Origin of the sequence: Agrobacterium sp. D14, assembly GCF_001526505.1 — a bacterium.
Lineage (GTDB): Bacteria > Pseudomonadota > Alphaproteobacteria > Rhizobiales > Rhizobiaceae > Agrobacterium > Agrobacterium leguminum.
This window is the reverse complement of sequence record NZ_ASXX01000008.1, coordinates 114,299-171,969: the sequence shown is the minus strand read 5'-3', so window position 1 is coordinate 171,969 and position 57,671 is coordinate 114,299. Positions and strand designations below refer to the sequence as shown.

At 59.2% G+C, this 57,671-nt stretch carries 49 protein-coding genes and 5 pseudogenes (2 of these 54 running past the window's edge); 33 read left to right on the top strand and 21 right to left on the bottom strand.

The window, feature by feature from the left end; genetic code table 11:
• The 7 genes and pseudogenes from traA to L901_RS07220 form a co-directional block, all read left to right on the top strand.
• Window positions 1–2,166, top strand: the end of a protein-coding gene (gene traA / locus L901_RS07255) for a Ti-type conjugative transfer relaxase TraA (protein WP_059754932.1). It extends 2,472 nt beyond the left edge of the window; 2,166 of the gene's 4,638 nt are visible here — the last part of the coding sequence; its start codon lies off the left edge, out of view; the stop codon is at window positions 2,164–2,166.
• 29 nt (window positions 2,167–2,195) lie between these two features.
• Window positions 2,196–2,465 carry a hypothetical protein gene (locus L901_RS07250; RefSeq protein WP_245289600.1) on the top strand — a complete coding sequence of 90 codons (270 nt, stop codon included), beginning with the start codon at window positions 2,196–2,198 and terminating at the stop codon, window positions 2,463–2,465.
• A 94-nt stretch (window positions 2,466–2,559) separates the two neighbouring features.
• A pseudogene (locus tag L901_RS27625) lies at window positions 2,560–2,971 on the top strand (zeta toxin family protein).
• A gap of 421 nt (window positions 2,972–3,392) precedes the next feature.
• Window positions 3,393–4,115: pseudogene (locus L901_RS27615) on the top strand (transposase); the annotation flags it as partial.
• A gap of 702 nt (window positions 4,116–4,817) precedes the next feature.
• Window positions 4,818–5,213 (top strand): VOC family protein, encoded by a 396-nt coding sequence (locus tag L901_RS07230; protein WP_059755063.1) that lies wholly within the window; start codon window positions 4,818–4,820, stop codon window positions 5,211–5,213.
• A 93-nt stretch (window positions 5,214–5,306) separates the two neighbouring features.
• On the top strand, window positions 5,307–5,648 hold the full coding sequence (locus tag L901_RS07225) for a YciI family protein (RefSeq protein WP_059754921.1): 342 nt from the start codon (window positions 5,307–5,309) through the stop codon (window positions 5,646–5,648).
• 37 nt (window positions 5,649–5,685) lie between these two features.
• The gene (locus L901_RS07220; protein ID WP_059754919.1) at window positions 5,686–6,519 is read left to right on the top strand and encodes an AraC family transcriptional regulator; all 834 of its coding nucleotides are present in this window, start codon (window positions 5,686–5,688) and stop codon (window positions 6,517–6,519) included.
• An 84-nt stretch (window positions 6,520–6,603) separates the two neighbouring features.
• Here L901_RS07220 and L901_RS27910 read toward each other — a convergent pair whose 3' ends face one another.
• Window positions 6,604–6,765 (bottom strand): ClpX C4-type zinc finger protein, encoded by a 162-nt coding sequence (locus L901_RS27910; protein ID WP_082710529.1) that lies wholly within the window; start codon window positions 6,763–6,765, stop codon window positions 6,604–6,606.
• 56 nt (window positions 6,766–6,821) lie between these two features.
• Window positions 6,822–6,941 (bottom strand): annotated as a pseudogene (locus L901_RS27905) (ClpX C4-type zinc finger protein); the annotation flags it as partial.
• 577 nt (window positions 6,942–7,518) lie between these two features.
• Between L901_RS27905 and L901_RS07215 the strand changes: the two are divergent.
• The 4 genes from L901_RS07215 to L901_RS07200 all read left to right on the top strand — a co-directional run bounded on the left by L901_RS07215 (window position 7,519) and on the right by L901_RS07200 (window position 9,406).
• On the top strand, window positions 7,519–8,193 hold the full coding sequence (locus L901_RS07215; protein WP_059754916.1) for a hypothetical protein: 675 nt from the start codon (window positions 7,519–7,521) through the stop codon (window positions 8,191–8,193).
• Complete coding sequence (locus L901_RS07210; protein ID WP_059754913.1) at window positions 8,178–8,399, top strand: hypothetical protein; 222 nt, start codon at window positions 8,178–8,180, stop codon at window positions 8,397–8,399. The genes L901_RS07215 and L901_RS07210 overlap by 16 nt, the downstream gene beginning before the upstream one ends.
• Window positions 8,400–8,431: 32 nt before the next feature.
• Window positions 8,432–8,845: an MAPEG family protein gene (locus tag L901_RS07205; protein ID WP_059754911.1), complete on the top strand. Its 414-nt coding sequence runs from the start codon at window positions 8,432–8,434 to the stop codon at window positions 8,843–8,845.
• A gap of 138 nt (window positions 8,846–8,983) precedes the next feature.
• The gene (locus L901_RS07200; protein WP_059754908.1) at window positions 8,984–9,406 is read left to right on the top strand and encodes a class I SAM-dependent methyltransferase; all 423 of its coding nucleotides are present in this window, start codon (window positions 8,984–8,986) and stop codon (window positions 9,404–9,406) included.
• 236 nt (window positions 9,407–9,642) lie between these two features.
• Here L901_RS07200 and L901_RS07195 read toward each other — a convergent pair whose 3' ends face one another.
• From L901_RS07195 to L901_RS07160, 8 genes are all read right to left on the bottom strand, one after another.
• Complete coding sequence (locus tag L901_RS07195; protein WP_059754905.1) at window positions 9,643–10,407, bottom strand: SDR family oxidoreductase; 765 nt, start codon at window positions 10,405–10,407, stop codon at window positions 9,643–9,645.
• Between the two features lie 115 nt (window positions 10,408–10,522).
• Window positions 10,523–11,233, bottom strand: coding sequence for a glyoxalase superfamily protein (locus L901_RS07190; RefSeq protein ID WP_059754893.1), 711 nt, complete (start codon window positions 11,231–11,233; stop codon window positions 10,523–10,525).
• Window positions 11,234–11,462: 229 nt separating this feature from the next.
• Entirely contained in the window at window positions 11,463–12,110 is a 648-nt protein-coding gene (locus L901_RS07185; protein ID WP_059754891.1) for a hypothetical protein, read from the bottom strand.
• Window positions 12,103–13,485: an amidohydrolase family protein gene (locus L901_RS07180; RefSeq protein WP_059754888.1), complete on the bottom strand. Its 1,383-nt coding sequence runs from the start codon at window positions 13,483–13,485 to the stop codon at window positions 12,103–12,105. The genes L901_RS07185 and L901_RS07180 overlap by 8 nt, the downstream gene beginning before the upstream one ends.
• A 93-nt stretch (window positions 13,486–13,578) precedes the next feature.
• Window positions 13,579–16,701, bottom strand: coding sequence for an efflux RND transporter permease subunit (locus L901_RS07175; protein WP_059754886.1), 3,123 nt, complete (start codon window positions 16,699–16,701; stop codon window positions 13,579–13,581).
• Window positions 16,698–17,924 (bottom strand): efflux RND transporter periplasmic adaptor subunit, encoded by a 1,227-nt coding sequence (locus L901_RS07170; RefSeq protein WP_183044072.1) that lies wholly within the window; start codon window positions 17,922–17,924, stop codon window positions 16,698–16,700. The genes L901_RS07175 and L901_RS07170 overlap by 4 nt, the downstream gene beginning before the upstream one ends.
• 55 nt (window positions 17,925–17,979) lie before the next feature.
• Entirely contained in the window at window positions 17,980–19,176 is a 1,197-nt protein-coding gene (locus tag L901_RS07165; RefSeq protein WP_183044073.1) for an MFS transporter, read from the bottom strand.
• A gap of 35 nt (window positions 19,177–19,211) precedes the next feature.
• Window positions 19,212–19,808 carry a TetR/AcrR family transcriptional regulator gene (locus tag L901_RS07160; protein ID WP_059754879.1) on the bottom strand — a complete coding sequence of 199 codons (597 nt, stop codon included), beginning with the start codon at window positions 19,806–19,808 and terminating at the stop codon, window positions 19,212–19,214.
• Window positions 19,809–19,988: 180 nt separating this feature from the next.
• Here L901_RS07160 and L901_RS07155 point away from each other — a divergent pair, with 180 nt between their 5' ends.
• Together L901_RS07155 and L901_RS07145 are read left to right on the top strand one after the other, a co-directional pair.
• A complete protein-coding gene (locus L901_RS07155; RefSeq protein ID WP_147401459.1) occupies window positions 19,989–20,210 on the top strand; it encodes a hypothetical protein in 222 nt (73 codons plus the stop codon).
• A gap of 268 nt (window positions 20,211–20,478) precedes the next feature.
• Window positions 20,479–21,493 (top strand): annotated as a pseudogene (locus L901_RS07145) (IS110 family transposase).
• Window positions 21,494–22,887: 1,394 nt separating this feature from the next.
• Here the strand turns inward: L901_RS07145 and L901_RS07140 are convergent.
• Entirely contained in the window at window positions 22,888–23,580 is a 693-nt protein-coding gene (locus L901_RS07140; RefSeq protein ID WP_059754871.1) for a GntR family transcriptional regulator, read from the bottom strand.
• Window positions 23,581–23,747: 167 nt separating this feature from the next.
• Here L901_RS07140 and L901_RS07135 point away from each other — a divergent pair, with 167 nt between their 5' ends.
• From L901_RS07135 to L901_RS07105, 8 genes are all read left to right on the top strand, one after another.
• On the top strand, window positions 23,748–25,688 hold the full coding sequence (locus L901_RS07135) for an ABC transporter substrate-binding protein (protein ID WP_059754868.1): 1,941 nt from the start codon (window positions 23,748–23,750) through the stop codon (window positions 25,686–25,688).
• 75 nt (window positions 25,689–25,763) lie between these two features.
• Window positions 25,764–26,750, top strand: coding sequence for an ABC transporter permease (locus tag L901_RS07130; protein WP_059754865.1), 987 nt, complete (start codon window positions 25,764–25,766; stop codon window positions 26,748–26,750).
• Window positions 26,747–27,901, top strand: coding sequence for an ABC transporter permease (locus tag L901_RS07125; RefSeq protein ID WP_059754861.1), 1,155 nt, complete (start codon window positions 26,747–26,749; stop codon window positions 27,899–27,901). The genes L901_RS07130 and L901_RS07125 overlap by 4 nt, the downstream gene beginning before the upstream one ends.
• Window positions 27,898–29,598, top strand: a complete 1,701-nt coding sequence (locus tag L901_RS07120) for an ABC transporter ATP-binding protein (protein WP_059754858.1) — start codon at window positions 27,898–27,900, stop codon at window positions 29,596–29,598. The genes L901_RS07125 and L901_RS07120 overlap by 4 nt, the downstream gene beginning before the upstream one ends.
• Window positions 29,599–29,601: 3 nt before the next feature.
• On the top strand, window positions 29,602–30,810 hold the full coding sequence (gene manD / locus L901_RS07115; RefSeq protein WP_059754855.1) for a D-mannonate dehydratase ManD: 1,209 nt from the start codon (window positions 29,602–29,604) through the stop codon (window positions 30,808–30,810).
• Between the two features lie 13 nt (window positions 30,811–30,823).
• Complete coding sequence (locus L901_RS07110) at window positions 30,824–31,978, top strand: mandelate racemase/muconate lactonizing enzyme family protein (protein ID WP_059754854.1); 1,155 nt, start codon at window positions 30,824–30,826, stop codon at window positions 31,976–31,978.
• Between the two features lie 633 nt (window positions 31,979–32,611).
• Window positions 32,612–32,896, top strand: a complete 285-nt coding sequence (locus L901_RS26070; RefSeq protein WP_245289599.1) for a LacI family DNA-binding transcriptional regulator — start codon at window positions 32,612–32,614, stop codon at window positions 32,894–32,896.
• Between the two features lie 263 nt (window positions 32,897–33,159).
• Window positions 33,160–34,080, top strand: a complete 921-nt coding sequence (locus tag L901_RS07105; RefSeq protein WP_059754851.1) for a BID domain-containing protein — start codon at window positions 33,160–33,162, stop codon at window positions 34,078–34,080.
• Between the two features lie 38 nt (window positions 34,081–34,118).
• Here L901_RS07105 and L901_RS07100 read toward each other — a convergent pair whose 3' ends face one another.
• The 7 genes and pseudogenes from L901_RS07100 to L901_RS07070 form a co-directional block, all read right to left on the bottom strand.
• Entirely contained in the window at window positions 34,119–34,466 is a 348-nt protein-coding gene (locus L901_RS07100) for a hypothetical protein (RefSeq protein ID WP_059754849.1), read from the bottom strand.
• Between the two features lie 22 nt (window positions 34,467–34,488).
• Window positions 34,489–35,154, bottom strand: coding sequence for an acyl-homoserine-lactone synthase (locus tag L901_RS07095; protein WP_059754847.1), 666 nt, complete (start codon window positions 35,152–35,154; stop codon window positions 34,489–34,491).
• 66 nt (window positions 35,155–35,220) lie between these two features.
• On the bottom strand, window positions 35,221–35,970 hold the full coding sequence (locus tag L901_RS07090; RefSeq protein ID WP_059754844.1) for a LuxR family transcriptional regulator: 750 nt from the start codon (window positions 35,968–35,970) through the stop codon (window positions 35,221–35,223).
• 162 nt (window positions 35,971–36,132) lie between these two features.
• Window positions 36,133–37,065, bottom strand: coding sequence for an alpha/beta hydrolase (locus L901_RS07085; RefSeq protein ID WP_020810008.1), 933 nt, complete (start codon window positions 37,063–37,065; stop codon window positions 36,133–36,135).
• Window positions 37,066–37,118: 53 nt separating this feature from the next.
• A complete protein-coding gene (locus L901_RS07080; RefSeq protein ID WP_059754841.1) occupies window positions 37,119–38,762 on the bottom strand; it encodes a GMC family oxidoreductase in 1,644 nt (547 codons plus the stop codon).
• Window positions 38,763–38,813: 51 nt separating this feature from the next.
• The gene (locus L901_RS07075) at window positions 38,814–39,965 is read right to left on the bottom strand and encodes a CaiB/BaiF CoA-transferase family protein (RefSeq protein ID WP_020810010.1); all 1,152 of its coding nucleotides are present in this window, start codon (window positions 39,963–39,965) and stop codon (window positions 38,814–38,816) included.
• Window positions 39,962–41,244, bottom strand: a pseudogene (locus tag L901_RS07070) (methylaspartate ammonia-lyase). The gene L901_RS07075 and the pseudogene L901_RS07070 overlap by 4 nt, the downstream one beginning before the upstream one ends.
• Window positions 41,245–41,497: 253 nt before the next feature.
• On the opposite strand from L901_RS07070, the gene L901_RS07060 reads away from it, so the two are divergent.
• Complete coding sequence (locus tag L901_RS07060; protein ID WP_031233818.1) at window positions 41,498–42,436, top strand: LysR family transcriptional regulator; 939 nt, start codon at window positions 41,498–41,500, stop codon at window positions 42,434–42,436.
• Window positions 42,437–42,458: 22 nt separating this feature from the next.
• Here the strand turns inward: L901_RS07060 and L901_RS07055 are convergent, their stop codons facing one another.
• Together L901_RS07055 and L901_RS07050 are read right to left on the bottom strand one after the other, a co-directional pair.
• A complete protein-coding gene (locus tag L901_RS07055) occupies window positions 42,459–43,376 on the bottom strand; it encodes a cyclase family protein (RefSeq protein WP_082710526.1) in 918 nt (305 codons plus the stop codon).
• A 57-nt stretch (window positions 43,377–43,433) separates the two neighbouring features.
• Window positions 43,434–44,327, bottom strand: coding sequence for an RraA family protein (locus tag L901_RS07050; RefSeq protein WP_245289598.1), 894 nt, complete (start codon window positions 44,325–44,327; stop codon window positions 43,434–43,436).
• Between the two features lie 58 nt (window positions 44,328–44,385).
• On the opposite strand from L901_RS07050, the gene L901_RS07045 reads away from it, so the two are divergent.
• The 6 genes from L901_RS07045 (at window position 44,386) to L901_RS07020 (ending at window position 50,239) form a co-directional block, all read left to right on the top strand.
• Window positions 44,386–45,156: an ABC transporter ATP-binding protein gene (locus tag L901_RS07045; protein ID WP_020810016.1), complete on the top strand. Its 771-nt coding sequence runs from the start codon at window positions 44,386–44,388 to the stop codon at window positions 45,154–45,156.
• A complete protein-coding gene (locus L901_RS07040) occupies window positions 45,153–45,860 on the top strand; it encodes an ABC transporter ATP-binding protein (RefSeq protein WP_059754838.1) in 708 nt (235 codons plus the stop codon). The genes L901_RS07045 and L901_RS07040 overlap by 4 nt, the downstream gene beginning before the upstream one ends.
• 9 nt (window positions 45,861–45,869) lie before the next feature.
• The gene (locus L901_RS07035; RefSeq protein WP_020810018.1) at window positions 45,870–46,742 is read left to right on the top strand and encodes a branched-chain amino acid ABC transporter permease; all 873 of its coding nucleotides are present in this window, start codon (window positions 45,870–45,872) and stop codon (window positions 46,740–46,742) included.
• Window positions 46,743–46,751: 9 nt separating this feature from the next.
• Complete coding sequence (locus L901_RS07030; RefSeq protein ID WP_020810019.1) at window positions 46,752–47,723, top strand: branched-chain amino acid ABC transporter permease; 972 nt, start codon at window positions 46,752–46,754, stop codon at window positions 47,721–47,723.
• 54 nt (window positions 47,724–47,777) lie between these two features.
• Window positions 47,778–48,977 (top strand): ABC transporter substrate-binding protein, encoded by a 1,200-nt coding sequence (locus tag L901_RS07025; protein ID WP_031233819.1) that lies wholly within the window; start codon window positions 47,778–47,780, stop codon window positions 48,975–48,977.
• Window positions 48,978–49,429: 452 nt separating this feature from the next.
• Complete coding sequence (locus L901_RS07020) at window positions 49,430–50,239, top strand: helix-turn-helix domain-containing protein (protein WP_020810021.1); 810 nt, start codon at window positions 49,430–49,432, stop codon at window positions 50,237–50,239.
• Window positions 50,240–50,268: 29 nt separating this feature from the next.
• On the opposite strand, the gene L901_RS07015 is transcribed toward L901_RS07020, so the two are convergent.
• Window positions 50,269–51,243, bottom strand: coding sequence for a CoA ester lyase (locus tag L901_RS07015; RefSeq protein ID WP_059754835.1), 975 nt, complete (start codon window positions 51,241–51,243; stop codon window positions 50,269–50,271).
• A gap of 205 nt (window positions 51,244–51,448) precedes the next feature.
• On the opposite strand from L901_RS07015, the gene L901_RS07010 reads away from it, so the two are divergent.
• The 5 genes from L901_RS07010 to pyc form a co-directional block, all read left to right on the top strand.
• Complete coding sequence (locus L901_RS07010) at window positions 51,449–52,888, top strand: aldehyde dehydrogenase family protein (RefSeq protein WP_059754833.1); 1,440 nt, start codon at window positions 51,449–51,451, stop codon at window positions 52,886–52,888.
• Window positions 52,889–52,932: 44 nt separating this feature from the next.
• Complete coding sequence (locus L901_RS07005) at window positions 52,933–54,315, top strand: acyclic terpene utilization AtuA family protein (RefSeq protein ID WP_197419696.1); 1,383 nt, start codon at window positions 52,933–52,935, stop codon at window positions 54,313–54,315.
• Window positions 54,312–54,644, top strand: a complete 333-nt coding sequence (locus tag L901_RS07000) for a DUF4387 domain-containing protein (protein ID WP_020810025.1) — start codon at window positions 54,312–54,314, stop codon at window positions 54,642–54,644. Before L901_RS07005 ends, L901_RS07000 begins: the two co-directional genes overlap by 4 nt.
• Window positions 54,637–56,157 carry a fumarate hydratase gene (locus L901_RS06995; RefSeq protein WP_059754830.1) on the top strand — a complete coding sequence of 507 codons (1,521 nt, stop codon included), beginning with the start codon at window positions 54,637–54,639 and terminating at the stop codon, window positions 56,155–56,157. The genes L901_RS07000 and L901_RS06995 overlap by 8 nt, the downstream gene beginning before the upstream one ends.
• Before the next feature lie 88 nt (window positions 56,158–56,245).
• Window positions 56,246–57,671 carry the start of a pyruvate carboxylase gene (gene pyc, locus L901_RS06990; RefSeq protein WP_059754828.1) on the top strand. It continues 2,042 nt past the right edge of the window, so only the first 1,426 of its 3,468 coding nucleotides appear in the window; it begins with the start codon at window positions 56,246–56,248; its stop codon lies off the right edge, out of view.

Genomic DNA, 57,671 nt, shown 5'->3' with positions numbered 1-57,671 from the left:
GACGACGGAGCCGTCCACCGTCTCTGGGGCGTGAGCCTGCCGAAGGCGCTGGAAGAGGGCGGCGTCTCGGAAGGCGACACCGTGACGCTGCGCAAGGACGGCGTCGAACGGGTCACGGTCACCGTGCCTGTCATCGACGAGAAAACGGGGAACAAGAGTTTCGAGGAACGGACGGTTGACCGGAATGTCTGGACTGCGGAACTGAGGGAAACGGCCGACGTCCGTCGAGAGCGGATCGAGCGCGAGAGCCACCGGCCCGAATTGTTCAAACAGCTTGTCGAGCGTCTTGGCCGATCCGGCGCGAAGACGACGACGCTCGATTTCGAGAGCGAGGAAGGCTACCAGGGGCATGCCCGCGACTTTGCAAGGCGGCGCGGTATCGACGCGCTCGCCGGGGTTGCGGCCGGAATGGAGGAGGGCGTTTCCCGGCGGCTGGCGTGGATTGCGGAAAAGCGAGGGGAGGTAGCGAGGCTCTGGGAGCGGGCAAGCGTCGCGCTTGGTTTTGCTATCGAACGGGAACGCAGCATCTCCTACAATGAGGCACCGGCGGCGACTGTCGCGGCGGATATCCCGGTCGGTGGCTACCATCTGATCCCGCCCACCACCACGTTCACCCGCAGCGTCGAGCAGGATGCCCGCCGTGCGCAGCTTTTGTCCGAACGCTGGAAGGAGCGGGAGGCCATTCTGCGGCCGGTTCTCGAGAAGGTCTATCGCGATCCGGATGCGGCGCTGATCCGCTTGAATGCGCTCGCTTCGAATTCCGCGATCGAGCCCCGCAAGCTCGCCGACGATCTCGCGATGGCGCCGAACCGTCTCGGTCGCCTGCGCGGGTTTGATCTCATAGTCGACGGACGGGCGGCACGCGATGAACGGACCGCAGCGATGGCGGCACTCAATGACTTGGTGCCGCTGGCACGCGCGCACGCGACGGAGTTCCGCAGGAATGAGGATCGCTTCCAGGATCGCGAGAAGACCCGCCGCGCCCATATGTCCTTGTCGATCCCGGCGATTTCGAAGCGGGCGATGGCGCGCCTCGTCGAGATCGAGGCCGTGCGCAAGCAGGGCGGTGAGGATGCCTACAAGACCGCATTCTCTTTCACCGTCGAGGATCGAGAGATCGTTCAAGAGGTGAAGGCGGCGAGCGACGCGCTGAACGCTCGTTTCGGCTGGAGCGCCTTCACCGCGAAGGCCGATGCGACCGCCGAGCGCAATGTTGCTGAGCGTATGCCGGAAGACTTGACCGATGACCGCCGCGAAAAGCTGGTGCGCCTGTTCGAGGTTATCAGGCGCTTCATCGACGAGCAGCATCTTGCCGAGAAACAGGATCGATCAAAGATCGTCGCCGGCGCGAGTGTCGAGGCCGGAAAGGAGAGCCTAGCCATGCTTCCCATGCTCGCCGCCGTCACCGAGTTCAAGACGCCGGTGGAAGAAGAAGCCCGCACGCGGGCGCTCGTCGTCCCGCATTATCGGCATCATCGTGCCGCGCTTGCCGAGACGGCCGGGCGTATCTGGCGCGATCCCACCGGCGCCGCGGGCAAGATCGAGGATCTGATCGTGAAGGGCATCGCCAGCGAGCGGATTGCGGCGGCGGTCACAAATGATCCCGCCGCCTATGGTGCGCTGCGCGGTTCCGATCGCATCATGGACAAGTTGCTCGCCGTCGGCCGGGAGCGGAAAGACGCGCTCCAGGCTGTGCCTGAAGCCGCCAGCAGGGTTCGCTCGCTCGGCGCATCCTGGGCCAGTGCTTTCGATGCGGAGAGCCAGGCGATCAGGGAAGAACGTCGGCGCATGTCCGTTGCAATTCCCGGTCTGTCACCGGCGGCCGAAGGAGCTCTTCTCGACCTCGTCGCCGACCTGAAGAAGCAGAAACAAGAAAAGGCAAAGAGTTCCAGGATCGAGACCGCCGCTCGCTCCCTCGATCCTGACATCGCCCGAGAGTTCGCCGCTGTCAGCCGGGCGCTCAACGAGCGCTTTGGCAGAAACGCGATCCTGCGCGGCGAGACGGATGTCATCAATCGCGTCTCGCCGGCGCAGCGCCGCGCCTTCGAGGCGATGCGGGAGCGCCTGCAGGTCGTACAGCAAACTGTGCGGACGCACGGCAGCCAGGAGATCATATCCGAGCGCCAGCGCCGTGCCATCGATCGCGCCCGCGGTCTCATTCGATAGCCAGGTTTTTGGAGAGCGAAAGGAAGCAGATGACAGAGCAGGAGACGTCCTACGACCCGATCGTTCGAACAGAGATCGCCATCGAGATCCTCAACCAGGCGCGGGCCATCGTCACCGCCCGCGTCTACGAGCTTGAGGACACGGATCTGGCGGCTGCCGAAGCGCTGCGCCAGCGACGTCGCGATCTCATCAATGTTCAGCAGCGCCTTCCCCCGATGACCGTGATGCTGTCGAGAACGTCATCGGGGTCTGGGGACCGCGCGGTGCAGGACGAGACCCGCTTCTGGGCGGAGTTCTGATCATGGCCGAGGATCAGGCGTCCGGCCCGCTCTCGCCGGAGAGGAACGAGAGCATTTTCCGCAATGACACCTTCCCGATTATCTGCCGACGACAATGACGCTGGCAGAGCGGCCGCGCCTTATCGTGCTCGGCGGCCAGCCGGGCGCCGGCAAGACGGACGTGCTGATCGCCAGCCATGCGGAGCTTGAACAATCTGGCTCGGCGATCGGCATCGCCGGCGACGATCTCAGGTCCTTCCATCCGGGATCCGGAGACTGCCTCGCAGTTCACGCAAGTGGACGCTGGGCGATGGGCGGAAAAACTGCTGGCGGCGGCGACCGAGCGCAAGGTGAACATCGTCTTCGAGACGACGATGCGCACCCCCCGAAAACGTCGCTCGTGTCATAGGGATGGCGCGCGAGGCTGGCTACCTGTTTACGCAACACCGCGAGGCCGACGGCGAAGACGCACGGCGGGCGCGGACTATCTTCCAGCGCCAAGCCGATGCGCTCAGCCTGGTCGTTGAGCTCTACGACAATGCCCTGCGCGATCACGAGCGCGGGCCGATCGGCAATGTCGAGACTCACGCCGTCGAGTGTCTTTCACAGAGCTACATGGCGCTGAGGCTTGTCAAGGCGGCGAGCGATCTTGGTCTTGTGCCAGAAGAGGGGAGGATTGTTGCGACGCGTGCCATGGTCCAGCAAAAGCGCGCGAGCGGCGAGTTTCCGGCAGCCCATCGGTTACCGGCCGATCTTGCCGTCGAGACATCGGACGGACTACGCAGGCGTCTAACGGACTATTTTGGTGCCGCGCTTTATCGCGTGGCCATCGACCGGGACGTGTTCAGCTCAACGGATCGCATATCGCGTCTCGCCAATGTCACGAATTCCTGGATGGAGACCGCTGGTATGCGTAGTGCTCTTTCGCGAGCCGCGAATAGCGTTTACGGGTCAGGTAAAACGACGAAAGCCTAGCGTTGGCTTATGCTCGAGCTGATCGCCCTATAGGGGAACCGGTCCCCCGATGGTGTGCGTAAGGCGTCATCTCGCCGGTTTCAACGGCCTTCTGCAAGCCGACGGATACACGGCCTAAACCAGCTTGGCAAAAGCCGGCAGCAACGAGGCGGGTCAGCTCGCTGTGTGCTGGGCGCATCTAAGGCGAAAGTTCTATAATTCGCACATCAGCGGCGTTTTGCAAGCTGCAAACGACACGGTCATTACCATGAGCGAACTGTGAAAGGTTGAGGATGAGTGCCACAAAAGGACGCCAACGCTCGCGAGGCACTGCGCTAGAAGAAGTCTGCGGTTATCGTCACCAACCTCTTCGACCTATGGAAAAAGGAACTGCTCAAAATCTCAGGGAAGTCCATGACCGCCGAGGCGATCTGCTATGCGCGCCACCGGCGGCAAGCACTGGAATCATTCCTGGCTGATGGTCGTGTTGAAATCGACGCCAGTATCGTTGAACGGGCCACCGGCCACAAAACAATCACGAGAAAAATCGTTTATTCGCTAGGAAGCGAGGGAGGTGGAAGGACTTGGGAGACACTGGCCACACTTCTTCAGACGTGCAAAATGAACAGTGTCGATCCGATCGCCTGGCTCACTCAGACCCAAAATCGCATCGCTAATGGCAGGCACGTATCTGAACACGAGGCTCTTGTCCCCTGAAACTTCACATCCGACGCTATGGGCTGACCCTATTACGATCCAGCTGAAATTGACTGAAGGTTAGGCCCATGACGGGCTACTGGCAGCTGTATGAGGCTGTCGGGCGGGGTCCGCTACTTCTGGCGGACCGCACGTATGACAACGGCAGGTAAAGACAGGATCTCATAACGCGACGAGCAGTGGCATATATCCATCCCATGTGAAACATGGTCACTACTCCTGCTTTCCGTCCGTGGCTTTAACACAGCGCGACGCCATCGGGAGGTTTAGCAAAGTCAAGCACTTCAGTGCATTCGCAGCATGATGCGACAAACGCGATAACACTTACTCGCATCAATCCAGCGCGATTAAAAATTCGTATCTGGAACAGGTTTAATGCGTCCGTCACCTAGTCTAGTCGATCGTGGTCGAAGTTTTCGGCCCTGCTTTATCGGCGATGTGGACCAAGGCCCAAAATGCGCAGAGCCTTCACAAACCCGCCTTCATCCACTTGAGCAGCCTTCGCCGTTGACGCATGTGCGTGACTTGCCAAATGCAAGTTTATAAACTGAGTACTTGAACTATTAATTATCTTCTGTCATTATTATGTTCATTCTCTCGGTTGGTTGAGTTCCAGAGCGAATGAAAAGCGTGATCGAAATAGCCACGCTGGAGACGGTGCCGCGACGCTGAACTATGGACACCAAAGGGGGAGTGGCTTGCATGCGGCCGAAGTTGAATGGCATCGCTTTCATCCTCCACGTTCAAGACGTGCTGCGGACGGAGCGTTTCTATACGGAACACTTGGGAATCGCCTTTACGCGCAACACTGAGGCGGACGGGTCAGAGTGGCTTCTGGCAAAGATCGGGAATGAGACCGAGATGCTCGTTTTCCCCGGCGATCCCGCACCCGGAAATACCCCAGGTATTGTCTTCGGTATTGCAGAGGGCGGCATTGAGACCGTCGTCGCTGGTCTTGAGGCGGCAAACACGGAAATCGTCTCGCCGGTCGCCATCGCACCTGGTGGGTGGAGTGCCGATTTCAAGGATCCCGATGGCCACACGATGTCGCTCTTTCAGGACGGTTCGCTGCCGAAGACATTGGCTGCGTCAAATTAACGCCAAATGCTCCGAGCCCGAAGGAACGTACCTTTCAGCCGCGGGAGCAAGCCTATTCCGAACACCGTAGTTCAGCTCACAGTGGAGTCCTCCATGCCCCCGATTGACGATGATGACATTCTGACGGTTGCTTACTTTCTCGTGCTGATGTTGCCGGACGACGGCTTTGCGGCCGAGCCTGAGCACCGGGCAGCTCACATCGCGTTCATCGAAACGATGGAAGCCGCTGATGTGGTTCTGCTGGGCGGCGAGCTTGGCTCGCCGGTGGATGGCGCGCAGGCAGCCTACCTGCTGCATGTCTCGTCCCAGGCTGAAGCGGAACAGTGGGCTGCCAAAGACCCTCTCGTCCTCAACAAGGTATGCCAGACGCGCGTCGTTCCTTGGCACCTTGTTGGTATTGCGCCCTCTGCGATCGATCCAACATTCAGGACATGATCCAGCAGAGGGATAATCGTCGAAGATTGCAGGCTTCATGACCGATCATTGCCGCTACGACCAAGCCACTACTAGTTTCGGACTAGTGACGAGGATCGAAGCTTTCTACACCCGGCACAGTTTTCCGCGTCATACGCATGATTATTACGCCTTTGCGATTGTCGACGCTGGCGTCGAGGATTACTTCGCGCGGGGCAGATACCATCTTGTTTCTGGCGCGGACGTCGTGCTGCTCAATCCGGGCGATGTCCATACGGGAGCCGCCTACGACGATCGCGGCTGGAGCTATCGTATGCTGGTCGTGGATCCGGCGCTGATCGAGCAACTGGCGCGGGAGCGCGGCCTGGACTCTGGGCTGGTGTTTTTCAAGACGCCAGTCGTCCGTGACCAAATCGGGCGCACCATGCTCTCGTCGCTGCTGTCGCACGGCATAGAACAGGTGCACCCTTTGGTCCTCGACGAGCAGTTGATCGCTCTTTTCGATCATCTCGCTGAGCATCACGTCAGCAGTCCGCAGGCGTTGACCCCGCCAGGCGGGGCGGACGGGTTACGACGAGTGCGCGACTTCATCGGCGATAACCCGGCGCGCGCGCATTCGCTTGCTGAGCTTGCCGGAATCTCGGGGCTGTCCAGAACCTATCTCGCAACGGCGTTTCGAGACCGATATGGACTTCCCCCCACGGCATTCCTGCTCCAGGAGCGGCTTGCACGGGCCCGGCGGCTCTTGCTGGCGCAGGACAGTTCAATCGCGCACATTGCGGCGGAGGCCGGGTTCTACGACCAGAGCGATCTCAACCGGCATTTCGTGCGCAATTTCGGCATCAGCCCCGGACGTTTGCGCCGCCAACTGCGAACGTCCTCGCGGGCCTGAGCATCCTCCATGAACATGCTTCCGATCCGTACCATGCCAAACAGCGGCGGCCCAATGGCCTGTCGGCTGAGCCCGTTCCGCTCTTCAATCAATCCGCGCAGTCGGTGCCTTCGCCTTCTCGTTGACGATCCGGTTCGCGAGCGCGACGCATTCGCCGCAGATTTGGTGCCCCGAAGCGCTTGTCCTGGGCACCTCCCGGCTCCGCTTGCCGCAAAACGAACAGCGCTGCTTTGACTGTTCATCCAATAGCTCGAAGTGGGAGCCTTCCTTGCGCCCCCTGTGCCCTTGACAGTCAGCGCTGCCGCTTCAATGCACCCGTCGCAGATATAGACGCTGGGGCCGGCAATCAGCTTGCCCACGGAATCCGGCGCCTTCCCACAAAATGAGCAGCCTCGGGCCGCTTCCGCATTGCTGCCGATCAGTCGCTGCCACCAGCTCTGGGGCTTCCACCGATCAACTGGTGGATTCGCTGATGACTTAGCCCAAGAACCTGCGAGATCTTACGGATTGTTGCACCTTCCACGTAAAGCCGACGCACCGAGGTTCCAAAATCTTTCCGGGCTTCGTCCAATCGTTGCTCCGCCTCTTGGAGGTTCGCCTGTGCCGTTTCAGCACTTTGCCGATGGCGAGAATCTTCTACGTGGCGCACCGAAAATCTCTACTGTCTATGACGCTAGACACAATGGCTACTGCCGACCGAGCGCTTCTGTCAAAAGGCGCGCTGTGCGCGGCCGCGGCGCGGCCCCTCGGATGGGGGTACGATGCGTGCGCGACGTCATCGGCGATAACTCCATGCGCGGCAACTGCGAACGTCTTCGCGCACCTGAACATCCTCCAAGAAACCTGCATCCGATCCGTGCCATGCCAAGCCCCGTGAAGCGGACAGGGGGAGGACGCAATATTGAAGGCATTACTGGCTGGCCTTAGCGCGGGCGCTCTCTGGGGCTCGCTTTCGTCGCTCCTGATCTTGTGCGCCCGGCGACCCCGGTCCAACTGACCGTGCTGCGATATCTGGTCTTCGGGCTGTCCTCGGCCGTCGTCCTGGTGGTACTCCCGTTCGGCGGTTGGCGATGGGTCGCCAAGCGATACTGGAAGCGGTTGCTGTTCCTGGCTCTGACCGGCAACACGCTCTATTATCTTTTGCTGTCGGAAGCGGTTCAGCGCTCCGGCTCGATCCTCCCCGCGATGATCATCGGCATCCTCCCGGTCGTCATCGCCATCGTAGGCGGCATTCGACAGCCAGCCTTCCATCTCGGGCGGTTCATCGTCCCGGTCGGCCTGATCCTCGTGGGTTTATTCCTTCATATACATGAGGGCGCGGGTGAGGTGGGCTTCGCATCCGGCACAATTCCCTGGATCGGGATCGCCTGCGCTGTAACGGCGCTATTGAGCTGGACGGTGTATGGCATCCTCAATGCCGAAACGCTTGCAGCGGACACGAGCATCAACGCGGCGGCTTGGACCGCCCTGAACGGTGTGGCGACACTCGTGACACTGGGGCCGATGATCTTGTTGATGCACGGTGCCGATACTGGGCTTTGGCTGGGCGGCGCGCTCGGATCGCCGGCGCTGCTGTTCTGGGCTCTGTGCCTTGGCCTTCTCTCCTCCTGGGTCGCGACATGGCTTTGGAACATTGCCAGCGGCCGCGTCCAGAGGAATTGCTGGGCTATCTGATCGTCTCCGAAACCGTATTCGGCGTCATCTTCGCGCTCATGGTCGAACGGCGCACTCCGACCCTGATGGAGGTTCTCGGTCTGGCCGCACTGATGGTCGGCGTTCTCTTGGGCATCCGGGCCGTGGCGAAAGCCAACGCAGCTCTGGAGCCCAGAACTCCCGTGCCGTCGCAAGAAGCGAATATTGCGTGCCCGCGGCAGCAGTGACGAGACCGGGCAGGCAATTTTAGGAGCAGAGTATGCAACTGGCTATCGCATCGGAAGAAATCGCAGTCCTCGGATGGAGCGTCGCATTCTTGCTGGCACATGTGCTGATACAGGCCGTATCGCTCGATCTTGCGGGCGACTTGAGCATCAAATATCTGCTCGGACCGCGCGATGAGCAGCGTCAAACAGCCAGCGTGCTGGCGGGCCGACTGCAACGCGCCCTGCACAATTTTCTAGAGACCTATCCCGCATTCATCGCCCTGGCATTGGCGCTTGCAGTTACTGGCAAGGTCGGTGGTATCGGTGGAAATGGCGCCTGGGTTTGGCTCATCGCAAGATTGGCCTACCTCGGCCTTTACGTGACAGGCGTTCCGGTGCTGCGAACGATTGTCTGGTTCATCTCGATGCTTGGCATCGTGCTTATGCTGATTGAGTTGATGACATGAGACGGGGCCGGCTCGGCAACGCGCATTCTCTTGTCCAACTCTCCCGAGCCGGCTCTCCACCAATCGCCATTCATCTGCCGCCATGGAAGCTTAATCTGAACTCATCAACATCGGGGAGAAAAAGGTACTGGATGTCGGATGCGGAGAGGGTCGGTTCTGCCGTCTATTGGCATCCCGAGGGTTAGCCACCATCGCATCGATCCCGCTGAATCATTGATACGCGAAGCCAGGCGGCTCGACCCGGAGGGAGACTATCGTACCGATGGCGCAGAGCGGTTGCCCTTTGAAGACGGGGTGCTTGAGCTTGTCGTGGCATACCTTAGCCTCATCGACATCGCCGACGTGAAGCAGGCAATCAACGAAATGAACCGGGTGCTTTGGCCTGGTGGCCATCTACTGATAGCCAACCTCAATAGCTTCTGGAGCGCCGCCCATCCCACAGGTTGGCGGAACGACGCCGATGGCCATCCGCGTTTTATGATCGACCACTATATGGATGAACGCCCCCGACTTGATTGGCTGGGGCAAGCTTCGTGTCCTGAACTGGCACCGGCCGCTTAGCACGTACATATCGCTCTTGCTCGAGGCGGGTCTGCAATTGCGTTACTTCGATGAACCATTGCCGCAAGGCGGTGACGCGGCACAGTTAAAAAGCGCCCGCAGAGTGCCCGCATTTCTCGTCACGGACTGGGAAAAGCCCTAGGCGGAAGCAGCTCAACAAACAAATATATGTGGGGCTGCGTCCAGCCGGACTGGTTTGCCGCGGTAGTCCTCAGCGTTGATGCTTACATGAGCGTTCACGCTAAGGCCGACGGTGGTGGGAATAGTCCACCGTCGTCCGTTCCAATCTCGATGCTCAGCGAGACATGGCGAGGTCGCGTGAGGGCGAAGATGGTCGCTTCGACGACATCGCGGCTGGTCCCGCGCTGTCCTTTTTGGCGGGTGACTGCAGCATCCCAGTCCGGCTGATCTGGAATTGCATCGTCAAGGTAAGGTGGATTGATCAGGAGCGCACGTATTGGCGTACCTGCAAAGGTTTGCCGGAAGCCATCTGCAAGCGCTACCTGGCCTCGCTTTGCAGCGTAGAATGGCACCGAAACGCCCTGGAGCGCCGCGTTAGGCAGTCCGCTTATGGAGCCGATGATGACGACGTCGGGCGCGTCCGATGAGACCAAAAGGGGGCGAAGTCCCTGCGTGAGCAGAAAGGTGCCCGTCAAGGCCGCGTTGATTACGCCGAGCACTTCGGTGTCGTCATAGGGGCTAGCGGAGGCGCCTAGCCACATGGCGCCGTTGTTGATCAGTACGTCAATCCGGGGCTTCAGCGTTCCAATTTGATCGATAGCCTGCCCGATATTTTCGATGTTGACCAAGTCCAGGGAGATTAGCTCGGGCCTCTTGCCAGTGCGCGCGAACACTGCGTTCGCAACTGCCTCCAGGCCGGAGATGTGCCGGCCACAAAGCACAAGCTCGCAGCCCCTGTCCGCCAGAGACAGCGCAAAGGCAGCGCCCAGGCCGCGCCCGGCTCCAGTGATGACAACGATCTTTCCAGTGAGTTCCTGCATTTCTACGTCTAATTGTCCTGTGTTGAAAAAGCTGTCGCATCTTGGTTCCGGGACCACCGATGCTAAGATCAGCAGGCGCGAGAAATCAGTCGCGCCTGCTGAGTTTACCAGACTGTTACGGCGTTTGGTCGAAGCTGAGATTGGCCGGCTGTTCAAGATGAAGGCGATCGCCGGTCGTACCCACATCTGTGGTCACGGCTTCGAAAGAGACATCCCGTGCTCTGATGTTTCCAAACCCATGCAGCAGGATTCCATAGTGGATGCTCGCCGCTGTGGCCGGGACATCGAGAACGATCTCGCGCTCCGTCCACTCCGAGGTCCCTTGAAGAGCGCCGTTTTTCCGGTCGATCATGTTGTCGAATGCCAGCACCGCACCGGCCGCGTCATCGACCCGGAGCCAGATCGAGCCGGCATCCGCGTCCTCCGTTCGGAGGGCTGCGGCGAGCCGGACTCGTTTGCCGCGGTAGCCTTCAGCGCTGATGCTTTGCATGAGCGTTGCGAAGTCCTCCTCGCCGGCGCCAACGCCGGAAGACCGACCACGACTGCAGGCGATCAACGCGGTGCCGGGTTCTGCTGGGTCCAGACCGATCCGATAGAAGCGGTGGGCGGTGTTGTCGTTGGCGAGCCAGTTGACAGGAACTTCAAGTGTGGCCTCGTCTTTGCCGGCAACCGCGCCGATCCTGGCGGCCAGGATGTTCCAGTTCGCAACTCCGAACTGTCGCGCGACGATTTCGAGCGCTTCGCTGTGCGACAATTCCACCTTTCGTTCGGCCATTGTCTGCCGAAGCGTTTTGGCCATCGTCTTGGCGTCGAGAAAATTCTGCATGGTTAGATCCTCTTGATGAAGGCGATCTCGGTGTGAGTGTCAGTGCTCGCATTGCCGACGGATCGCCCGATAAGAAGGTCAAACCGTTGATTGTCGTGCATTCACCATCCCCAGAGGGGTGCGAGCGGCCGGTTGCACGAACCGATTTCAGAATACCAGCGCAGGTCTCTTTTCCAATCGAGGGTGCGATGCGTAGTGGAATTTTTCTGTCGTCCTTCATCGTCATCGATCACGTGAAGCTGCAGAAGAAATAGCTGCCACCAAGCCTGCGGCATCTCACGAGATCGCCGCCGAAGAGGCTGATGATACTTTTCCGCGCGCCGCCGTTGCCCGATACGGGATCGAATGGAGCCGCATTCACGACATCCTGGGACGGGTCGAAAACAATGCCCGACCAGTTGTCCAGTATCCCCTCCGGGTTGAAGGCGACGCGCAATGGCGGTCCACGATCGGCGATAAAAGTGATGCCGCGCTCGCTCTGATGCTTCCCGTCGGCGCGATCGCGATGACCGGCTTCGAGCGAAGCTATGATTGCTTCGTATTGGGTGCGGTTGCTCAAGAGCCGCAGCCAGGCGCCTGTGAGGGAGCCCATGGAAAAGGTAGGCGTGCTTAAGGCCAACAGAGTGAAAGCCAGAACTGGAGCGGTGGCGATGTCGAGGATGCGGCTGCGGACGGGGCGGCCTGGTTTCCTGGCAAGCTTGATGCCGCGCCACAGGAACACCGTGGTCCCGGCAAGCAGGGCGATGAACAGGGCCGGCAAAGCCAGGACTATGATGAACCCAACCAGCGCTCCACCCAGGCTTGCGGAGACGCCAAAGCCGAAGCTCATTGCGAGTAGGGCAATGAATACCAATGCGAGGCGCGCCCGATCAGTCATGCGTTCGCCCGCCTGATAGTTCAGCCCTGCGATAGGCGTTGGAAACGCGTTCCCGGAGCGCCAGGAGATCCGACTGCGGGAACCAGCGGCCATTGGCCATGACCCCGACTGGGCGCGAAAGGGTGCTCAGGTCGTCGAGGGGGTTGGTCGCGGTGACGATCAAGTCGGCGCGGCTGCCGACGGCGATGGTCCCAAAGGGCGGCAGTTGAGGATGGGCCCCCGCAATGAAGATGCCGGGATTACGGGTCGCGGTCGCCAGCGCGTCGAAACGGCTGAGACCAGCCGCCTCTAGTGCAAGCAGGTTCTCGTGAAGGGCAAATCCCGGAACAAGGCCCGGGATGTCGGGGGAGTCGGTGCCTGACAGCAGATGGACACCGGCAGCGTTCATGCGGTGGACGAAGATATCCAGAAACCTGCGGCGCGCGTCGAGAGATCCGGACCGGCGCGCATATCCCGACGATGCCCAGGACACCCGGTAACCGGGCGCAAGATAGCGGGCCTCGGGCGATGCGAGATATTGCTCGACGACCTCCGGCCGGCCCCACTGCCGGGTGATGGCGCCATAGGTTACGAGGTCGGCAACGACGAAGGCCTCGTGACGGCGAACGAGAGCGATCGCTGCGGGGATGTCCCTGACATCCGGCGCGGCATTCGCATCGGCCTGATCCGGGGTGGGGAAGAAGGTGTAAAAGAACTCTTCGGCGTGCGCGACCAGCAGCTGGCCGGCCTCGAGTTGGCGGGCGAGGCCGACGCTGGTTATGCCGTGTCCCACGATCGGAATCTTCGCCGCGGCCGCCGCAGTCACTATGGCCCCAAACGCCTCCGGCGAAAGGTTGTTGTAGAACTTGATGAAGTCGTAGCCGTTGGCCTTGGCGACCTGGACGGTCGCTCGAGCGTCCTCGGCGGTCGCCACGACCAGATGCCCGTACTGGGGCGAGCCGTCGATGGCCAGTGCTGCGAAAACGCGCGGTCCCGGTACGTCTCCGCGTGACACGGCCGCGCGTGTTCTGCCGACGAAGCTGTTTCGGGCCTCACCCATGTTGAGCATGGTGGTCACGCCCAAGGACAGTTGCACTGCCAGGTCATTGGCCCCGTCGACGTGATTGTGCATGTCGGCCAGCCCGGGCGACAACCTGGCGCCGCGTCCATCGATGGTGCGGGCGCCAGCCGGAATCTCGACAGCGCGCCCGATCGCGATGATCGTCCCGTCGCGCACGAGCACCGTTTGCCCGGTCAGAACGCGCTCCCGATCCATGGGAACGACGTTGACGTTGGTGAAGGCGATGACTGCCGGCGTCGTGGCGTTCGCTCTGGCAGTTCCGGGCAGAACACAAAGCAAGGCCAAAACACAGGCGCAAAGGCGTCCAAAGGTCATTGTGGATCTCCGAGTCATGAGGCGATTGCACTGCCTTCCGATAGGAAGGCCCGCGGCGTGCGTGACGGACCGGCTGGAGCCGAAACCAGGAACTCAGTCATGGGCCACGTTCCCTTCTCCGGCTCGCATCCGTCGAAGCGCGTCACGCCGATCCGCGTCGGTGACTGATGTCAGCTTGGCCAGCGATCGGCCCAGGCGCTGACGCAGGTCGTCCATGAAGGTGAAGCCAACGGGCACGACGATCAGGCTGAGCAAGGTCGAGGTGACAAGGCCACCGATGACGGCGATCGCCATGGGCGCTCGGAAGCCGGCGTCTTCTCCCAGGCCGATTGCCGCCGGGATCATGCCGGCCGCCATCGCGATCGTGGTCATCACGATCGGCCGGACGCGCTCAGCGCCGGTCTCGATCAGCGCCTGATGGCGGTCCATGCCGGCGGCTCGCTTCTCGATCGCGAAATCGACAAGCAGGATCGAGTTCTTGGTGACGATGCCCATCAGCATGAGCAGCCCGATCACGGCAGGCAGATCGAGGGCGCCGCCATAGAGAAGCAACGCACCGAGGGCTCCGCCGATCGACAGTGGCAGCGCCAGGAGGATGGTGAGCGGCTGGAGGAAATCACGGAACAGGACGACGAGAACGGCCAGCACCATCAGGATGCCGAGCGCCATGGCCAGGCCAAAGCTCGTGAACATCTCCTCAATGTACTCCGCCTCTCCATAGGCGATCTGCTGAACCCCGGCGGGAAGAGATTTCATCGCGGCAAGCGCATTGATCTGCTCGAGCGCCTCGCCAACCGCAATGCCGTCGAGATCGGCGCTGATCGTGATCCGCCGTAGGCGATCCATGCGGTTGATCGCACCTGGGCCCTCCGACAAGCTGACATCGGCAACGGCGATAAGGGGAACAGTCTCGCCGGTCCCTGTCTCGACACGCAACTTTTCGATCTGGTCCAGGTCAGCGCGCGCGGTCGGGTCTATCCTGACCCGGATCGGCAGTTGGCGAGTGTCCAGGTTGAACTTGGCGAGGCCGGCGTCGATATCGCCAATGGTCGCGATCCGAACCATGTCGGCGATCGAGGCCGTGGTCACGCCCAGGCGGGCAGCTTCCGCAGGCCGAGGAACGATGCGCAACTCGGTTTGCGAGAGCGGTTCGTCGGTCTGGACGTTACGCAGACCGGGCATGGCCGACATCTGACCGACGACCGATTGGACGGCCTGATTCAGGGTCTCGGGGTTCTCGCCAGCCAGAATGATCTGGATGTCGCGCGGCGCGCTTTCGGCCTGAAAGGAGAAACGCAGATTTGGGACCGTCGCAATCAGCGGCGTGACTGCCCGTTCGAAGGCTTTCTGGGAGAGCCCGCGCTCTTCGAGAGGCTTGAGGCGGATGACGAGGCTGGCGCGGCGCACTTCGGCGATGCCGTCGCTGTTTTGGCCGCCGGCGACCGAGAAAACCGCATCTACGTCGTCGCGTTCCAGCAGCCGGCCGGTGATCTGTTGGATGGCCGTGTCAGTATCGCTGACGGACGCGCCGGGGGGCAGTTCGATCGTCAGACGTGACAGATTCCTGTCACTGGTGGGAATGAACCCTGAGGGAAGGAGCGGCAGCAGCATGAACGAGCCGACAAGGAGGGCGCCGGCGATGCCTGCCGTCATGCGACGATGGCGAAGCGCGAGCTCGAGCAGCCAAAGGTAGCGTCGCGTCAATCCTGATCGCCGCGCGGCGTGCCCAGCTGCCGGCTTTGGCCGGAGCAGATAAGCCGCCATGAGTGGGGTCACGAGGCGCGCGACCGCGAGGGAAACCAGGACAGCCACCGCTACCGTGACCCCGAACTGGGTGAAGTATTTGCCGACCACGCCACCGATGAAACTCACGGGCAGGAAAACCGCGACGATGGTCGCGGTGATCGCGACGACGGCGAAACCGATAGCGTCGGCGGCGTCGATTGCGGCATGGTAAGGCCGCTTGCCGCGATGCAGATGGGTGTCGATATTCTCCACCTCGACGATCGCATCATCGACCAGGATGCCGACGACGAGGGTCAGCGCCAGGAGCGTGATGCTGTTCAAGGTGAAACCAAATATCTGCATTGCTGCGAATGTCGGCAGGATCGACAACGGCATCGCGACGGCGGCGATCAGGGTGGCGCGCCAGTCGCGCAGGAAGACGAAAACGACGACCAGGGTGAGCAGTCCGCCTTCGAGCAGGGCCTCCATCGCGGCGTGATAGCTTCCTCGCGTGTAGTCGACGGTTGAAGCGATCTCGATGATCTCGACACCGGGATTGGCGGAGCGCAGCGTCGCCAGCCGCGCCTTGACTGCATCCTCGACGACGGTGTCACTGGTATCGCGCGCCCTGAAAACGGCGAAGCCGATGGCCGGCTCACCATTGAGGCGAGCGGTTTCCCGCGTTTCGGCGGGCCCGTCCGAAACGACCGCGAGATTGGCGAGCGCGGTTGATCCACCTTCTGGCAGGGCAATCTGGCGCGCGGCGAGGGCTTCGGTCGAAGACGCGCTGCCGATCGTGCGGATCGACTGCTCTTGCGCGTAAAGCGTGCTTCTGCCCGCCGGGACATTGGCGTTGGTCGCCTGAAGCTGTGCGTTCACCTGACGCGCTGTGATGCGGTAGGCGGCGAGCTGGTCCGGGTCGAGGATGATGTTGATCTCGCGAGTGACGCCTCCGAGGCGCGTTACCCGCTGCACGCCGGGCGTAGAGAGGAGTGCGCGAGAGACGGTGTCGTCGATGAACCAGGACAGTTCTGTCGCCGACAGGTTCGGCGCGCGCACCGCGTAGTGAAGAATGGCGCCGCCTTCCACGTCCAGCCGGTTTACGACCGGTTCCTGGATGTCCCGCGGCAGATTCGGGCGCAGCTGCGTTACGGCATCGCGAACGTCGGTGGTGGCCCGGTCGCTGTTGACGGTGAGGTGGAATTCGACCGTAGTCACGGCCACGCCGTCGCTGATCGACGACTGGATGTGGCGAACGCCGGGAATGCCTGTGCCCGCGCCCTCGATCTTGCGCGTCACCAGTGTTTCGAGCTCGGCCGGGGTGGCGCTCGGCTGGGCGACGGTGACGGTGACCACCGGGAAGTCGACGCGTGGATTGGCGTTGACCGGCAACCTCAGGAACGCGGACAAGCCGGCGATCGCCAGAGCGACGAAGACGACAATCACCGGGATCGGATGCCGGATGGCCCAGGAGGACATGCCATGTTTCATGGCCGGGCCTCCACATTCGCCACGGCGGTCTGCGGCACCGGAACGACGATGCTTCCGGGTTTGAGGAAGGCCCCGGCTGTCGCGACGATACGATCGCCAGCGGCAAGACCATCCCTGACTTCCACATAGCCCGCGAACCGGAGCCCAAGGCGGATCGGCCTGACTGCGACCCGGTCGTGCTCCTCAACGCGCAGGACCGAGCTGGCGCCGTTGGCGGCCGTCCTGATCGCAGAGAGCGGAATGGCCACCTGCACTGCGCGGCGGTCCAGTACGGCCTGGCCCGTCGCGAAGGCGCCCGCGCGAAGATCGTTGCGCCGCGGCAGTTGGACATGGACGATGCCGATCCGGCTGCGTTCGCCGATCTTGGGTTCGATGAGGCGGATACGTCCTTCAACGGGAGCAGCGAGACCGTTGACCCGGAGCGTCACACCTTGTCCGACGACCAAGCCGATCAGGTCCCGTTCCGGAATCTCCGCGAGGAGCTCCAGATCGTTGTTGGCGATGACCTGGAACAGCGGGGTGGAGGCGTTGGCTAGCGCACCGATCCTGGCGGTACGTGCTGAGATCACGCCGGCGACCGGGGCCTTGATGACGGTACGGGCCAAGTCGATTTCGGCTTCCGAGAGCTGTGCCCTGGCCGAGGCGATATCGGCTTGTGCGGTTTGAACGGCCGCGGTCGCCCGCAATGCGGTGGCCCGCTTGGCATCCGCTTCCTGCCTGCTGACGACGCTCGCTCCGGCCAGGGATTCGACCCGCCTGAGGTTGGTCTGAGCCTCATCGTTGGCGGCGGTCGCATCGGCCAGGGATGCCTGTGCTTTCAGGAGCGTGGCGCGTGCCTGCTCGAGGCGTGCCGTGAGCGATCTGGCGTCGAGCCGCGCAAGAACGTCTCCAGCCGCGACCTGATCGCCGATCTCGGCGTAGATCTGCGAAATCGCCTGGTCCGACAGCGTGGTGCCGATTGCAACCTCGTTCACTGCGGCAATGACACCGCTGAGCGAAATCTCATGGACCATGTCCCGCCGTCCGGCAGTGACGACGGTGACGTGCGGCAGCGTGGGTTGAGCCGCGGCGGTCTTGTTCCCGTGCGAGGGTTCCGGAGACAGAACAGCGACAACAGCCGCTAGGCCGATTGCCCCGACAATGCAGAGCATGAGGACGATGTGGCGGCGTTTCGATCGCGCGCTCGGCGACGGGCCGGGATCCGGGGGTGAATCTTGGGTCATGATAATGCGAACTCTGGAATGTGGATGGGCGGCTGAGAACAGGCAGGGGGACCGCCTAAGGGGGGCCATCGCCAGGGCTGCGCGAGATCCGCGCCAGGTCGGGGCTGAAAGTGGCAATCAGCCATAAGAGGGCGAGCAGCGCGGAAAAGCCGGCGAGGACCGGAGTGACGCCCCAGAGATCGACAAAGACGCCTGCGACCAACGCCATGAGCGGTGTCGCCACCAGCGCAGCGGCTGTCGATGCACCGATCACACTGGCGCGGATCGAGGCGGGCGCGCGGCGCATGACGATCGTGCGCACCAGTGGTGCGAGCGCGCCCGTGGCGAGGCCAAGGATCGCGCCCGCGACAAATAGCGGAAGCCCGGCGCTCGCCACCGTCATGAGGCCGAGACCGACGGATGTCCCGGAAAGGCTGACAAGGACGATCAGGCGACGATCAAGGCGCGGACCCCAGCGCGCAAAGCCCAAAGCCGCGATCGCGGCGGCGCAGCCTGCGACAGTGAGGAAGGCGCCGAGATCAAGCGCTGTCTTGCCGGCGCCGCCGAACAGGGCCGGCATGACCACTGCGGTGAGCCCGCCAAAGACGGCGACCACCGCCATCGACAGGATGAGCAAGAGCCGCAATCCAGGGTCGCCGATGAGGAAGCGGGCTCCGTCCAGAAAGCCGACGGACTGGCCGTTGCCCGTCCGGGACCGTTTCGGGAACGACAGCCAGGCGAGGATCGCGGCAACCAAAGAGCAGGATGCGGTCATGAACAGCGCGGGGGCGATCCCGAAAAGGGCGATCACGACGCCGGCCATCGGTGGTCCGAGGATCGTGGCGCCATTCTCGATCAACTCGTCGATGGCGGTCACGCGTTCGAGCGGGACACCGGCGAGCCGCGCGAGTTCGGGATAGCGGCCGTCGCTCGCGGCCATGCCGGGGCCGTCGATGAGGGCGCCGAGCGCGGACAGCCCTATGACAATGCCGATCGATAGATGCCCTGTCAGGAACAGCAGCGGGATGGCTGCCACACTGATGGCGCTGACCATGTCGGCCGTCACCACCATTGGGCGCGAACCCAGGCGCTCGATCAGCGGTCCGCCAAAGAGCGACCCGATCACCAGTGCGCTCATGCTGGCGGCGGCTGTGACACCCATCCATGTCGCGCTGCCCGTGAGCGACAGGATGAACCACGGCAAGGTCAAGCCGGCGATGGCGTTCCCGAAGATCGATAAGCCGCCTGCCGCCATCACGCCATACAGGGGCAAACGTCTCCGCAATGATAGGCTCGCGCCGTTGCGGGTCATGGCGCGAGAAAGCGTTTGACGAGCCGGACGAGGATATCGTGGTGCGTCTTGGGGTCGAAGGGGCGGCCGAGGACGACATGACCGATCGCGCCTTCGGCGATAGCAATCAACCAGAGCGCGGCTTTCTCGAAATCAAGCTCGCGGTCGACCGTACCCTGTGCGACGCCGCGTTCCAGGAGCGAGCAGAAGGCGTCGATCATCATCACTTCGTGGTCGACGAACATGGCGGCCACAGCCGGGTTTCGCGTGGCCTCGGTGGCGATTTCCAGGCTGAGGCGAGCGAAGACGGGATCGCCCGACTGAGTCAGCGAGGCATCAAGGATGAACATGATGCCGTCGATCGCATCGGCCTGTGCCTTGGCCTCCTCAAAGGTAACGGCCATGTCGCGACGGTCGTATTCGGCGATCGCTTGCACGATCGCGTCCTTGCTCGGGAAATAATAGAAAAGGTTGCCGGCGCTCATGCCGGCCACCCGGCAGATTTCGGCCGTGGACGTCGCGTGAATTCCCTTTTCCGCGAAGCATTGCATTGCCGCCGCCACCACTTCCTGGCGGCGCGCCTCCTGCCGTTCCGGATCGACCTTGCGCGCCATGGATTCCTCGCTTGAATAATAGTTTGACTAATCAGTCTAGATATATCATTCCTGAGCACCGTCAAGAGATTTTGATGGGACCGGTGCATGGACGGATGGAAGAGATCGAGTAGCGCTGCGTGGTGTGGTCTTGTCACGCTCGGCTTATCCGCCTGCGTGGGCCCGCTATCGCCGCCCGACATGGCGACGCCGTTGCCTTCAGGCTGGGCCAACGCGGACTTTCGTCCATCTGACACGACGCGCGTTCAAACCGCAGTACGCTGGCGCGCCTTCGACGACGCGGATCTCGATCGGCTTGTCCGTCAGGCGCTGGCCCACAACCCCGACATTGCGCAATCGTACTTCAATCTCGAGGCGGCGCGGGCGTCGGACCGGTTTGCCCAGGTCATAGCGACGGGATAGAGCCGGCTCCGGGAAAGCTAGGCTCCGTCGGGCTAGCGGCTGTGTATCCGTTCCGATCGTGTTCCGCAGTTCCATCAATGACAAAGCTATGAGGCACAAATGCGGAGTTTCGAAGCGAATGAACCATCGCGCCGATTCCTTTTATGAGACCAACGCTAGCCGGTGCCTAGAATTCATCAAAAGTGATGGTGTGGAACGGCCCTGCGCACCGGCATCCAGATGCTTAATGTGGTGACACCAAACGCCACAAGACAGAAGGAACCATTCCATGGAGAAGGTTACCACAATCGGACTGGATTTGGCCAAGTCGGTCTTTCAAGTCCACGCCGTCACTGAAGACGGGCGTATAGCCGTCCGACGTGCCTTGCGGCGCTCACAGGTGCGGGATTTTTTCGCCACATCAAGCCGTGTCGTGTAGGTATGGAAGCTTCCGGGAGCGCGCACTATTGGGCCAACGCGATCGGCGAATTCGGCCATGCTGTATGGTTGATGACGCCGGCTTACGTGAAGGCCTACGTCAAACGCAACAAGACCGATGCCGCCGATGCTGAGACGATCTGCGAGGCCGTAACGCGTCCAACGATACGCTTCGTGCACGTCAAGTCGCCGGAGGAGCAAGCCGCCGGGATGGTTTCGAAGACCTGAGAGTTACTCGTGCGTCAACAAAGCCAGACGGCGAATGCGATGCGTGCTCATATGCCGAGCTGGGGATCATCGCCGCGACCGGCATGACTAGTATTGCAAAGCTCGTCGCCATTTTGCGTGACGATCGTTTACCGAACTTGGCCAGAGCTGCGCTTTTGGAGATGGCCGATCAGATCGAAAGTCTGATAGAATGGGTTGAGGTGCTCGACAGTAAGATTGTGGCAGCAGTGAAAGCTGATGATGCCGCACGTTTAACAACCATCCCCGGCGTCGGTCCTATTATCGCGGCGACTGTTCCTGCCCCGGTTCAGGATGCGGCAGCCTTCCGAATAGGGCGGGATTTGGCCGCTTGGATCGGCATCCCGCCAAGAGCGAACTTCAGCGGAGTGAAGGAGCGGCTTGGCAAAATCTCGACGCGCGGCAACAAGCAGTTACGGACTCTACTGATTGCCGGTGCGACATCGATCCTCAAACAGGCTCGCAAAGTTTCAAAGCTGCCTGGTTGGATCGTATCAACCATGGCACGGCGCTCCTACAAAGTGGCAGCCGTGGCCTTAGCGAGCAAGATGGCATGCACGATATGGGCGCTTCTCGTCAAGGGCGGCACATACCAGGCACCGGCGACAGCAGAGGCGTAGGAACAGAATTCCCAACGCCTTTCCGTCGGGATAAAGCGGCAACGTACGAAAGCATAATGAACCCGAGGGGCGATACCTCAATGTCGATCAGACCGTCTGAACGGCATCCAGAGTGAGCCAGCTTCGGGTCAGGAGCCAAGGCTAAGGTGCTACAACCAGCTCACGCAATCAAGGTCGTTGCACCCGCATGACCCGCGCCGCATGGCCCCAGATAAATCAGGACAAGCATCAACCCTGCACCATGGAGCACGACGGCGACAAAAGTTGCGAGTTGCGATGATGGAAATTCTGGCCAGTACCCTGGGATGCCTACCCCAAATTAGCAGAGCTACGCCCAGTGATGCGAGCAACAGACTGACGGCGATCTGTATTTCACGCTGCCAAGTGAGCAGCATCGACGGCAGCCCGAACGGCGAAATGACGATCACAAATGCAAGAGCGTGTCCGAAGCCCCCAATCGATTGCTAAGTTGGCTCCGGGGTAGAGGCCGCTTGCCAGGACCGCGTGCAATAAACTGGACTACGACCACTCTCCGTTCACGGCTTTGCCGAGGTATAGCAGAACGAATCGGTCGAGTAATGCGCGCCTTCAAGGATGATTTGGTGGCTCGTCCAATTTATGGAATTTCCGGTACCGCGAGTTGGTGCGGATAGTCCCACATGCGCAGATTGGGCTAGTGAATCCTGAATCGCCACAAAAGGTCTCTGGCCTCGGCCACGCTGGAGGGAAGGCCAATGCCTCGACCACCTGACTGCTGATCCTCATCACAGGATTGAAGGACTGAGGGGATAATTGGAGAGTCCGCGTTCTCTTACCTTTTGCTTGGGTCTAGCCGCTGGCCTGCTCGATCAGCGTCTAGCGGATTTGCAGCAGCCGATCTTCTACGCAACGGTTGCGCGCAGCTTGATCAGCCGCTCTAAGCACCGAGGTTGGACGTCGTGAGATCGAAATGAACGCGGTTGCGCCCGCTTCGAACATCTTAGATCCCTGGAACTGAAACGCGCGACGGCAGTTGCACGATCTTGGCCGAAATTGTTCTCGAGCGCTATCTTGGGCGCTTCGGACAACCAGTCAGTCAGCTTTTGCGGATTTGCGGTGTTGATCGCATGAATCTTCATGGTTTTGTTCCTCTCGAGCGGGAACGCCGCGCTTTCATTGTCATCATTCCGGCGCGCCGTAGCTTACCGCCTGCTGTCGATAGCGTGTCTGCCGCCAGCTCGATACGCAGCTCATATAAGACGAGGCTTTCAATATTGTTTGGCATCACGGTGGCGGGTCTTCGTGAGTTTACTATTTGCGCGGCGGTTACAGGGGTCTCTTCATGGGTTAACGAAGAAGTTTACAACGTTCACCGGCGTCCTCTTCCCCGGCGACTATCTAGACTGAACCGGGTTCTATCTACGGCGTGAACGCATATGCTCAATAATGTGAGCGCCCGAGCCGGAGACATGTTTGGCTATAGCAGCCGAAGCAGCATCCGCATCATGCGTCTTCAGGCAGCGCAACAACTCATTATGTTCATTGATCACATCACGCTGACGCTTCACCGAGGTCGAAAACTGCCGGCTGATCGCCCCCAGAATCTGTCGGTGACGCACCCACAGGTCGACAGCATGCCGGTTGTAATGTCGGTCATACATGATCTGATGAAATTGCAGATCCAGGTCGGAGTGCTTTGCCTCATCCGCGAAATTCAGGCCCTCGATCTTTTGCTGCAAGTCTTCGAGCGCATCAATGTCTGTCCTGGTTGCAATTCCCACAAACCAGCGTGTCAAAGCGGGCTCAATCAAGACCTCGATCTCACAGATGTCCCGCACGAAGTCCTCGTCTATCGGGCGCACCCGCGCGCCACGATTGGGTGCCATGACAACGAAGCCTTCGCCGCGCAATTGCTGAAGAGCCTCGCGGACCGGATTCGTCGAGGTGCCCATTCGGTTGGCGAGATCCGCGACCTTCAACCGCTCATTTGCTTTCAGACGTCCATGAATAATGTCGTCGCGAAGGCGCTCATAGACCGAAAATTCGGCCTCGTCTGTCATGGAGTCCGGCTCCGGCGCAGGTGCAGACAGGGTGGTGATCGTGCTCATGAGGTTGCTTTTAAAGCATTTTCCCCGCGATTGCCAATAGGAAAACGTAATTTTATACATTGATGTTGACAAATAATGTACGATCTGAGAGTTTTTGTGCACAAGACGGAGGAGGCGCCGTCTGGGGGAGAATGCCGGTGGTGGAGCCGGTAATCGGAGGAGAAGAAATGAATTACCGGTTCACACCGCGTCGCTTTGGCCTGTCCGGCACGCTGCTTGCTACTACCCTTCTTTGCGGAACGGCTCCGTTATGGGCTGCCGATTACAGGCAGGCACCTGCGCTTGATGAGCAGGTGAAAGGCGGCAAACTGCCGGCCGTCACGGAGCGTCTGCCAGAGACGCCGTTCGTCGAAACCATGGTGAATGGTGTCGGCAAATATGGCGGCACGTTGCGCACCACCATTCTCGCCAACGGCGACCAGTACAATCTGACGCGCACCATTGCCAACGAGTTGCTGGTTCGCTGGGATCCGCAGTGGAAGAAGATCATGCCGTCCCTTGCGGAAGAGTTCAAAGCATCGGACGATGCGACGACCTACACATTCAAGCTACGCAAGGGCCTGAAATGGAGCGACGGCCAGCCCTTCACGGCCGATGACATCATGTTCTGGTATGAAGATGTCTTCATGAACCCGGCGCTGTCTCCGGCAAAGAACCCGACCTTCACGGTGGGCGGAAAGCCGGTGAAGGTCACGAAGATCGATGACCTGACCGTCGAGTTCAAGTTCGAGTCGCCCTACGGCCTGTTTCTGCAACAGCTTGCCTACGGTCAGGGGCATCTGCCGGTCATTTATCCCAGGCACTATCTCAGCCAGTTTCATGAGAAGTACAACAAGGATGGTATTCCAGCCATTCTGAAATCCAACCCGGCCGCCGGCGACTGGGTGGCGCTGTTCAACTCGAAGGTTTCGCTGACTTTCCAGCCCGCCTATTGGCAGAACCTCGAGCTGCCGACCATGAACCCCTGGGTGCTGACGGTGCCCTATGCGGATCAGGACCGCGTGGTCGCCACACGCAACCCATATTACTGGAAGGTCGATACGGCCGGCAATCAGCTTCCCTATATCGACACGATCACCTGGGCCAAGCTGGACGATCCGCAGTTGATGGCGCTGAAGATGACGTCCGGCGAGTTCGATTTCGCGTTCCGCCACATCAACAACGCCACATTCAAGTCGGTTCTGTTTGATGGGCAGGAAACGGGCAATTACAAGTTCGTGGATGTGAAGGATCTTCCGGCAAACGATGCCACCATTCTCTTGAACCTGAATTCCACCGATCCGGTCAAACGCAAGATTTTCCAGAACAAGGATTTCCGTATTGCGCTAAGCCAGGCCATCAACCGGCAGGAAATCATCGATCTGGTCTATGTGGGTCAGGGCACGCCCGCGCAGGTGGCGGTACAGCCCGAACACGAGCTCTACAATGAGCGTGAGGCGACGCAGTACACGCAGTTTGATCCAAAACTCTCGGCTGAAATGCTCGACAAGATATTGCCGAAGAAGGATGCGGAAGGTTTCCGTCTGGATGAAACGGGCAAGCGGCTGACGATCAACTTCATGGTGGCGGATGTCTTCGGTCTGTCCTATCCCGATGTCATGCAGATGGTTCAGCAATACGCCAAGGATGTCGGCATCGATATCCAGCTGAGAACCACCGACCGGGCGCGATTGAACACCATGTGGTCCGCAAACGAGCAGGACGCCTATATCTGGAACTGCGTCGGCGGCCTTTCCGAGGTCTATACCGACCCGCGCTGCTACATGCCGTTCCAGAAGGCGGATATCTTCTTCGCCATGAAGTGGAGCGAATGGTACGCCAACCACGCCACCGGCGAGGAGCCTCCGGCCGAGATCAAGGCGCTGATGGCTTCTTACGACAAGGTCAACGCGGCCGTGACGGATGATGATCGTCGCGACAAGATGAAGGCGTTCCTCGAGCTTTCGGCCGATAACTTCCTCAATATCGGTATTTCCCGGCCCAAGCCGAAATACATGATGACATCGAAGAACCTGAAGAACGTGGTGAACGGCATCCCGATCACCGGCAATCTCTGGCACCCGGCGCCGACGCTGACCCAGTGGTACTTTGACAAGCCCGCTCCATAAAGCTCCTCCCGCCGGCAGTAGCGCGAATGCCGCTGCCGGTTCCTTCGATCCTTTTCATGTCGAATGGCGAGATCCATGTTTCGTTTTATTCTCAAGCGGCTGGTGTTTGCGATACCGACACTGTTTGCCGTGTCCATCATCGCCTTCATCATCATCCAGCTCCCGCCCGGTGACTACCTCACGACGCTGATGGCCGACTGGGCCAGTCAGGGTGGTGCCGTGGAAGCCGGAACGGTGGAAGCCATGCGCGAGCGTTATGGCCTCGATCAGCCCATGTATTTCCAATACTACAAGTGGATATGGGGCATCGTCACGCAAGGCGATTTCGGCATTTCCTTCGAGCTTGGCCGTCCGGTGACAGAGCTCATCTGGAGCCGCCTCGGCTTCTCGCTTCTGCTCTCGCTTCTGACGCTGTGCTTCGTCTGGGCCATCGCCATTCCCATCGGCATTCTGTCGGCTGTCCGGCAATATTCGATTTCCGATTATTCCGCGACGTTTCTCGCCTTCTTCTTTCTGGCCGTGCCGGATTTCCTGATGGCGCTGTCCGCCATGTACGTCATGTCCGCATGGTTCGGGCAAAGCGTCGGCGGGCTGTTTTCACCCGCATTTGTCGATGCTCCCTGGAGCTTCGCAAGGCTGATCGATTTTTCCCAGCATGTCTGGCTTCCGGTCATCGTCATCGGGCTCGGTTCGCTTGCAGCCCTTGTGCGCATCATGCGCGCCAATCTGCTGGATGAGCTTTCGAAACCCTATGTCACGACGGCTCGCGCCAAGGGCATGTCGGAATTCGAATTGTTGCTGCGTTATCCGGTGCGGTTGGCGCTCAACCCGCTGATTTCCACGCTGGGCTGGATTTTGCCGGCGGTAATTTCAGGCGAAATCATCGTCTCCGTCGTCATGAGCCTGCCCACCACCGGGCCGCTGTTGCTGCGCGCGCTACTTGCCCAGGACATGTATCTCGCCGGCTCGCTCATCCTGCTGATCTCGGTGCTGACGATCATCGGCACGCTGATTTCGGACATCCTGCTCGCCATCACTGACCCGCGGATTCGGCTGCAATGACAGATATCACCCAACTCCCGCCGGATACCGGCCCTTCGCTCGACCTTCACAACAGGGATATTGCCGTTGCCGGACAATGGCGTCTGTTCTGGCTCAAGTTCAAGAAGCACAAGATTGCCCTAGTAAGCCTGGTCGTCATCATCTTCATGTATCTGGTCGCAGCCTTTGCGAATTTCATCGCACCAGCCGATCCGAACGCCACCAATGCCCGCTTCACCTACGCGCCGCCGCAGTGGATTTCGCTGATGCATGACGGCTCTTTCCAGCCACATGTCAACCAGTTGAAAATGACGCTGAACACGGAATCCATGCGTCGCGAATTCACGCCAGATCCGGCAAAGCCGCTCTCTGTCGGCTTCTTCGTGAAGGCGCAGCAGCCATATAACCTGCTTGGATTCATTCCCATGGAAACCAAGCTGTTCGGTCTCACCGACCCGAAGCCCGGCGACAGTCTTTATGTCTTTGGTGCGGATCGTCTCGGGCGCGATATCTTCAGCCGTGTCGTCCATGGCGCCCAGATTTCGCTGTCCATCGGCCTTGTCGGCGTGTTCATGAGCCTCATTCTCGGCGTCACCATCGGTGGTATTTCCGGCTTTTTCGGCGGCTGGCTCGATCTCGTTATTCAGCGTGCCATCGAGTTGCTGCGATCCATTCCGACAATCCCGTTGTGGATGGGCCTTGCCGCCGCGATCCCGATCGGGTGGCCACCGCTTCGCACGTATTTCATCATTACCCTGATCGTCTCATTGATCGGCTGGACCAGTCTGGCACGCGAGGTGCGCGGCAAGTTCCTGTCGTTGAGAAACGAGGACTTCGTCATTGCCGCACGGCTGGACGGGATGAGCGAATTCCGCATCATCTTCAGCCATCTCGTACCGTCTTTCATGAGCCATATCATCGCGACGCTGACGCTTGCCATTCCCTCGATGATCCTGGCTGAAACCGCGCTATCGTTCCTCGGTATCGGCCTTCAGTCGCCGATCATCTCCTGGGGTGTTCTCCTTCAGGAAGCGCAGAACATCCGCGCGGTGGCGCAGGCGCCGTGGCTGCTGTTCACGCCCGCCGCCGCGATCGTGATCTCGGTGCTTTCCCTCAACTTCCTCGGCGATGGCCTTCGCGATGCCGCAGACCCCTACGAGTCCGTATCATGACCAGCAGTGACGACACGATCCTCAAGGTCGATAATCTAAAGACCTATTTTCCAACCCGCACCGGCATCTTCAAGGCAGTGGATGGGGTCTCCTTCGAGCTGAAACGCGGCCAGACGCTCTGCGTCGTCGGGGAGTCCGGTTCGGGCAAATCGGTGACGGCGCGCTCGATCCTTCAGATCGTCGACAGGCCCGGTCGCATCGAAGACGGCCATATCCTGCTGAAACGGCTGGATGGCAGCGTGACCGATCTTGCAACACTCGATCCGCGCGGCAGGGAAATCCGCTCCGTGCGCGGCAAAGAGATCGCCATGATCTTTCAGGAGCCGATGAGTTCGCTGTCTCCGGTCCACCGTATCGGCACGCAGATCGGCGAGGCGCTTCGCATCCACTTCGGAACGTCAAAGAAGGAGCAACGCGCCCGCGTCATCGAGCTGCTCAGGCAGGTGGAAATACCCAGACCCGAAACGGCGATCGACCGCTACACGTTCGAATTCTCCGGCGGCATGCGCCAGCGCGTGATGATCGCCATGGCGCTTGCCTGCAATCCATCCGTTCTGATCGCCGACGAACCGACGACGGCGCTCGATGTGACGACACAGGCGGAAATTCTCGATCTCATCAAGAAGCTCCAGAAAAGCCATGGCATGGCGGTTTTGTTCATCACCCACGATATGGGCGTGGTGGCTGAGATCGCCGACGAGGTCCTCGTCATGTATCGCGGCAAGGTGATGGAGAAAGGTTCGGTCGAGCAGATTTTCCATGCGCCTCAGGATGATTATACGCGCCGGCTGATCGGCTCTGTCGTCAAGCTGGAGAAAAAGGCGGAGGTGCGGCTGAGCCGTCCCGCGATACCGGCTGAAACGCCGCTTCTTCTCGACGTCAAAAATCTTTCACTCGCCTTTCCTTCCGGTCTGAAGGCTGTCGACGATGTGTCGCTTTCGGTTCGCCCGGGAGAAACCCTCGGCATCGTCGGCGAATCCGGGTCCGGCAAAACGACGATGGGCCGTTGCCTCCTGCGCATTTACGATCCGCAGGCCGGCACCATCGCTTACCGTCGCCCCGATGGCAGCACCGTCGATCTTCGCACCGCCGACAAATCAACCTTGAAGGATGTCCGCCGGGAAGTTCGGATGATCTTTCAGGATCCCGTCGGTTCGCTCAGCCCGCGCAAGACCGTTGGCCAGATCATTGCGGAGCCCTTGAAACTTGCTGGTATGAAAGGTGCCGAGGTCGAGGACCGCGTTGCCGAACTGATGCAGCAGGTTGGGTTGGAGCCGGCGTGGCGCGAGCGCTATCCGCATGCCTTTTCCGGCGGCCAGCGCCAGCGTATCGGCATTGCAAGGGCGATCGCGGTCAAGCCGCGCCTCATCGTCGCGGATGAGGCCACATCTGCACTCGATGTTTCGCTTCGCTCGCAGATGCTTGACCTGATGATGAGCCTTCAGGACCAGCTTGGGCTTTCCTACGTCTTCATCTCCCACGACATGTCCGTCATCCGCTACATGTGCGACCGCGTTGCTGTGATGTACCGCGGCAAGGTCGTGGAGATGGGCGACACCGATCAGGTCGTCAACGATCCGCAGCATGACTACACGCGCTCGCTGCTGTCGGCCATTCCCCATCCCGATCCGCGTGAGAGACGCCTCTCCCAGCGCTTCCGCTACGATCCCACTCGCACCGTTTCCACCATTGGATAAGTCATGAAAATTACCGACGTTAAAATCATCGTTTGCTCACCCGGCCGCAATTTCGTGACGGTGAAGATATTCACCGACGAAGGCCTGACCGGCGTGGGTGACGCAACGCTCAACGGCCGTGAAAAGGCGGTCGTCGCTTATCTTCAGGATCATCTGGCGCCTCTGCTGATCGGTCGTGATCCCTCGCGGATCGAGGACATCTGGCAATATTTTTACAAGGGCGCCTATTGGCGTCGCGGTCCGGTGACGATGGCCGCCATTGCCGGCATCGATACCGCCCTTTGGGATATCAAGGCCAAAGCCGCGAATATGCCGCTTTATCAGCTCTTTGGCGGTGCGAGCCGCGAGAAGGTGCTTTGCTACACCCATGCGCAGGGCACGGATATCAATGAAGCGGTGGAAGCCGTCGGCAAACGGATCGATCAGGGCTACAAGGCCGTTCGGGTGCAGGTCGGCATTCCCGGTCTGCCCGGCGTTTACGGAACCGGGGCAAAATCCGTTACCAACAACGCTGTCGATGACGCCGTTCCGCATGAGGAAGTCTGGTCCACATCGAAATATCTGCGGCATATCCCGAAGCTTTTTGAAGCGGTTCGTGACGCCTATGGCGATGACATTGAACTGCTGCACGACACGCATCACCGCCTGACGCCCATCGAGGCGGCGCGGCTGGGCAAGGATCTGGAATTCGCGCGGCTGTTCTGGCTCGAGGATACGGTCGCCGCCGAGCATCAGGAGGGTTTTCGCCTGATCCGCAAGCACACGACGACGCCGCTTGCCGTCGGCGAAGTGTTCAACACGATCTGGGATGCCCGCCTGCTGATCGAAGAGCAGTTGATCGACTATATCCGCATGACCTCGGTCCATGCGGGCGGTATCACGGCACTCCGCCGTGTGATGGATTTTGCCGGTATCTATAATGTCCGCACCGCCTGCCATGGCGCAATGGACATGTCGCCCATCTGCCTTGGCGCCAATCTCCATCTTGACCTGTGGGTGCCGAATTTCGGTATCCAGGAATATTCCGGTTATCTGCCGGAAATCCTCGAGGTGTTTCCGAGCGCATGGAGCCTGAAGGACGGCTATCTGCATCCCGGTGAAGCCATCGGCCATGGCGTCGATATCGATGAAAAACTCGCAGAGAAATATCCGTATCAGCGCGCCTATCTGCCGGTGAACCGTCTGGAAGACGGCACGCTCTGGCATTGGTAAGGGGAGAGACGATATGAAGATTACAGCAATCAAGAGCTACGCGGTCAAGGTCGGCATTCGCAACCAGCTTCTGGTGAAGATCGAGACCGATGAAGGCATTTTCGGCTGGGGCGAAAGCGGTCTTTCGGGGCGTGAAAAGGCGGTTGTCGGCGCGCTCGAGCACTATGCCGAGTTCCTGCGCGGTCGCGATCCCTTCAAGATCGGCGCGCTCTGGCAGGAAATGTATCGCAGCCAGTATTTCGAGGGTGGGCGTGTATTGCAGGCGGCAATCTCCGCCATCGATATCGCCCTGTTCGATATCAAGGGAAAAGCTCTTGGCGTTCCGGTCTACGATCTGCTCGGCGGGAAGCAGCGCGATCGCATTCCGACATTCGCGACGACATTCGCAGCCCCCGGTGAAGCGATGATCGAACAGGCGCAGATGCTTGTCGAACACGGCTGGACCGCCATGCGCCTGTCTCCCGACGGTCACGAGAACAAGAAGATTTACGAGCCGCGGGAACACATCGCGACAACAGCGAAATGGTGCGTCAAGGCGCGGGAGGTGCTTGGCGACGATGTGGTGCTCGGCATCGATTATCACCACCGCCTGACGGTGGCGGAGGCGGCAAGCTTCTGCCAGAAAATGCCGAAGGGCACGCTCGACTTTCTAGAAGAGCCTATTCGTGATGAATCCCCCGGTGCCTACGAGGCCCTGCGGCGTCTTACCGATGTCCCCTTCGCCATTGGCGAGGAGTTCTCATCAAAGTGGCAGTTCCAGCCCTATATCGAGCGGGACATCCACCAGTTCAACCGTCTCGATGTCTGCAATGTCGGCGGCTTGACGGAGAGCATGAAGGTCGCCGCCTGGAGCGAAACGCATTATGTGGACATGATGCCGCACAATCCGCTCGGGCCGATCTGCACCGCGGCGACGATCCATTTTTCCGCAGCGGTTGCCAATTTCTCCTGGCTTGAAACCCGTGCCAGCCCGGCCGAAACCCATCTCGGTTTCGACAATTCGGAATTTTTCCCCGTGCAGCCAAAACTTGAGGGGCCTTACTACCCGGTTTCGGACGCCCCTGGTCTTGGCATCGAGGTAAATGAGGAGCTGATCGCGCGGCAGAGCTTCGAGTTCTGGGAAGCGCCGCATCTCAAACGTCGTGATGGCTCCGTTACGAACTGGTAATCCTTGAGCGCTCAAAAAGGCTGCTGCAGAGCTTCGCTGGCGGTTCGATCAGAAAACGGGGGTGCGCTGCACCTCTCCCCGTTTCCAGTAGCACGGATATGGCGATACGCCCAAGCTGTTCGGCACTCTGATCGGCGCGGCTCAGGCCAGTGAGCGGTAGGCGGGCAGACGAAAACCGCTCTGGGCCGGTCATTCGATGAAAGGAAGCCGTGGATTGCCTCGCTTCGGTCGGCCTCGATCGGTGGTAACCGGATGATCCTGCCATTGCGTCTCGCCTTTCTCATCGCTTAGAGGTAACCAAGCTCGCGCTGCCGCGCCACGATCAATATCGGCAATCCTTACGGTTCATAGCTGAGGATCGCCAGATCGTGGTGGCCATTTCGCAGAGCGGCTTCGACAGCGAGGATCGCTCTTGCTGGGTGCCGAGCTCGTTGCGGACAAAACGACGAAAGAGCCTTCGCCGCCTCGCATAATGTTCTCGCTCAATTTCTGACGATAGCGATGAGACGTCGGCTCATGCTGAAGCCACAGGGGACACTGCGACATTTCGCCCGCCATTCATCATCAACGAGGCGCAGATAAATTTCATTTGCGAGGCGATGCTAGACAGCATGCAAGTGCCTTGCGCGGGACGTGATTGCCAAACTGTTTTCGACCGGATGGGAACGAGTGTATGTTCGAGATTACAACAATATCGTATGGGCAATGGCGACGGGTGAGACTTCAGCGAAGGTGACGATCAATGAAGGGGTGGAGGCGGCAGGTGTCTCCCGCTCCGGCGTGTCGAATTATCTCAACGGGCGTTTCGCCAACATGGGTGTCGAGACGCGTAAACGAATCACACAAGGCGTCAAGGGCCTTGGCTATCGGCCGAACAACGCTGCGTATCCCGGTGATCTCTCTCCTGGGGATCGATGACATCATCCTCTCCCAGTTAACAACGCCGGGGCTATCGACCATTCGGCAGCCAGTTGGACAGATGCGCGAGACTCGGCGCGGGCCGCGAATAAAGTTGCCGCCGGCACGATGTCGGTCGACGCGGCAATGGCTCAAATCGTTGAGCCCGGATATGCGGCGGCAATCGATGAAGCGCGGCGGAAGGTTGGACGCAACATGGCGCTTGCCGAGCGGAAGGCTATCGCGTCTGCGGTGGTCGATGAGACAGGAGTGCTCCCCGGGCGATGCGGGATGATCTCAGGCTCGGGACGAAGGACATCGCCAATCGCGCCCGGGCGCAGGCGATGATGGAGGCGGTCCTGGTGGAGACGGCGCGGCATGATCGCCTCGGCCAGCAGCAGCGTCGCGCTGCGGATGCTCTCGTGGAGGGCATTGCCGCAAACGAGCGGACGCTGGGTCTCGGTCGCGACGGCGCGCCGGTCCGCAGCACACCGCTCGCTCCTGCTCGGCACCTGCCGGACCTCAGCGCGGGCGATATCGACGCGCGCTTGCAGAATTCCGTTCGCTTGGCCGACAAGCGTGCCGAGATCGACAATCTGTGGAGGCTCGTGTTCGGGAGCAGCCAGGCGGTGTCGTCTTCGGTGCTGAACATAGGCGATGCCCGAAGTGGTGCTGCAGTCGGCGATGATGTTCGTGAAGGTCGACTAGGCGAGATCGTTGGGGAGGGGCGGGCATGGCTAAAGCGACCGAGTCCGGCTCGCCAATTTGCGGAGGCTCATGCGCCGAGGCTCGCGGGGGCACTGGTGGATTACGGGTTGGCGGTCGATTTCGAGCGGCATCACATCAACCTTCACCACCGCGAGGAGCAGGCGCGACATAGGGTAGAGATTCCCAGCCCGTCGAAGGTACTCTCCGCCTTGATGTCCGGCACTGACCAGGAGCAAGTACTTCGCTTGAATGCCGATCCAGCCCTCCGCCGTGAGCTTGAGAAGATCACCCTGGCGATGACCAAACGTCTTTCCTCGGCGGATCGCGCTGACCTGAAAGGGGGAAATGTTACGAGGTTAGGGGCTTCCCTTGGGATAATGCCGGAGCAGGCTGCTTCACTCAAGCTCGTTCAGGATCGCGCCGGTGCGCTGCAGGATAGGTCCCTTCGGCAGACGCGCCACGTTGCGAGCACGCCCCAGCTCGGAATGCGGCGTTGATCCTCAAGATCGGCCCCTATTAACCAGCGCACGCCCTGTCAGCATCCGCCGGTGCGGACCGCCCGCCGACCAATTATGTCGGACAGCTCGTCGCCAGCCGGATGCCATTCGAGATGACCGGATTGATTGTTCGAGGCCTGAGACAGGGCCACCTGCACCAGGGACCGGATTCCGAAGAATGTTGCAAGATCTTCAGCCTCCACGCGAAGGTGGAGACCCCAAACTTTCGCCGTGATGATCGCCCTGCCATCGCCAAAGTTCAGAACTTGGTCGGTTCGACCGGTATCGATCGAAACGGCGCAATCGCGGAGTGATCCGCATAACGTCTCAGCGATCCGGTCCGCATTTAGGACCGAAACAACCGTTTCGGAGATGTGTTTAGCCATGAGAACTTCTTGGGTTGCCTGGTCACGCAAATTGCAATGTCGGCGCGGAGGTGGCGCGCGATGGAAACGCTGGTCGACGATATAGCGGCTCGCCCACCCGGAGTTTGGCGCGCATGACACCGAGGACGCGGTGCGAAACCTCGAACGCACCGCAGCAGACCGGGAAACGGCCATAACCATCGAAACGGCCGAGTTCATCGAGTTCGGCGCCGGCTTTTTGATAAACACGCCGCATGTGCGGCTCGTAGTTCGAGATCATGGTGTGGATGCCACTGGCAAGCGCCGCCTCGCACAAGGCAAGAAGCAGCAGAGAAAAGGCTCTGTCCGGTCGCATGTCAGGGAAGTCACGTTCGATGGCATCCTCATCGATGCACATTCGCGTGCCTTCCCAGATGCCAGGCGCGATAAGGTCGCACACATCGGGAAATGTCTCGCGAAAGACGTCATAGAGCAGCGTCGGACCAGTCGTTGGCATGAGGCGAACAGAGCCATAAAGCTGCCTACGATCTTCATCGCACCACAGCAGATAAGCTGGGTGGAGTTCGTCATAGCGATCCCGTTCGCGATGGCCGGACACGGACACGTCCCAGCCGAGTCGGTCTGCAAAAACTCTTTTTCTCAACCGGAACGACTGATCGAGCAGTACGGTATATTTTTGATATTCGTGTGCTTGAATAAGGAGATACATGCTTGCCTCCGCATATTGATCGAGGCCAGCGTGCAACAGGATTCGCGCGCGCGATATATTCGGAGATTAGCTCCCCGAATCCTGGGTATTGCCATAGGGGTTTATCAGGCGGAGCTGAATCGCAAGAGCGGTTGCCGATGTGGTCGACGCCGCTCCGAGCTTGTGGCGTGCCGACATCAGATATCGTTGCGTCGTGTGCATCGAGAGGCCGAGGATTTCGGCGATTTCATCGTTCGTTTTTCCAAGAGCGGACCAGTAAAGGCATTCCTTCTCGCGCGGACCGAGCTGCGGGATTGGATCATGCTCGCCGTGAAGTTCGAACACCGCTTTTCTGTGGATCAAAAATGCAAGATCGAGCCACTCGTGGCCATACGTCTGGACCAGGTTGCTCCATTCGCTGGCGGGCTTCCTGGAGTTCAACGATAAGAGAGCACGGCGCTTCTTGTCGACAATGGGAATGGAATATCCATTGGCTCCAACGCCGTGTTCCTGGGCGTCGAGCAGAAAGTCATGGGCTGCCTGTGGAACCTCGACCTCGCGCCAATCGAACGGCATTTGCCGGATGAGACCTTCGCGCACGATCGGATCGACTTTCACGTATCCCCGCAGCAGGTAGCGCGCTACCCAAGCATCATGATAGGTTGTGCGAACGTACGGAGTGTCGACCACGTCTGCTACGGTCAGAGCCAGATGGTAGGTGGAAAAGTCGATCCCGTAGGCCGCTTCCAGAATGCGGAGTGCATCATCGACACTCGGAGCATTCTGTATTTTTAGGCTGAGATTTTGAAAATCATCCAGTACCCGTAATTTCTCCATTTAAAACTCCGGAAGAACACGCTCTTTGACGACATCGACAGTGCGGCCAAGGGGCTTTGCTCTCCGATAGTTTATCGTAATGGTATAACATATTGAATGCTCGTTTCCCGAGGTTGGCGGAGCCAAGAAGTCGAGATCCGCAGAGTGTCGTCTTGCGATCAATCAACGCGTGTAAAAGCGTCGTTCGAGCCAACTGCATGCACGTTCTAAATGTGCATCGACCTCCTTAATCAGTCCCAGCCACCGGATGAACCCGTGGTTCATATCTCCTGCGACATCCAGTTCGGTAGGTACTCCATCCGCCACGAGTTTCGCCGCAAGCGCGCGTCCTTCGTCGAACAGCACGTCGAATCCCGCTAACTGTATGTATGATGGCGGAAGCGCACTGAATGTGGGAGCACGAAGCGGTGCAGCCGCAGCAATCGCTTCTGTCGCCTCGGAATCGATGTAATGGTCCCAGAACCAGCGCATCATCTTTGCGGTAAGTCCGAAGCCTGTGGCGAAGTGCTCATAAGAAGCTCGTTGCGAACTGTAATGATCAGCGACAGGGAACAGCAACATCAACGCGCTAACAACGCGGCGGTTACTATCGTTAAGTCTCAGGGCCGATAGAAGAGCCAGGCAGGCACCCGCGCTGTCGCCGACGAGTACTAACTTGTTCGCATCGCCTCCGAGCGAAATGGCGTGCTGTTGGACCCATCGTGTGGCATCAACGCAATCGTTAAGTCCCGCCGGAAATCGTGCTTCGGGTGCAAGAGCATAGTCGACCGAAACGACGATCGATTGGGTTCTCGTAGCGAGAAAACGACAAAAGGCATCGTGCGTATCGATGTCTAGAATACAGAAGCCGCTACCGTGAAAGAACACCGTCACGGGCAGTCCCGTTTTGTCAGTCGGGCGATAAACTCGGACAGGTACGGGTGATCGGTCGAGGTCCAAAATTTGGTCTAGAACCGAATGAAGCGTCAGCTTTGGTGCACCCGTCTCATAGGCTAGGCGAGAAAGCCGACGTACCTCTTCGACGGGCAATTCGTGCAACGGCGTGCTTCCCTTTGCTGCTAGCAAAGCCTCAGCGATTTTCGGATGCAACTGCAAGAATTCCTCCGCTAAAGGAAGCGGGCGGTGCCTTACCCGCCGTCGCTTCAGAGTTACACCGTGGCGAATGTCTTGCCCCTTATCAGATCGGCGGCCTTCTCGCCGATCATCATGGAAGCTGCATATGTGTTCGCCGAAGGTATCATCGGCATGATCGATGCATCGGCGATACGCAGACGGTCGATTCCAAACACTCTCAGTTGATCATCAACGACTGCGAGGGGGTCGTTTACGCCGCCCATCCGTGCGGTTCCGACCAAATGATAGCCCGTGGAGCCGTTTTTCTTCACGAAGTCGAGCATGTCCCCATCAGTCTTTACCCGCGGACCAGGAACAGTCTCTTCAACGAGATATTGTGAGAGTTCTGGCGCATGAAGCAATTCTCGTATCATTTGCATGCCTCTGACCATCACCTGCTGGTCAGTTGGATGGTCCAGATAGTTTGGTTGAATAACGGGATCGACCCAAGCGTCTTTCGACACCGCGCGTACATAGCCTTTGGAGAGCGGACGGTGCTGCCAGGCCCCAGCGGTCACACCGGGATAGGAGTCGAGAACGTAGTGTTTCCCCTCCTTGTAGCTGCCCGGCGTAAAGACACACTGAAGGTCAGGGAGATCCAGACTTTTGTCGGATTTCAGGAAAAGGAAAACCTGCGATGGCGACAATGCCAGGATGTTCGGCCGACGTGCGAGCCAACGGAGAACCTGCCAAACCAGTCGCGGGCCGCGCGCCATCTCGTTAAGCGTCACCACGTCCCGTTTCGCACGCATGACAGCGCGAGCCGAATAGTGGTCGATCAAGTTCTGGCCAACGCCGCGGAGCTCGCGGACGACGTTCACACCCAGCTCATTGAGCAAATCGCCCGACCCTATACCGGAGACCTGGAGGAGACGGGCTGTATTGACCGTTCCGGAGCATACGATGACTTCTCGACGAGCGCGGACGGTGGTCTCCGCTCCTCCACGAGATCTGACGAACCTGACGCCTTGCGCGGCGCCTCCTTCGATCACCAGAGAGGTTACGCGCGCACTCGTGATGAGCTTAATATTACCGCGCTTCAAGGCCGGCCGCAGGAACGCGGCGGCAGTGCTCACGCGAAGTCCATTCTTTATGTAGCGCTGGAAGTAGCCGACACCTTCCTGATCGCCGCTGTTGTAGTCCGGATTGCGGGGAAGGCCACGTTTCATCGCTGTGGCGATGAACGCTTCGGATACCGGATGGACCCAGTCCATATCGGTCACTGGAACCGGGCCACTCCGCCCCCGGATCGCGTCGTCGGCCTCGCCGATTCTCGCCTCCGAACGTTTGAAATAGGGAAGAATGTCGTTGTAGCCCCAGCCGCGATTGCCGAGTTGCGCCCAGTGGTCATAGTCCTGGGGCTGGCCGCGATTGTACATCAATCCATTGATCGAGCCAGATCCACCAACCACACGGCCCTGGGTCGTCGAGATGCGTCGTCCCCCTGTATTCTCCGTCGGCTCGGTCTTGAACTGCCATGTCACCGCGTCTTGTGTCAGGGTCTTGGTGAACCCGGCCGGAAGATAGACGTACGGGCGCAAGTCGCTCGGGCCGGCCTCGATCACGCAAATGGAAAGGGACGGATCCTCGCCAAGACGGGACGCGATGATCGACCCGGCGGTGCCCGCTCCGATGATGATATAGTCGAAAGATTCCGATGCTTCGTCGGAGCGTGCCATTGCCAGTTCACTTTCTATATTTGCAATTTGATGACCGATGCGATCGATCGGCTAGTTGTTCGCTCGCTGTGGCATGGAGGACTTGAACTCCTGCTTGAGAGCTTCTGTGTGCGAGCCAAGGGCTGGGACGGCACGGAAAGCCGGCGCCTTGTCACCATTGAATATCGCGGCAGGCGCAATCATTTCCACCTCGCCGCCGGGGGTGGCGACGCCAACCCGTCTCAAGTGCGGATGTTGGGAAACGTCGGCGACTTGGTTGAGCCTTCCATAGGCCATTCCAGCCGCTTCAAGTTCTTTCATCGCTACATCGCTCGTCAATTCTGCGAAGCGGGCATTGATGATGGAGTCCAACTGGGCACGGTTGCCGAGACGCTCCATATTATCGGCAAAGCCGGCGCGTCGGGTCAGTTCCGGCTGATGGAGGAATTTCGCGCAGAAATTCACCCATTCGCGATCGTTCTGAACAGAAAAAATGACGTCCTTCCCGTCGGCGCAGCGATATGCGCCATAGGGCGCGAGCGACGGATGGTTCACACCGGCGCGAGCCGTATGATATTCGCTGTAGTCGTGCTGCAGAACAGGAACATTCATCCAGTCGGCGATCGCATCGAAAAGCGAAACCTGTATGCTTGCACCCTCACCCGTACGCTCTCGCTGGAATAGCGCCTGAAGGATCGCGTTAAGCGCAGTCATACCGGCCGAGATGTCACACACTGAGACACCAACGCGAGCCGGGCCGTGCGACGTCCCGGTTATGGCGCATAGACCGGTCTCCGCCTGGACGATCAGATCATAGGCCTTCAAATGGGAAAGCGCTCCGCCTTCGCCGAAGCCGGATATGTCGCAAGTGATCAGCCGGGGAAAGCGCTTTCGCAATTCGGCCGACCCGAAACCAAGTTTTCCGATGCTGCCAGGCTTGAGATTCTGGACGAAGACGTCCGCCTCGGCAATCATAGAGTCGAGGATGGCGCGATCTTCATCGGCGGTCAGATCGAGGCAGATCGATTCCTTGCCCCGATTGAGCCATACAAAGTATGCGCTCTGCTCACGCACGAGTTTGTCGTAATTGCGGGCAAAGTCCCCTTCCGGGCGCTCGATCTTGATGACGCGTGCGCCTGCATCGGCCAGTCGCGACGACGCATAGGGAGCGGCGACGGCCTGCTCGACTGCGACAACGGTGATTCCTTCCAATGCCTTCGTCATGCGGATACCGCCTCGATCTTCGTTTCGGAACTACGGGAGCGCCGGTAATCCAGAACGGAGAACAGACGGCTCTGCTCATTCCCGACGATGGAAATGCCTTCATCTACGCCCATGCCGGGCTTCGCCAGCATCATGTCCGCCTGCGTGGCTACGGCAACGTTCACCGCCGCTCTGGCGGACAGATCGGTTTCAGCGCAGCTTCCGCCCACATAGGCGCCGACGCCGTTCTGCTTGCAGACGAGAACAGCTCGCGCTGTGTCCGCAATGGATCCGACGTCGGGCATCTTGATCTGCACGAGATGGGCGGCCTTTGCGTTCGCGAAGAGCTTGATGTCTTCCAGCGTGTTGCATCGCTCGTCGACGACAATCCGCGCATTCGTGCCGCGCGCGTCGAGCAGCGAGATGATCTTCGCGTACTCGTCAAGCTGGGCGGCCGTCGAGCCGAAGTCGGCTGGGCATTCGATATTCAGCCGGAAGCCGGGCACATCATCGGCTACGCGGGAAATGAAGTCGGCGATTTTCTCGGCATCCAATCCGATTTCGAGACCGATCCATCCATAGACGTCGAAATGGAGGACCGGGTGGTAGCCAGGTTCGCCGATCTCAGTCGTTCGTTTTGCGACCCAGCGCACGAACTCGCGGAACGTTTCACCAGACGGGCCGAACTTTTCACGCGAATTGAAGAGACCGTGGGGGAGAACGTCGACAGATTTCAGAATCATCTTGTCGACGTTGATCTCCCTCGCATCACCGCTTTGGGCAAAGATCGGGACACGCTTCTCCGGCAGCGGAAGCGAAAACTCACTGCAAACCACTTCGGCAAGCGTCGTGCGCGCGATGTGGGCGGCGGCACGCAAAAGTGCTTGACTCACGCCGTATTCGATCGCGAGCGGAAGTCGCTTTCCACCGTGGTAGGCTAGCACCTCGTCGCACGCGGGAAGGAACCTCGAAGCGTCCGCGGCGAGGAGCGCGGAATGATCACGGATCGCACGAGCGTCTCGATCACCTCGATCTGAAACAGCGGATCCCGTCCGGCAGCGCCGGAGTACTGCACGCTCATCATGTCGCCCCAGACAATCGTGTCGTCGTCCAATACTAGGCCGATGCTCAACGAGCGCGACGGCATCCGGATTGTCTTGAAGCCCGGTGTGACCGGCTGACCGACGTAGCAGAAGCCGTCATGCCCCACGCCTGCGCGAATTGCAGCCTGATCGTCGTAGAAGAAACTGCCGTTGCCGGGGGCTAGAATTACATCTCTAATTTTAGGGGAAGTTCCCATCGTTGATCGCTCGTTCTGGAATGGTTGGTGAACGGAGTGCGATAGACTTCAATGTAATCTTGTCCGCCGCCTTCCTCGCCAAGCTGAAAGAGTGCCAGCTCTCGCCGCCAATATGGCCGTCGGGCCGCGAAACAATCCAATACATTTTCTACTTTCCAGCCATCTGGTTTCGAGATAGTATGTGTAAATACGTTGAAAACACAATGATTTCCGGAAATCGCCCGCCGATGGCGATGTGAAAGGGCGCTCCCCGTTGGATCTAAGGCAGCTGAAGTATTTTGTGGGAGTCGTGGAGGCAGGTAGTTTCACGAAAGCTGCCGCGCATTTGAATGTTGCACAGAGCGCGATCAGTCTCCATGTGCGCCAAATGGAAGAGGCATTTGGGACGCAGCTCATGGTCCGCGACCGTAGCGGGATAACGCTGACCTCGGCAGGAGAAAAACTCCTGAAGCATGCTCGGACCATACTCCATCAAGTTCAACTCGCAGAGGAAGAGCTCACCAGCAAAGCAAAATCACCTTCTGGCGAGGTGACGATCGGCATTCCGTCCGGTGCTGCAAAGGTGATGGTGGCGGACCTTCTCGCCTGGGCGAAAGAGCAACTGCCGAAGGTGTCCCTGAAGATTGTCGAAGGCATGAGTGGGCCGATCGAGGAAGCGATGGCTGCCGGCCGCTTCAATCTCGCGATCCTTTATAGAACTGTAGAGAATGCAAACTCAGCAACCGTGCTTGCAAGAGAGGAATTCTGCCTGGTAGCTCCTCCGAATGAGCCACCGTTCGGCGATACCATTCGCCTGTCAGAGTTACACGAGTTTCCGTTGGCAGTACCGATGCGCGTCAACAACGTCCGTCGTTCGGTCGCAGATGTCGTTGCCCAGCACGGCTGCACACTCGACGTAAAATTTGAGGTCGATTCCCTATCGACGATCATCAATATGGTGATGGACGGAAAAGCTTACTCAATTCTCACGCCATCGGGCGTCCAACGCGAGGCATCCCTTGGTCAAGTGAGAACGCTTCGGATCGTCGATCCTGTCATCACGCGCTCCGTAGTTCTCGCGGTCAACCCGAGGGATGAACGCTCGGTAGAAGTAGCAGCCGTGCGGGCGTTGGTCCCCAAAGTGGTCCAAAAGCTCACGCATGACGGCAAATGGCCCGCAATGTTACCGGAGGACCTGCCGGCCCCGATCTGAGATCGGGACCGGCTCATCGAGATCACTGCCGGACGCGCATGCCGGCCTTTTCGTCAAACTTCAGAATCTTGTCGAACTTCGGAAGCGGCGCTTCAGCAACTTCGCCGATCGTGACCCCATACTGCCAGTCCGGCGGGCAGATCGCGATATAGCGCGCGTATCCACCCAGTCCGCCGCCGAACTTCGGAAAACCGATCGCCACAAGCGCGCCGGTCTCAGGAACCTTATCGAGATTTGCGACACCTTCGGCCTGAGCAAAACCGTTGTGCATCAACCAGTGCTCACCTTCGAGCGTCGGGGTCGCATCGGTGTCGAGCGGCTCATGGCCATGGAAAAGGATTTTCCGTTCGTTGTGGAGAAACTTCAACGCCTCCAAGCCAACGCCAGGGAAAGGCTTCTTCTTTGCTAGCGCTGGATCAGGCCATTCCTTCGACCATCCTGAACGTACGAAGACCACCGAACCTTCGGGTATCTTTCCGTGCTTCTTTTCGAATTCCTCAACGTCGGCCACCTGCAGGGAATAGCCGAAGTCTTTCTTCACCTTGTCTTCGATGTTGATGACGACTAGCGGTCGTATGGTATAGGTCGCCGGAATTTCGTCGATAGCGGCATATTCGGGAGCCCAATGCGCCGGAGGATCAAGCTGCGTACCGAGTTGGTCCGTGCGAAGCACATAGCTGGTCGCTTCGAAGCCATGTTTCTCGAAGGTAAAAACATCCCCCTTCTTTACATATCCCTCGATGTCAACGCCTGCGGATGCCGGCAAGAAGGTTGGACCACCGAAGCCTATCCATACCGGAATGTTGGGCGTGATAGTGTGCGTGAGATCGACGTATTTCGCGGTCTTAAAAGTCTCGTTGTAGGCCTTCCAGAGCCCTGGCTCATCGGCCAGGGCAAAATTTCCAACTGTCGTAGCGCACATCGCCGCGCCGAGCGTCATAAACAGATACTTCCTCATTTTCATATTATTCCCCTTTGTTTTGCACCATTGCACCGATTAACTCCGTGGGAGGCAGAAGACGCGGCTCGCGGTCTCTCCCGATGAGAAAGCACTCTCCCAGGCCCGCTCCTTTCGAAGTTTCTCTTCCGCACCGTCGATCAAATCCACGACCTCTTCGGGTGAAAGAACGACGACGCCGTCGTCATCACCCAAGACCAAATCGCCGGGCGAAACAATTTTTCCGCCGATTCCGACGGGAATGTTGACGGCACCCCGCTCGCCGGACCGTGGGCCGAGTGGGGCTACTGAACGGGCATAGACCGAAAAGTCATCCCACTGGGTTAAGCGGCCGACGTCACGTACGGCGCCATCGCAGACGAGACCTGTGGCACCATTTTTGCGCGCGTAACCGCCGAGAATGTCACCGATCATTGCCGTTTCCCGGTGACCATTGGCGGCAATCACCAGCACACTTTGAAATTGAAGGAGATCCATGCTATGCAGCACGGCTCCAAAGTCCGGCGGCTCGCATCGCGCCGTCACGGCAAAACCAAAGAGCCGGGGCTGGGAGCCAGCCGGTCTGATCGGACGAATTGAAGGATCGACCTGTTTTCCATGCTGGAGATCAGCGACCACAGATGTCGGAACCTGCCGCCATCGATCCAGCAAATCACCGTCGTGCATTCGCTGGACGTAGGTCTGTATTTGCACCGACATGCCTAGCTCCATGCGCCCCACGAACGGACGCTTCCTTCTGAAGTAACCGTATTGTTTCGCGACAATGCAGCTCAAAAAGCGCAGCGACAAATATAGAAAATATCGGGGCACCATCTCGAAATTAGATGGCGCTTCTCCCGTCTTGCATTGCGACGCGCTCGGGCATCGCCATGTCCATTTCATGAAAAAGCGTGCCGAACGGTGGAAGCAGCGCCCTTCCACGCCGGATAACATTCCGAGCTAAAGCGCCTCTAAACGCGCAATAAAATCTCAAATAATCGGGAACTAATGGATGCTCCAATGTATAGAGGTCGAAAAGGCCTTCGGAAACTTCCGTGCAATCAACAAGTGCACCTTCTCTATTGAGAAGGGGACGATCACCGGACTTATCGGTCCGAACGGCGCCGGCAAAACGACGATGTTCAATCTCATCGCCGGCGCCTTTCCTCCAAGCAACGGAAAAATTCTGTTCAAAGGCGAAGACGTCACGCGTCTTTCCTCAGACAGGCGGTTTCATCGTGGCTTGGTGCGGACCTTCCAGATCCCGCACGAATTTCAGCACCTTACCGTCTTGGAGAACCTGATGATGGTTCCTCCCGGTCAACCGGGTGAGAGCCTCCTCACCAATTGGTTCGTGCCCGGGAAGGTGCGCGCGGTTGAAAAGGCGACGCTAGCCAAGGCGTGGGAAGTACTCGAGTTCTTAGAGCTTACGCATGTGGGCCGTGAACGTGCCGGTCGTCTTTCCGGCGGCCAGAAGAAGCTCCTCGAGCTGGGAAGGACAATGATGACGCACTCGGAGCTCGTGTTGCTCGACGAGCCGGCCGCGGGTGTGAATCGTACGTTGCTTCGCAAGCTCGAGGAGAAAATCCAGTACCTCAATCGCGAGCGCGGTTTCACATTCATCCTGATCGAGCATGACATGGAGATGATCGAAAAGCTCTGTGATCCGGTGATCTGTATGGCCGAAGGCAGCGTTCTGATCGAAGGCGGGTTTCATGACGTTCGCTCCGATACTCGCGTCCTCGAAGCCTACCTCGGCGAAGCGCAAGGACAAGCAGCATGACCGCGCTCCTAACAATGACCAAAGTGCGGGCAGGCTACGGAGAGACCGACATCCTTTCCAACGTCTCTCTCAATGTCGACAGAGGCGAGATCGTCGCGATTGTCGGTCCGAACGGCGCTGGAAAATCCACGGCGATGAAAACGATCTTCGGTCTGCTCCACATTAGGGCAGGCTCGGTTGTGATCGCCGGAACGGACATCACCGGCTGGGCACCGAACCGAATCGTGCAGGCTGGAATCAGCTACGTGCCCCAAGTCGACAATATCTTCCGGGATATGACGGTCCACGAAAACCTTGAAATGGGAGCTTTCCTGCGGAAGGGCGACTTCTCAGCGGCTTGTGACCGTGTGTACGGCCTTTTTCCAGACCTTAAAGGGAAGCGGCAGACCGCAGCAGGAAGTCTTTCAGGCGGGCAGCGCCAGATGGTCGCAATGGGCCGAGCGCTTATGCTCGACCCGAAAGTCCTTCTCCTTGACGAGCCGACGGCGGGGCTTTCGCCGAAGTACATGGAGCAGATTTTCACAATCTGCCGCGATGTTCGCGACGCCGGCGTTGCAATTCTGCTCGTCGAGCAACATGCGAAGCAAGCTCTCGCGTTCTCCGACCGCGCCTACGTGCTTGCGGCCGGGGCAAATCGTCACCATGGCACTGGGGGCGAGCTTCTCGCAGACAGAGCTGTCGCTGAAATGTTCTTGGGCGGATAGGCGGCTCCAATGGATCTTCTGAACTTCATCAATTTTTACCTCGTGCCAGGAGTTGTTCTCGGCTCGGTTTACGCACTGTCGGCTGTGGGAATCACGCTGGTCTTCTCGATCATGCGCCATGCGCATTTTGCGCATGGTGACCTAGCGACCGTTGGCGCGTTTGTAGCGCTCGCTGTCGTCGCCGGGCTGGGTTTATCGCCCTATATCGGGCTGGTTGTCGCGATTGCCTTCTCCACAATCCTCGCCGTGGGAGTGGACAAGCTCTTCTACGAGCATTTGCGTGATCGTCCCAAGATACTCACGACGATCGCATCGCTCGGCGTCGCCTTGATGATGCGCTCCCTCGTCCAGGTGTTCTGGGGTGTTGAAACGACTACCTACACGCCCGGTATTTCTCGGCCGGAAACATGGCTCGGTGTTCGGGTGAAGACGCCGGAGCTTCTCGCAGTTCTTGCGCTCGTCTTTATCATAGTTGCGCTCATGTTCTTCCTTCAGCGGACGAAGTGGGGCAAGGCGATGAGGGCGATGTCGGACAACCGCGACCTAGCTCTCCTGTCCGGCGTGGATAACCGCCTCGTCATCGTCCTAACCTGGTCCATCGTCGGGGCTCTGTGCGCAGCTTCTGGCTTCTTCCTCGGCATAACCACCGAACTGAAGCCGATGATGGGCTTCAACATCCTCCTTCCGGCTTTTGCAGCCGCGATCCTCGGTGGGGTCGGGCGCATCGAAGGCGCCGTCATTGGCGGCTTGCTCGTCGGAGTTATCGAGGAGATGTCGGTGATGGTTATTCCTAGCGAATACAAGGCGCTGAGCTCATTCGCCATCATTCTTCTTGTACTGCTCGTTCGTCCGACCGGGCTGTTCAAAGGCAAGATTTTGTAGGAGCCGAACATGGATCTTGGTTTTCTGAATTACGTCGTCTACCTCGCCACGTTCATCTGCATCTACGGCTGCCTCGCAGTTGGCCTGAACGTGCAATGGGGATACGCTGGTCTTTTCAACGCTGGAGTGGCTGGATTTTTTGCGGTCGGCGCCTATACGTCCGCAATCCTGACATCGCCGTATGTCGAAAACCGGCTGGGCGGCTTCTCGCTGCCTGAGTATGTCGGGGTGATCGGTGCGATGGCGGTTTCGGCGTTGATCGCCTTGCCTATCGGCAAGCTGTGCCTGCGCTTCCGCGGCGACTACCTTGCGATCGTCACCCTCGGAATTGCCGAGCTTATCCGGCTCGTCGCTCGCTCGGAGGATTGGCTGACTGGCTCGTCCCGTGGCGTCACCGACGTCCCCCGCCCCTTCGGTGATTTGCCATACACGCAATCCCAGCTCGCCTATCTCGGGCTTTGCGCTGCTGTCCTTTTAGCCGTTTACCTTCTGGTGGAGAAACAATCGAAGGCTCCTTGGGGCCGGATGATGCGAGCGATCCGGGACAACGAAATCTCGGCGACTGCGATGGGCAAAGACATACCGTTTCGTCGCCTTCAGGCATTCGTGCTGGGTGCAGCCCTTATGGGTCTGGGCGGTGCCCTCTATGCGCATCTTAATCGGGCGATCACGCCTGAGGCTGTGGACCCCATGATGGCAACGTTCCTGATCTGGATCATGGTCATCCTTGGGGGCTCAGGAAACAACCGAGGCGTACTTCTCGGCGTCGTTATCGTCTGGGTCATCTGGTCGGCTTCTGAAATCCTGACCGACCAACTTCCAACGGCTCTCGCACTCAAGGCGAAGTACGGCCGCATTTTCCTCATCGGTCTGCTGCTGCAGCTCGTATTGCGCTTCAGATCGGAAGGCATTCTTCCCGAGCCGGTCTCTAAGTTTAAGGAAAACGGCAGAGAGGGGGTGCCCGCCGCCAAGATAACTTGACGAGAAATCAGCAACAAAAAAACCCGTCCGGGGAACAATTAAACGGAGTGAACAATGAAGAAATCGGTTGCTTTACTTGGAATGCTGCTCGGCGCGACGGCGCTTGCTGGACCTGCCACCGCCGCAGATGTGAAAATCGGCATCGTCGGCGACATCACCGGTGCGATTGCCGCAATGGCGCCGGAAGTCATGAAGTCTTACGACTTTGCAATCAAGCAGGTGAACGACCAGGGCGGCTTGCTGTCGGGTGACAAGCTTGTCGGCGTGGTTGGTGATAGCGGCTGCAATCCGCAACTTGGTGCGGATGCTGTTAACAAGGCAGTGAATGTCTCCGGAGCTATCGCGGTTGTGGGACCGTGGTGCTCTGGCGCGGTCATCGCGGCTTCGAACTCTGTGACCATTCCTGCTGGAATCGTCCTCATCACTCCGGGCGGTACGTCGCCTGCGATCAGCACGCTCAAAGACAACGACACGGTTTTCAGGACGGTACCTTCGGACGAGTATCAGGGGCAGGCTCTTGCCCGCACCGTAATCGCGCGCGGCACGAAGACCGTTGCCGTCTCCTTCCTGAACAACGACTACGGCAAGGGCCTTGCTGAAGCATTCAAAACCGAGTTTGAGAAGAACGGCGGCACGATCGCCAGCTATGCGGCGCACGAGGAAGGTAAGCCCTCCTACCGCTCTGACCTCGCAGAGCTTGCCAAAGGCGGAGCCGACACCCTCGTTCTCTTTGACTATGGCGACGGCGCCGGCCTTACGATCCTCCGCGAGTCACTGGAGAATGACTTCTTCCAGAAGTACTATGGCGGCGAAGCCATGAAGACCCCGGCAGCAATTAAGGGCGTCGGTGCTGAGAATCTCACGGAAGCTCGCGCCTCCGCGCCGGTTGCGGTGAAGTCGGATGCGGCCGAGATCTTCAACAAGGCGTTTAAGGAGTCCGGCGGCGACCCGAATGCAGTCTTCACCAACACAGCCTACGATGCTGTCTTCATGGTCGCTCTCGCGATCGAAAAGGCCGGCGGCGACAAGTCGAAGCTTCCCCAGGCGCTGCGCGAAATCTCCAGCGGAAGTGGTGAGCCCATCCTTCCCGGCGAGTGGAAGAAGGCAAAGGAATTGATCGCTGCGGGGAAGGCGATCGATTATAAGGGAGCGTCCGGCGATCTCGACTTTGACAAGAATGGTGACGTCCCCGGCGACTATTCACTCTTCAAGGTGGAAGGCAACGACTGGGTGGCTGAAGAGTCGATGAAGTAACAATGCCCACCTGACATCCGAACGGCGCGACCTTGTCGCGCCGTTTTTTTGGCAGTTGACCCATCTCGTTTCGAGATGGGTTCGGGATAGTTTCTGTATTTGCGATTGACCAAGAAGTGCGAAAGACTTGGAACCAAGAGCAGAAAAGCAGCACCTCTCGGCCAACGCCGTGGTTTCAACGACGAGACCCATGTTTCGGACGGGAGCGAAGCTGTGTCTTGAGTTTGGGAACGAACGGGCGCGGCCGCGAGAGCAGGAAAGCAATAGAGCAGGCGAAACCTGAACATTGCGGCTCTCCCTTACGCCGACCCCAATTCTGAGAGGGGCGAGAAATGTCAACTTCGAGATCAACAATCGATTTCGATCGACATAGTGGAAGGCTGCGAACCACCCCGGCAAATTGCACTGGCCGGCAGAGGATCCGCAGGTCGGTCGGTCGCCATGTCTTCCGGATGGCGAATCTTGGCGCGGAAGCTGAAGCGCCGAATCTCGAACGCGGTGAACTGACAATTGTACTCACGATATTCGACTGCCCAGCGGGAACAGAATGTCTGGGCGACGCCATGCACGGAAGCTTCACCGTGTTTCCTCCGAACGTGGAGAGCCCGTGGGACGTGCCTGTCGGACATCAGAGCCTTGCTGTGATGATGCCAATCTCGACCATTCTAGAAGCCCTTTACGCGGAAAGCGTTAGGGCGGTAGAAAATGCCCTTTGGCTTTTGGCCGAGCGCGCCTTTTCGGACACCTTTTTAGAAATTCTCTTCCGTCGACTTTGGGATTGCTTGGAGACCGATGGTATCGCGGAGCGTAACTTTGCCGATGGTGTGTTGATCTCCATATTGTCCCACCTCCTTCTAAAGACAGGCGGAAGCAACGTGCCCACACCGACCGTTATGCCACTCTGGCGCCTGCGCAAGGTCGAAGAATACGTTGACAGCCGGCTGGGAGAGACGATCGATCTGGATGAGCTTGCTGCTATTGCAGGTGTAGGCAGAAGACATTTTGGCCGCAGTTTCAGACAGCAGACGGGCGAGACACCTCACCGATGGATTATGCTGCGAAGGACTCAGCGGGCAAAGGAAATGATCGACGATACCGACACTCCTCTATGCGAAGTCGCCCTGATGTGCGGCTTTGCCAGTCAGAGCCACTTAACGATCGCCTTTAAGAAGCTGCTGGGAACGACTCCAAACCGTCGAAGGCAGAACGCGAGGGCTCTGAACGACACCACCGAAATGCTGCTGTTACCTCGTGCGGGTTGAGGCGATCGGCTTGATCGCCTCTATTCGTCTCAGCGCGAGTAAAACAGTCCTGCCTGTAAAAGACCCTCTGCGCGGCGAATGACCGGCGCATCCACCATTTTTCCGTCCAGCCCAACCGCGCCGGTGCCACTGGCACGTGCGGCCTCGGCGGCGTCCACGACCCGCCGTGCGTAGTCGAGTTCGGCTGGAGAAGGTGCAAATCCCTCATTTGCTATCTCAACCTGCGCTGGATGAATGCACAAGGTGCCCTTCAGCCCCGCGGCGCTTGAACGGCTGACGAAGCTCCGGAATCTGTCGGCATCTCGGAATTCGGAGATCGATCCGATTAGCCCCAATGGCCGAATTCCCATGAGCGCCGCTGCAACGATCAGGCGATACTTGATTGCTGTGACCGTTTCGGATGCTGGATCGCAGCCAAGATCTGCGGCGAGATCCTCGTCACCGCAAACGATAGCGACCACGCGTGGTGTGGACGAAATTTCGTTCAGCCGAGCCACTGCATCAGCGGTTTCGACCAGTGGCACGATTTGCGTATGGCCGATCGGAAGACCTATTGCGGCTTCGCGATGCTCGATCACCTCGGTCAGCAGCGCAAGATGCTCCGCGCTTCCTGCCTTTGCAACAACAATGGCTGTGACGGACTCGCAAACGGCCGCCTCGATGTCGCGCACGGCCAAATCTAAGGGGCGATTGACCCGCACGAGAATGTCACGCCCCTTTTTCTTGAGACCTTTTGCAACTTCGAATACCGCATCCCGTGCTTCAGCTTTGTTCTCCGGCAAGACAGCGTCTTCGAGGTCCAGGATAATGGCGTCCGCAGTCGAGGTGCGCGCCTTCTCTGCGAAGCGCGGGTTGTTTGCAGGGACAAAGAGGAGGGATCGCCAGTAAGCGCGCTGTAGATGAGTGTTCGTCATAAATCGACCGAGTCCATAGAGGTTCAAAGGATCGTGGAATTGTCCATGCGGTTTGAAAGCGGTCAAATATGTTTTGTCGCAGTTACCCATCTTCCCTCAAGATGGAAGTCGAGTTTATCTGATCAATCTGGAAACGAGATGGAAAACCACAATAAACGGTATTTGACCGGCTGGGCGTAAGCGGTGAAATTCCATCGACGGCGCTGTGATCGCCCATGTCCCTGGCAGGCGGGTGAACGAACTATTGCGTTCGAGATCAAGCGTCCACAACCGTACAAAACTCGCGGAGCAAGGCATGTCCGAACGCAAAGAATATCGACTTTACATCAACGGCACTTGGCGCTCAGGAGGCGACGGTGAAGAGCTCGGGCTTATCAACCCGGCAACCGAGCAAGAATTCTCGCGTGTCGCCGTAGCGACTGCTGCCGACCTCGACGAAGCCCTTTCATCCGCTCAAGGCAGCCTGAAGGCATGGGCAAGCACTCCCGCGCGAGACCGCGGCGCCCTTTTGGTGAAGGCAGCTCGAATCCTCGAGACAAGGGTCGATGCGGCCGCTGCAGCGCTCTCCAAAGAACAGGGCAAGACCTTGGCCGAGGCAAAGGGGGAGTATGCGCGCGCGGTCGAAACGCTCGAATGGAACGGCAATCACGCCGAAGAACTTTCCGCTTCTGTTCCGATGGGCGAGAAGCGTATAATCGCCCCTGAGGCGATCGGTGTCGTCGCGGCGTTCACCCCCTGGAACTATCCCGCCGTCCTGAACGCTCGCAAACTCGCGGCGCCGCTTGCAGCCGGGTGTCCGGTGATCCTCAAGGGTGCGGAAGAGACGCCGAGTGCCGGGGTCTTCATCGTGGAGGCGTTGGTGGAAGCCGGAATTCCGGTTGGCGTGGTCAGCCTAGTTTTCGGACATCCTCCGATGATCTCGGAGCACCTTCTGGGCTCGCCAGTCGTTCGTGCACTGACCTTCACCGGCTCAACGCCAGTCGGAAAGCAGCTCGCCAAGATCGCAGCAACGAACCTGCAGCGCTGCGTCCTAGAGCTTGGCGGGCATTCTCCGGTCGTCGTTTTTGAGGACGCGGATATCGCCAAGGCTGTTACGGCGATCTCGGAATACAAGTTCGAATGTGCAGGCCAGAGCTGCAACGCACCGAGCCGCATCCTTGTCGCCAATAGGATCTACGACACATTCCTCTCGCAGCTCGTCGAGGCAGTTAAGAAGATTCGCATCGGCGCGCCGGACGACCCGCAGACTGAAATGGGTCCCATGGCCAACCCGCGTCGCATCGAAGCAATGGAGCGCCTTACGAAGGATGCGGTCGGTCTGGGCGCAAAAGTAGAAACCGGCGGAGAGAAGCTCAACAGGCCTGGCTTCTATTGGCCACCGACGATCCTCAGCAATGTCCACCCGGATTCAAAGGTGCTGCGCGAAGAGCCGTTCGGCCCGATCCTTACGGTCGCGCCGTTCGATACCATCGAGGAGGCCATCGAAGAAGCGAACGCGACCGAATATGGGCTTGCTTCCTATTTCTTCAGCAACTCGCCTGAGGTGCAAAGGCGCATGATCAGGGGCCTCTCGGCCGGCGCGGTGAGCGTCAACTACCTCAAGGGCGTTTCGGCCGATGCACCGAACGCAGGCATAGATCAAAGTGGCTATGGGTATGAGGGCGGGGTGGAGGGTCTGCGGACTTTCCAAAACCTCAAGCTGGTAAACACTGCCGCGCCCATCAACATCGGTTAGGCGGACGAACGGCTCACCTAATCCCAAACACTGGAGCTATCGCTTTGCTGGACGAGATTCGAATTCTGTCACCGACTGCAATTCTGGGCTACGGTTTCCCTGAGGCGTCGTTCCAGGAGGGCTTACGCCGCGACCCGCACGTCGTTGCAGTCGATGCCGGCTCGAGTGATCCGGGACCGTACTATCTTGGCGCCGGTGTTTCCTTCACGGACCGCAGTGCGGTCAAGCGCGACCTCCAAATCATCCTGCGGGCTGCTATCGCCCGCGGGATTCCAACGATCATTGGTTCAGCAGGCGGAGCTGGAGCACGCCCCCATCTAGACTGGACGGCCGACATCATTCGCGAAATTGCCAACGAGGACGGCCTCAGTCTGCGGTTCGCAACCATCGACTCGGAGATCGAGAAGGAAGATGTCGCGGCAGCTCTCAAAGAAGCGCGCATTTCATCTTGCGGCGGCTCTCCGGAACTTCTCGAGGACGACATTAGATCTTGCACGCATATCGTTGCGCAGCTTGGCCTCGAACCGATTGTACGTGCGCTTCGCATGAATGCTAATGTTATCCTCGCTGGGCGTGCTTACGACCCGACGGTGTTTGCCGCTTTCCCGGTGATGCACGGTTTCGATCTCGGACTTTCGCTCCACCTCGGAAAGATTCTCGAATGCGCGGCAATTGCCTGCACGCCAGGTAGCGGCAGCGACTGCATGTTTGGGACATTGCGTCGGGACCATTTCGAGTTGGAGCCTCTCAACTCCCGGCGAAGGTGTACGATTGCATCAGTTGCCGCTCACTCGCTCTACGAAAAGAGCGATCCATATCACCTGCCTGGTCCAGGTGGCATCCTAGACCTGACGTCAGCACGTTTCGAGCAGATCAGCGAGCGTAGTGTCCGCGTGTTCGGAAGCAAGCATATCGATACGGCCTATGCGGTTAAACTCGAAGGCTCGCGTCGTGTCGGGCATCGATATGTTTCTGTGGCCGGTGTGCGCGATCCGGTCTTCATCTCCCAGGCAGATACGATCATCGACGCAGTACGCGATCGTGTTACCGACAACTTTCCCGGTGTCACCCCTGACGAATACACCCTTCTGTTTCGCATCTACGGTCGTGATGGTGTTCTCGGACCGATTGAGCCGCTACGCGACGTGGTGCCGCACGAGGTCGGCATAGTCATCGAGGCGGTTGCGGAAACCGCAAACCTCGCGAAGTCGATTTGCGGCTTCGCACGATCCACGATGTTGCATCTGGGTTATCCTGATCGCATTTCAACCGCTGGCAACCTTGCTTTCCCTTACTCTCCATCTGACTTCGATGCCGGTGAGGTCTTCGTGTTCAGCATCTATCATCTCATGCAGATCGACGATCCTACGGCGCTCTTTTCGACCGTGATCGAAGATATCGGTAACGGAAAAGGAGTACGCAAATGAGCGCGAGCCTTATAGATATCGCTACCGTCGTGAGAAGCAAAAACTCTGGTCCCTTCGAGATGACGCTCGACATCATCTTTAATTCGCCTGAAATTTATAATGAAGTGAAGTTGTCCCAAGCTATCGATTCCGGCCTGATTTCGCGGCTCTACGGCGTTTCGGAAGCGGATCGTATCAAGATCATTGCATTCGATCCTGCTTCGGCCATCAAAATTACCTTCCCGCGGCGAATAGCGTCGGGAAACATAGGTGACACAGATATCTATGGGGCACAGCAGCACGCGCCCCTATTGTCATTACAAATCGAAGGGGTGTCCTTCATTGGATAGCGAACGAACGGTCGTCAGCGGCGACGACATCATCCAAAGCGTTGCGGACGCCTTACAGTATATTTCTTACTATCACCCGCCCGACTATATTCGGTATCTCGCGGCGGCATACGAGCGTGAGGAGAGCGCTGCGGCGAAGAACGCCATGGCCCAAATCCTCGTTAATTCTCGCATGGCAGCGTTTGGTCATCGACCAATCTGTCAGGACACCGGACTCGTTGTCGCCTTTGTGAAAGTCGGTATGTCCTTACATATCGATAGCGGGCGCAGCCTTACAGAGTTAATCAACGAGGGAGTTCGGAAGGCTTACCTCGATCCGGATAACCCGTTGCGGGCCTCCGTTGTGCTCGATCCTTTGTCGAGTAGAAGGAACACCCAGGATAACACGCCCGCAGTCGTGCATTTGGATCTCGTTCCGGGAAACGAGATCACATTCACTATAGCAGCCAAGGGCGGCGGTTCTGAGAACAAGGCGCGATTCACGACCCTGAATCCGAGCGCGTCGGTGTCGGACTGGGTCGTTGACACGGTGTCGACTTTGGGAAGCGGCTGGTGTCCGCCTGGCCTGATCGCCGTCGGCGTGGGCGGTAGCGCCGAAAAGGCGATGCTCATGGCGAAGGAGGTACTTAACGATCCTATCGACATGTTTGATCTGCTCGCCCGTGGCACCGCAACGCCGGAAGAGGAGCTTCGGGTAGAGCTCTACCACCGGATTAATGCGTTGGGAATTGGGGCTCAAGGTCTTGGTGGGCTTACGACAGTCGTAGATGTGAAGGTTGCGACACACCCCACGCACGCGGCCTCAAAACCAGTCGCGCTTATTCCTCAGTGCGCGGCCAACCGACATGTGAAATTCACTCTGGATGGCAGTGGCCCCGCGATCTTCGTACCTCCTGATCTTAGAGATTGGCCGGACATAGACTATGGAAGCTCGCTGTCCGCGGACGCACGACGGGTCAACTTGGACACCTTGACTAAGGAAGAGACTGCAACGTGGAGAGCCGGAGAGACCCTATTTCTCTCTGGAAAAATGCTGACAGGCCGCGATGCCGCGCACAAGCGTATGGTGGATCTCATCGACGCCGGCCAGCCGCTCCCAGTGGATCTGCGCGGCCGCACCATCTATTATGTTGGGCCTGTTCGTGCAGTGCGTGATGAGATCGTCGGCCCGGCCGGACCAACAACATCCACGCGCATGGATATGTTCACGGAAAAGGTGCTCGACGCGACAGGGCTCTACGTCATGGTCGGGAAAGCAGAGCGCGGGCCAATCGCGATCGATGCGATCGTAAAACATCGCACGCCTTATCTCATAGCTGTCGGTGGTGCCGCCTATCTAATCTCAAAATCGATCAAGTCCGCCCAGGTTGTAGCTTTCGAGGATCTGGGCATGGAAGCAGTATACGAGTTCGAGGTCGAGGATATGCCTGTCACTATGGCTGTCGATGTTAGGGGCGAGTCGATTCACAAGAGCGGACCCGCCACGTGGCGTAGGGCAATCGGAACGACCTAGCTATTCCTTTTCGTTCGCAATGATCAACAAAAATCGCCGCGCCATTGCTCGCACGAACGACATCCCATGTCCATCAAAGGGGTCTTCATTGTCTATTTCGAAAATACTCGTCGCCAATCGTTCTGAAATCGCCATTCGCGTGTTTCGTGCGGCCAATGAACTAGGTTTGAAAACAGTTGCGATATGGGCGGAAGAGGACAAACTGGCGCTGCACCGCTTCAAGGCGGACGAGAGCTACCCGATCGGCCGCGGACCACATCTTGCCCGCGATCTCGGGCCGATCGAAAGCTACCTGTCGATCGAGGAAGTCATCCGCGTCGCGAAGCTTTCCGGCGCCGATGCGATCCATCCCGGCTACGGTCTCCTGTCGGAGAGCCCGGAATTCGTCGATGCCTGTCATGAGGCCGGTATCATCTTCATCGGCCCTAAGGGCGACACGATGCGCCGTCTCGGCAATAAGGTGGCCGCCCGCAACCTGGCGATCGAAATCGGCGTCCCGGTCGTTCCGGCGACCGAACCGCTGCCCGAGGACGAGGCTGAAATCCGCCGCCTCGCCGACGAGATCGGTTATCCCGTCATGCTCAAGGCCTCCTGGGGTGGCGGCGGTCGCGGCATGCGCGCCATTCGCGATCCGAAGGACCTGATCCGTGAAGTGACCGAAGCCAAGCGCGAGGCGAAAGCCGCCTTCGGCAAGGACGAAGTCTATCTCGAAAAGCTGGTCGAGCGTGCCCGCCACGTTGAAAGCCAGGTGCTTGGCGATACCCATGGCAACGTGGTTCACCTGTTCGAGCGCGATTGCTCGGTGCAGCGCCGCAACCAGAAGGTCGTCGAGCGCGCTCCGGCACCTTATCTGACCGAGGCTCAACGCCAGGAACTGGCCGGCTATTCGACCCGGATTGCCGAGGCGACCAACTATATCGGCGCAGGCACGGTCGAATATCTGATGGATATGGACTCGGGCAAATTCTACTTCATCGAAGTCAACCCGCGCATCCAGGTCGAGCACACCGTCACCGAGGTCGTCACCGGCATCGATATCGTCAAGGCGCAGATCCATATCCTCGAAGGCGCTGCGATCGGCACGCCGGAATCGGGTGTTCCGAAGCAGGAGGACATCCGCCTCAACGGTCATGCCCTGCAGTGCCGTATCACCACGGAAGATCCGGAGCAGAACTTCATTCCCGACTATGGCCGCATCACCGGCTATCGCTCGGCCTCGGGCTTCGGCATCCGCCTCGATGGCGGCACGGCCTATCCGGGCGCGGTCATCACCCGCTATTACGATCCGCTGCTGGTCAAGGTCACCGCCTGGTCGCCAAACCCGCAGGAAACCATTGCCCGTATGGACCGCGCGCTGCGCGAATTCCGTATCCGCGGTGTGGCGACCAACCTGACCTTCCTCGAGGCGATCATCGCCCATCCGAAGTTCAAGGACAACAGCTATACCACCCGTTTCATCGACACGACGCCGGAACTGTTCCAGCAGGTCAAGCGCCAGGACCGCGCCACCAAGC

Coding starts and splice junctions, on each gene's coding strand:
- L901_RS07250 (WP_245289600.1), top strand. CDS start 2,196: ATGACAGAGCAGGAGACGTCCTACGACCCGATCGTTCGAACAGAGATC.
- L901_RS07230 (WP_059755063.1), top strand. CDS start 4,818: ATGCGGCCGAAGTTGAATGGCATCGCTTTCATCCTCCACGTTCAAGAC.
- L901_RS07225 (WP_059754921.1), top strand. CDS start 5,307: ATGCCCCCGATTGACGATGATGACATTCTGACGGTTGCTTACTTTCTC.
- L901_RS07220 (WP_059754919.1), top strand. CDS start 5,686: ATGACCGATCATTGCCGCTACGACCAAGCCACTACTAGTTTCGGACTA.
- L901_RS07205 (WP_059754911.1), top strand. CDS start 8,432: ATGCAACTGGCTATCGCATCGGAAGAAATCGCAGTCCTCGGATGGAGC.
- L901_RS07200 (WP_059754908.1), top strand. CDS start 8,984: ATGCGGAGAGGGTCGGTTCTGCCGTCTATTGGCATCCCGAGGGTTAGC.
- L901_RS07195 (WP_059754905.1), bottom strand. CDS start 10,407: ATGCAGGAACTCACTGGAAAGATCGTTGTCATCACTGGAGCCGGGCGC.
- L901_RS07190 (WP_059754893.1), bottom strand. CDS start 11,233: ATGCAGAATTTTCTCGACGCCAAGACGATGGCCAAAACGCTTCGGCAG.
- L901_RS07185 (WP_059754891.1), bottom strand. CDS start 12,110: ATGACTGATCGGGCGCGCCTCGCATTGGTATTCATTGCCCTACTCGCA.
- L901_RS07180 (WP_059754888.1), bottom strand. CDS start 13,485: ATGACCTTTGGACGCCTTTGCGCCTGTGTTTTGGCCTTGCTTTGTGTT.
- L901_RS07175 (WP_059754886.1), bottom strand. CDS start 16,701: ATGAAACATGGCATGTCCTCCTGGGCCATCCGGCATCCGATCCCGGTG.
- L901_RS07170 (WP_183044072.1), bottom strand. CDS start 17,924: ATGACCCAAGATTCACCCCCGGATCCCGGCCCGTCGCCGAGCGCGCGA.
- L901_RS07160 (WP_059754879.1), bottom strand. CDS start 19,808: ATGGCGCGCAAGGTCGATCCGGAACGGCAGGAGGCGCGCCGCCAGGAA.
- L901_RS07155 (WP_147401459.1), top strand. CDS start 19,989: ATGGCGACGCCGTTGCCTTCAGGCTGGGCCAACGCGGACTTTCGTCCA.
- L901_RS07140 (WP_059754871.1), bottom strand. CDS start 23,580: ATGAGCACGATCACCACCCTGTCTGCACCTGCGCCGGAGCCGGACTCC.
- L901_RS07135 (WP_059754868.1), top strand. CDS start 23,748: ATGAATTACCGGTTCACACCGCGTCGCTTTGGCCTGTCCGGCACGCTG.
- L901_RS07130 (WP_059754865.1), top strand. CDS start 25,764: ATGTTTCGTTTTATTCTCAAGCGGCTGGTGTTTGCGATACCGACACTG.
- L901_RS07125 (WP_059754861.1), top strand. CDS start 26,747: ATGACAGATATCACCCAACTCCCGCCGGATACCGGCCCTTCGCTCGAC.
- L901_RS07120 (WP_059754858.1), top strand. CDS start 27,898: ATGACCAGCAGTGACGACACGATCCTCAAGGTCGATAATCTAAAGACC.
- manD (WP_059754855.1), top strand. CDS start 29,602: ATGAAAATTACCGACGTTAAAATCATCGTTTGCTCACCCGGCCGCAAT.
- L901_RS07110 (WP_059754854.1), top strand. CDS start 30,824: ATGAAGATTACAGCAATCAAGAGCTACGCGGTCAAGGTCGGCATTCGC.
- L901_RS07105 (WP_059754851.1), top strand. CDS start 33,160: ATGCGGGATGATCTCAGGCTCGGGACGAAGGACATCGCCAATCGCGCC.
- L901_RS07100 (WP_059754849.1), bottom strand. CDS start 34,466: ATGGCTAAACACATCTCCGAAACGGTTGTTTCGGTCCTAAATGCGGAC.
- L901_RS07095 (WP_059754847.1), bottom strand. CDS start 35,154: ATGTATCTCCTTATTCAAGCACACGAATATCAAAAATATACCGTACTG.
- L901_RS07090 (WP_059754844.1), bottom strand. CDS start 35,970: ATGGAGAAATTACGGGTACTGGATGATTTTCAAAATCTCAGCCTAAAA.
- L901_RS07080 (WP_059754841.1), bottom strand. CDS start 38,762: ATGGCACGCTCCGACGAAGCATCGGAATCTTTCGACTATATCATCATC.
- L901_RS07075 (WP_020810010.1), bottom strand. CDS start 39,965: ATGACGAAGGCATTGGAAGGAATCACCGTTGTCGCAGTCGAGCAGGCC.
- L901_RS07055 (WP_082710526.1), bottom strand. CDS start 43,376: ATGACGCTCGGCGCGGCGATGTGCGCTACGACAGTTGGAAATTTTGCC.
- L901_RS07050 (WP_245289598.1), bottom strand. CDS start 44,327: ATGTTATCCGGCGTGGAAGGGCGCTGCTTCCACCGTTCGGCACGCTTT.
- L901_RS07045 (WP_020810016.1), top strand. CDS start 44,386: ATGCTCCAATGTATAGAGGTCGAAAAGGCCTTCGGAAACTTCCGTGCA.
- L901_RS07040 (WP_059754838.1), top strand. CDS start 45,153: ATGACCGCGCTCCTAACAATGACCAAAGTGCGGGCAGGCTACGGAGAG.
- L901_RS07035 (WP_020810018.1), top strand. CDS start 45,870: ATGGATCTTCTGAACTTCATCAATTTTTACCTCGTGCCAGGAGTTGTT.
- L901_RS07030 (WP_020810019.1), top strand. CDS start 46,752: ATGGATCTTGGTTTTCTGAATTACGTCGTCTACCTCGCCACGTTCATC.
- L901_RS07025 (WP_031233819.1), top strand. CDS start 47,778: ATGAAGAAATCGGTTGCTTTACTTGGAATGCTGCTCGGCGCGACGGCG.
- L901_RS07020 (WP_020810021.1), top strand. CDS start 49,430: ATGGCGAATCTTGGCGCGGAAGCTGAAGCGCCGAATCTCGAACGCGGT.
- L901_RS07015 (WP_059754835.1), bottom strand. CDS start 51,243: ATGGGTAACTGCGACAAAACATATTTGACCGCTTTCAAACCGCATGGA.
- L901_RS07010 (WP_059754833.1), top strand. CDS start 51,449: ATGTCCGAACGCAAAGAATATCGACTTTACATCAACGGCACTTGGCGC.
- L901_RS07000 (WP_020810025.1), top strand. CDS start 54,312: ATGAGCGCGAGCCTTATAGATATCGCTACCGTCGTGAGAAGCAAAAAC.